This is a genomic window from Turicibacter sp. HGF1 (assembly GCF_000191865.1).
Lineage (GTDB): Bacteria > Bacillota_I > Bacilli_A > MOL361 > Turicibacteraceae > Turicibacter > Turicibacter sanguinis.
Window position 1 is genome coordinate 1 of sequence record NZ_AEXQ01000064.1, and the last position, 46,535, is coordinate 46,535.

Here is a 46,535-nt window from a genome sequence, read left to right on the forward strand (position 1 = left end):
GTAATAATCAAAATAAATAAATCACTTTTTTGCTTATATAAATTAAAATAACTCTCGTAAAGCTTATGAATCGGATTATTTGGAAGGGAATCATATTGTTCGAAATAAGAATCAATTTTCGTCATCAACTCTTTATTTTCCTTATTTGTAACAATGTAAAAAGAGCCTGTAGAAAATTCAAAGATATTACGATACTTCTTATCTAAATCTGTATATTCAGCTGAATAAAGAATAGCATCTACTTGATGATGACGGAATAAATTTAAAGTACTTTCATATGAATCGACAATTTTCAGATTGACATTAATATTTTTTCCCTCTAGCATATTTAACAATCGTTGATAATTTTGTTCATTTTCAATAAACCCAATCGTCATTCCGTTTAATGCCTCTAAATCTCCATATCTAATATTGTGGTTAGTAAACAATCCAACTCTATTAATGTTAATATAATACTTACTAAACAGATATTCTTCTTGTCTTTTGGGAGTAGAGGAAATTCCAAATAAAAGATCTATTTCCTTATTTTTTAACTTATCTAAAGCCTGATTAATAGGGACATCAACATATTCATAATCAAGATTCAAATCATTTGCAATCAAATTCATTAAATCATGATAATAACCCGAAGGTTGTAATTGTTCATTCAGATAATAATACGGATAATATTCATAAAAAGCGACTTTTATTTTATCGGATGCTCTGATGCAATCATTAGGGGCTATGATAAAAAGTAATACCATCAAAATGCCAATTAATTGTCTGAATTTTGACCTTCTCCTCATATCATCTCTTCCTAACAAACTAAAATTTCTACTCATTCACTGCCTCACTCATTTACTTTAATTCTCATCAGAAAAAATGTCAGTATGATGTAATAAATATAACCATTTTAATAGTGTAATGTTTTAATTGTTATCTATACATCACTAAATATCTTTCCATTTTATTCACCAATTACTTCTTTGTCAACTAACTTTAATTCTCGATTTAAAAATTATCCTTCTCCAATTGATAAATCAATATCTGTTAACTTATCTTTGGCAAACCTAAAAAATTTTTGATACTTTTCTTTGTGTAAGGATGATTTTAAGTAGACGAAATTGAATTCTCGACTGAGGTTAATTCCATCAATCTGAATTTGTTTTAATTCATTTCTTTCTAATTCTTCTTTGACAGCTTCTTTATAGATAAACGTGACACCATGGTTTTGTTTGACAAGATGTTTCAATAGTTTTAGACTTCCAATTTCATCAAGTTGTCTAAACTGATTGAGTGAACTATTAGTATTAGCCAATAATTTTTCTAAAATATCGCGACTTCCAGATCCAAACTCACGAATAATGAGTCTTTGCTTCTTCAATTCTTCTAATGTAATTGTTTCATTTAGTGCACTATTAATTGATGTTACTAAAATGAAATCATCCTTCTTTAGTAAATGGTGTTCAAATTGTTCCTTGTCAAAATAACCTTCGATGAATGCAAATTCAATTTTACCTTTTAAAAGATCTTCAATTAAATGGGATGTATTTTGAACTTTAAAGTTAAGTTGAATGTCTGGAAATCGTTTTAAGTGTGCATCTAATATCGTTGGCATGACATAGTCTGCAATCGTTAATGTTGCGCCAAAATTTAACTTAACCTGTTTTGTTTTTAATTCATATATTTCAGCTTCAGCTGATTTGAGCAGTGCCTGTGTTTTTAATGCATACTGTAAAAGGGCGTGTGCCGATTCTGTAATCTGCATTTTTTTTCCTTCATAAACGAATAATTTCGTATTATAAGTTTCTTCTAAATATTTAATATGTTGTGTAACAGCAGGCTGCGTTAAACATAAGTGTTTCGCTGTTTTTGTTAAATTTCTTGTTTCACACACATCAATAAAAGTAAGTAATCGATAATCAATCATAGGTACCTCCTATAAAAAAATATTATAGTCATATAAAAATGTATAATTTGATTTTATACATTTTTGCATGTTATTGTAAAGTTATGTTAAAAAATAGGAGGTTTTTATGAAAAAAGTCATACCTGGGGTTCTTCTTTCATTAGCGATTGCTATTATCGCAACGTTACTAAATCAATATATTCATATCATCGGGGCTAGTGTATTTGCACTTTTAGTAGGGATGGCCCTTAACTTTTTTATGAAGGATGATACAAAATATAGAGCTGGAATTACATTTAGTTCAAAAAAACTTTTAAAAGTTGCAATTGTCTTATTAGGAACTAGCTTAAGTATTAGTCAAATTATTCATGTTGGTAAATACTCACTTGTTGTCATGGTATTTACTTTAGCAGCAGCATTTGGATTTGGTTATTTATTTGGAAAGCTTTTCAAAATGGACTGGAAACTTAGTTCATTAATTTCAGCAGGAACAGGAATTTGTGGTGGAACGGCTGTTGCTACCTTATCACAAGTTATCGATGCTGAAGATTCAGATGTCGCTTATGCTATTTCTGCAACATTTATCTTTGATGTTGTAATGGTTATTTTATTCCCTATTATGGGAGCAGCACTTGGATTGAGTGATATGGCATTCGGATTATGGGCAGGTACAGCTGTAAACGATACATCTTCTGTTGTTGCCGCAGGATACGCTTATAGCGATGCTGCAGGTGATTTTGCAACGATTGTAAAATTAACACGTACATTATCAATCATTCCGGTTGTATTAGCTTTCTCATATTTAAATGAACGATTAAAACAAAAACAAAATTCAGCTGTATCAGGTGAACAAAAGAAAATTAATTTAAAAAAGATATTCCCTTGGTTTATTTTATTATTCTTAGGGGCAGCTATCCTAAACAGTGTTGGTATTATCCCAGCGGCACTAAGCTCAACTCTTTCAACATTAAGTAAGTTCTTTATGGTCATGGCACTAGCTTCAATTGGATTAAAAACAGATATTCGCGATGTTACGAAGTCAGGTTTCCTTCCTATGCTTCACGGATTCATTATTTCAGCTATTGTTGTTATTGTCGCACTTGTTGTACAAGTTTTCCTAGGACAAGTCTAAAATTGACTAACTAAATAAAGTGTACTTAAAAAAGGATTCTCAAAATTTGAGAATCCTTTTTTTTTATAAATTTTCAGTATGAATGAAAATCTCATTTTGCTTGGCATCATACACAGTGTAAGTGACGTGGTTCAGTTGGCTATTCTTTGATTTTTGCCACTGTGTACCTACTTCATTATTTTCAATGTTAATGTTGATTTGACTTAATCCATCTTCTAGTTTTGGATTTTTAACTAGACCATTATCTTCATAATAACGTCCTTCACACGTTGTTTGAACATGAGCGATGATTTCAATTTGATGATTATCAAGCTGAGACACATTTTGTTCTTCATCATTTAAAATTAATAAATGATTAGGACGAATAAAGATAACCAATTGATCTATTGGCATGCTAACATAGTGATGCCCTTGTTTCATTAATTCAAGTTGATACGTTTTTTCAGTTGTAAAACGAACACATAACATCTCTTCTGGGAAATAGACAACACGTCCTGTTTTGTTTTGTTCATAAATAGGTGCAATCATGAGTCCATCTCCAAGTAGGAGTTGGTCTTCTATTTCTTTTGAAATATCATCCGAATACTCAAAGGCTAACGCTTTAAAATATAAAGTGTTGCTTAAGCAAGCTTTCATATATTCACTATATAAATGATTCACCAATACATAGCGTAAGCAAATGAAATGACGCATGACAGCCATACTTTTGAAACGATACGGTTCTTGGGCTCTTGTATATTTAGCCGTATGATTACGCATTAATGGTGTAAAGATTCCAAACTGTAACCATCTTGTTAACAGGTCTTCGGTTGTATTATCACTAAATCCCCCGATATCAGCTCCACTATATAGATATCCACACATATTAAGAGATGGCATCATTTTAATATTTAATAATAAATGTGACCACCAAGAACGGTTATCGCCTGTCCAAATTCCACTAAATCGGTGCATTCCGGTTGAAGAGGCACGTGAGAATAACAACATCCGCTCTTCTTTAATCACATCAAAAGCTTCCGCAGCAGCACGTGTCATATTATATCCATAAAGATTATGAACCTCATGATGGCATACAAACCCTTGGTCTGTATCATGATACATTTCTTTAAAGTATTCTGGCTTATTTAAGATATTACTAAATTGATCTTTAATACCGAAAAATAAACCTAAATCAATATTTTTTTCTTTATTTTCCAGCACTGAATCCATCGCTTGTTTCATCGCATTTGGCGTATAAAAAATCGATGGTTCATTCATATCATTCCAAAACCCCTCAATACCTTTATCGATTAACGTTTTATATTTCATCCCAAACCAAGTGCGTGTTTCTTTATTTAAAAAGTCTGGAAAATGAACTTTTCCTGGCCAAACAGCTGCTTCAAATGGTGTTCCATCCTCATTTTTAATAAAGTATCCATTTTTTATGCCTTCCTCATAAATTTCATATCCTGCTTCTGCTTTGACACCGGCATCGATAATCGGAATCAGATGAATTCCTTCCTCTTTTAACTCTGCTACCAGATTTTCAAAATCAGGAAACTTATGAGGATCAACTGTGAAATCTTTTAAGTTTTGCATGTAGTCGATATCTAAATAAATGCTATCTAATGGGATTTCATGTTTTTTGAAATGGTAAGCGACTTCTCGTATTTCATCTGCCGTTTCATAACTCCAACGACTTTGCTGGTAACCAAAAGCCCATTTTGGTGGGATATAGCTTTGCCCGATGAGTGTTCTAAAAGTCTGTATAATTTCTAGAACATTCTGACCTTCAATCAAATAAAGATCTAGATTCATCATCTCAGGCTCAATCATTAAGGTATCCAAATCCGTATATCCGATATCAAAATGAACTTTTCCAGGATAATCGATAAAAATTCCGAATGGTTGTGATTCATTGCAAATTAAAAAGTTATGTGATCCGTAAAGGGCGTGTTTATTTTCAGTATGCATATCATCATCCGTACAAAAACTTGTGTAAAACCAACCGCGTTTATTAATTCCGCGCACACTTTCCCCAAGCCCATAAACGGCAGCCCCTTTTTCTAATTTGTAGATAAAATTCCCATTTTCATGCGATAGTTTTTGTAAGGGTTCGTGATAGATTGGCAGTTTGATGACGACGGCATCAGTTTGAAATGGGTTACCGTATTGATATCTTTTCACTTTAGTTTCTAACATCTCATCATTCTCCTCATAAAAATTGTCCTTAACGACTAGACTGTCTAGCGGTTAAGGACTTTTTTGTTATGCTTTAATTAAAATTGTTTTGATTTCATATGGTTTTACTTTTAATTCAATTGGTGTTGATTTAAATTCTTCAATTGAACGTTCGCGTAAATCCGCTTCTGCCCATGCTTTAACATCAAAGTTAAGTGATACAGTGACGTTATCTTTTCCACCTGTGTATTCATGTATTCGAACCACTAAGTATTCTCCATCTTCACTACGTTTGATGGCATCTACAATAACTTGGTCACTATCTACGGTCATGAATTGACGTGTTCCTAAATCTTTTTCAATGGCTTGTAAGGGTTGATTAATCGCCCATGATGCCTTTTCTGTATCAACGTCTACCCAATCCCCGATATGTGGTAATAATGAGTATGTGAATTCATGTTCACCTTGATCTTGTTCTACGTCTGGATGAGTAGCTGCTTTTAATAAGGTTAAACGCATCACATTATCTTTAATGTCATGACCGTATTTACAATCATTCATTAAGCTAACTCCATATCCACGTTCTGATAAGTCTACCCATTTATGAGCGACTGTTTCAAAACGCGCTTGTTCCCAACTTGTATTCCAGTTCGTTGCACGACGCACGTTTCCGTATTGAATATCATACGTTGCATAAGTCGCACGAACATTGACCGGGAAGGCAACTTTTAATAATTGTTTACGTTCACGCCAATCTACCCATGTTTTAAAATCAATACGCTTGTTATTAGCATAAAGAATTAAATCTTGTACAATTGTTGTGCTCATGTATTTCCATGTTAATTTTAGATCGATTTGAAGTGCTCCTTGATTAATGACTTCAATCGATTGAAGATTTGTTACTTCGCGCATTTTTTCTTGGTAGAATAAATCGATGTCCCATGCTTCATGTGCTAATGGTTTATCTTCAAACATTTGTAAGACATTTCCACATTCTCCCTGTGCTAACACTTCAACATCTGCTTCTTTATCGTAAATAGATGTCATTTGTCCCGCTTCATTTAATGTGATGATATAGAATGGTGTTTCAACTTTATTTTCCGTTACATTGAAAACAGATGCTTCTTCTTTACTTGTTCCTTCTTCAAAACGGATAGTTGTCCATCCCATCGCTGGTACATCTTTTACTTCTACCACCCAGCTTGATTCTTGTTTTTGTGCCTTTAACAGATTACCATCAATATCGTACCAAGTACCGTCCGCTTTGATATCGATTGTCACTAATTCTGTACGATTCCAGTTCATGTTATTCATAATCGTCCAAGTATGAGCTGATGTTTTTGAGAATGTTGTTAAAGCTTCAGCTTGTAAATCAGTCGCTAAACATTCTGCACGTTCATAATCATCATGACAATCTTCATATACTTCACGAATTGAAGATCCTGGAATGATGTCATGGAATTGATTACATAAGATGATTTTCCATCCTTCTGTTAATTGATCTTGTTTAACAGCAGCTAATTCATCTTTTTCAATACCTGCCATTGCCATTAACCATTCAGCCTGACGATATAATAATTCTAATTGACGATTTGTTTTCTTATTATAAGCTTGAGATGTATAGGTTCCACGGTGATATTCTAAATAAAGTTCTCCGTCCCATGTATGAACATATGAATCTGTATTTTTAACTTTTTCATGTAAGTTTTTAAAGTAATCTGATGCTGTTCCTGTTTTAATATTTGGAAGTCCTGGCATCTTGTCAATACGGCGACGATATTCTAACATATCACGGTTAACACCACCTCCACCATCTCCAAATCCGTAAGAAATTAACAATTCATTCGTTAACTCTTTTTCACTGTAAGCATCAAATACTCCCTTAACGATTTTTGGACTAATACGACCATTGTACGTATAGAACCAAGATCCTGGTTCACTCCATGGTTCAGGTGTTGTAATAAAGTGAGTTAGGACTTCACTTCCATCAATTCCTCTCCAATGGAACGTATCATGCGGCATACGATTATATTGATTCCAACTAATTTTAGTTGTCATAAATGTATCAATTCCTGATTTCTTTAAAATCTGAGGTAACGCCCATGAATAACCAAAGACATCTGGTAACCATAAATATTCAACATCTTTTCCAAACTCATCTTTAATGAACTTGCTTCCGACTAAGATTTGACGCGTTAATGACTCACCTGATGTTAAGTTACAGTCTGCTTCAACCCACATTCCCCCATCAACTTCCCATTGTCCATCCGCTACTTTAGCTTTGATTTTTTCATATAAATCAGGATAGTTATGTTTTACATATTCATAAAGTTGTGGTTGAGTTTGTAAGAAAATATATTCTGGATATTGTTCCATTAAACGCATTACTGTTGAGAATGAACGCGCACATTTTTCTTTCGTATGTTTTAAACGCCATAACCATGCCACGTCAATATGAGTATGACCAATACAAGTGACATGAATATCTGAATGCTTTCCAATGCGATCAATTAACTCATTTAATAAATCGCTTGCTTCGTGTAACGATTCATAGAATGATTCTGATCCTGGGTATGACCAATCAATTAATTTATAACTATCATTTAATGCCTTTTGTAATTTAGCACGGACAGGATTAAATTCATCTAAAATGTCTAACGTTTCTAAAATAACGTGCGCATTATAGTATAAATCGTCAATTTTTTCATCTAACCAGGCGATCATTGCACAATTAATACGGTGTTCTTGTGATGTTGGCACTCCTCCACCTTCAAGACCTGACCATAAACGGAATTGTAATGAAATTTCTTGTCCAATGTGTTCTTCTTTGAAGAAGACTTCTTTATGATTACTATCAACCCCTTGGAAAGGTTCCCCATTCACATAAAGTAACGATTCAAATCCGGAATTATTTCCGGCTCCTGTATTTCCATAATCAAAAATTCCTAAAACTTTTTTTCCGCTCCAGTTTGCTGGGATTGTTACGTTTTTATGTAACCATAAGTATTTATCGCGACCTGACCAACGATCTCCAATGGCAATTTCACCATCAAATTCATGAACTAAAGCTGGATTAACTTCACCTGATACATCTTCTTTTATTTCTAAAGTCCCTAAGCTGAATCCTTCTCGATAACGATAAGATGCGATTTCATCGGTACGAGCTTGTAATTTATTTTTCGTTAAAAACATATCCTTCATTATTTTTCCCCCACGGACTATTATTTTTGAATTAAGTTTTATCAACTATAGCTCTATTTTAATTCACCCTGTTAGCGCATTCAATTTTCAATATTATATATTAAGTGGACTTTTTCTATATATCTATATATTTTTTTTACTTTTTATCTTTACCCTCACGACTTAAGCTTTTTAATGGACAGTATGAGACATAATCTTTCATTAATTAGGAGATTTTTCATTGTTAAAAAAAATCTCTTTAATTATATCTATCTGGTGGCAGAATCTATCCCTGTGTCTTAATTTTACTTCAAAAGTAGGCCTGTACACGCTCGAAATCATTAAAGCGACTTAGAATAATAATAAGTGAGTTCAAGGGAGGAGATTATCATGAAACAGACCACAATGGATGAAATAGTTGGAGCCTGGATTGATGCAACTGGAACAGTTGTTGCATCCCTCGGGATTTCCCCCTTTTTTACCGACATTGATTTTGATGGCACCTTTTTAGGATCAAATTTTCTAACTGAGGAAGAGGCTCAAAATTTAGTGACCGACTTAGGTCAGTGGGGAAACATTCTACAAGCTTCTGGTAATGGAATTGAAGCATTAGGAAATGATTCTTTACTTGGAACAATCGGAAACGAAATTGGAGCCAGTGGAAATCTTGCAGTCCTTTATAGCCTTCAATCAGAACTTGAAAAAGATGAGGTTTATCAACTCATTATCGTTGGAAATCTCTTACAAGGCTATGGCGCATACTTAGCTGGTATTAGCGAACTCAAAGAATCTAACAATCCTACAGAATTACTGAGTGCTTACGGCAACTTTACACAAACTTTTGGGAATAGCTTACAGGCATATGGTGGATACGAACTGTTACAAGGATTTAAAATCAGAGGAAATATCTATATTTTTATCGGAAGTTGGATTCAAACATTTGGTGCTATTGTAGCTGCCATTGGAGCTACTTTAGAATCAGAGTAACAAAAAAGGTGCACCTACACGGTAGCACCTTTTTTTATTATAGTTCTTCTCCATTTGTCTGAATGACGTTTTTATACCAGTTAAAACTTTTCTTTTTCATACGTTTCATGGTTCCTGATCCATCATCATGTTTATCAACATAAATGAATCCGTAACGTTTTTTATATTCACCCGTAGTGAATGATACACAGTCAATACATCCCCAAGGTGTATATCCCATTAAATCAACACCATCTAAAGTGACAGCTTTTTTCATTTCTTCAATGTGTGCTTTTAAGTAATCAATGCGGTAATCATCGTTAATTGATCCATCTTCCTCGACTTTATCGATTGCTCCAAATCCATTTTCAACGATGAATAATGGTTTTTGATAACGTTCGTATAATAAGTTTAAGGCATAACGTAATCCAATCGGGTCAATTTGCCATCCCCAATCTGATGATTTAACGTGTGGATTTGGCACACTTCCAGGGAATCCATCTAATCCATTCCCTTCTACAACCGCACCTGCTTTGACCGCATTTGTCATGTAGTAACTTAATCCAATGTAATCGACGATTCCAGCTTTTAAGATATCTTTATCCTCTGGTTCCATGTGGATATTGAATCCTTTACGTTCCCATTCCTTAATGGCATAAGATGGGTATTCTCCTCGTACATGAACATCAGAGAATAGGTAACGATCATGCATCGATTCTACTGAATACATCATGTCTTCTGGTTTACAAGAGTATGGATATAATGGAACGCAAGCCATCATACATCCAATTTGGAAATCTGGATTAATTTCATGTCCCAATTTTACAACTTTAGCACTTGCGACTAATTGATGATGCACGACTTGGTACATGCATTGTTCTGGATTTTCATCTTCATTGAAGATAACGCCTGAACAAGTATATCCAAACAGTGGATATTTATAATTTTTTTGATTATTGATTTCATTGAAGGTCATCCAGTATTTCACTTTATCTTTGTAACGTTTCATGACCACTTCACTATATCTAACAAAGAAGTCAATCACTTTACGATTTTTCCATCCACCATATTCTTTAACTAAATGATGTGGCATTTCAAAGTGAGATAAGGTGATAACTGGTTCAATATTATATTTTAATAACTCATCAAATAAATCGTCATAGAATTTTAACCCTTCTTCATTTGGTTCTAATTCATCACCTTTTGGAAAGATTCGTGTCCAAGCGATTGATGTTCTAAAACATTTGAATCCAAGTTCTGCAAATAATGCAATATCTTCTTTATAATGACCATAAAAATCAACGGCTTCATGATTTGGATAATATTTTCCCTCTTCAATCGTTTCAGTAATAATTCGGTCTACACCATGTGCTCCCCCCGTTAGAACATCAACGATGCTGATTCCTTTACCACCTTTGTTGTAACCACCTTCTACTTGGTGGGCTGCAACAGCTCCACCCCATAGAAAGTTTTTAGGTAATTGACTCATGTTTGTTACCTCCTTATTTGTTATCCTCTTTAAATCCAACGATCATTGTTAAGACCATACCAAGTACGAATGAAACAACGATTGAAATTAAGAAACCAATGAATGGTGTCATGTGTCCTGCCTTGAAGAAAGCAGGGATTGTTGCAATACCAGGCATGTTATAGCTCCAAGATACAGCATTGAATGCTCCTGCAATAGCTCCACCAATTGCTCCCGCAATACATCCACAGATCATTGGTTTTTTCAGACGTAAGTTAACTCCATAAACAACAGGTTCTGTAATTCCGAATACGGCTGTAATAGCGGCTGGTAATGAAACGTCTTTTAATTCTTTATCTTTTGTTTTTAAGAAGACTCCAAATGCTGCTCCGGCTTGTGAGAAGACTGCAGATGCTTGAAGTGCCGTAAATGTATCATATCCAAGTGATGCATAGTTTCCAACTGTAACAGGTGTGATTCCCCAATGTACCCCGAAGATAACTAATACTTGCCAAAGTCCACCCACAATAATACCTGCCACGATTGGGCTTAAGTTATATAAGTAATTGTATGTATCTCCAATTGCTCCACCAATTGTTGCTCCGAATGGCCCGAATACTAATAACGTAAATGGAACCATGATAGCAATTGTAAACATTGGTGTAAATAAGTTACGAATAACAGTTGGTAAGATTTTTTCAAAGAATCTTGCTACATAAGAGGCTACCCATACTGCTAAAATAACTGGGATAACTGATGATGTATAACTTAACATCTGAATTTGAATTCCTAAGAAGCTTAACTGTGTTCCGTCATTTACCATTGCATTATAATCTGGTGAAATTAACGCACAGGCAATAACAACAGCAATAAACTCATTAATTTTAAATTTTTTCGCTGCTGTAATCGAAATTAAAACTGGCAAGAATGTGAACGCTGTCCAAGAAATAAAGTTTAGGACTTGGTATGTTCCACCTGCTGTATCAATCCACTCTAACGCAACTAGTACCCCTAAGATTCCTTGTAAAATCCCACAAGCAGCTAATGTGTATAAGAATGGTGCGAAGATACTTGAAATAATATCAATAATTTTACTAAATACTCCTACTTTTTCAGTTGAAGTTGATCCTTTTTCTTCACTTACATCAACTAATTTTAAAACTTGCTCATACGCATCCTTAACGTGGTTTCCGATAACAACTTGGAACTGTCCTCCAGCTTCTACTGTTGTAATAACTCCTTTAATTTTACTTGCTGTTTCTTTATCAACAACTGAATGATCTTTTAAAATAAAACGTAAACGTGTTGCACAATGTGTTACATTGTTAATATTTTCATTGCCACCTAAGGCAGCAACTAATTCTTTTGCCGTTTGGCTATAATCGATTGCCATTTGTAATACCTCCATCTAATTCTCTAACTGTGTTGCATACCTATTGTATTTAATAAAGCCCTTTCTGTCATTATTTTTGTAAGCGATAAGCATTTGTAACATCGCTTTGATATTTGTTCCCAAAACGAAACAACTTGTGACAATAAAAAATGCGTAACACAATAGCCTGTGTTTACGCATTTAACGTCAGTCTTCTTCCAATGGATTCTAAAATAAAAACGACTGGAACCTGAGTTGTAATATCATATTCTTTTTGATTTTTTTGGTTGGTCATATAATACGATAGATTATATTGGGACATTTTAGCTAACGTTGAGTTTGTACTATTGGTAATACTAACTAACGTACAACGTTGTTGTAAAAAGAATCTGGCCAAGTTTAATGTCTGTTCAGTTTCTCCTGATACCGATAGCATGATGACAACAGCATCATCGCTAATTCCTCCGATGTTTGGGTAAAATGGATCGTCGATAAAGTAACTAAATTTTCCAATGTTTGAAAAATAGCGTGCTCCGTACTTTCCAAGAATTCCTGATGTTCCAATCCCTACAAAGATAATTTGTTTGGCTTGACTCACTAATTGCGCAACTTGACTAATATTTTGCTCAAATTCCTCATTATTAACACTTTGAAAATAATGTATGATTTCTGAAATATCGTTTAATGGTTGTTTTTCTTTTATTTCTTCTAAATGCATTTTAAATTGCACTTTAAATTCAGCATATCCTTCGCAATCAAGTTTTTTGCAAAAGCGCATAATCGCAGAAGTCGAAACATGAACCGCATCTGCTAGTTCTCTAATCGTCATATAACGAATATTTTGAGAATTTTGCATGATATAGTTATAGATTAAAATCTCTACGTCAGTAAATTTTTTGATTTGTTCGTAATTAAACATCTGTCAACCTCTTCACTCAATTTACTACATTTTTCGATAAGTTCTACTATGATAGTATCATATTATATTTTATTCTTCTATAGAAAGCGATTAAAAATTAAAAACGTTTCCGCCAATAGTGTAACGTAAGTCGATTTCATCATCTCGATATTTTTATTAAAAATCAAAAAAAAACCTCAATTATTTAGTATTAAATAATTGAGGTTTGCCATTTTAAATTATCAGAAATTTTACGATTTAGGGGTCTTACCTGTCTTATTACACCATCAAACTTAAATTTAATCTGACTCTTTATCTACTTAGATTAGCTAAAAATTCAATAATATTTGGATCATAGTGTGAGAAGAATGAACTTTCACCCTTATCTAATTCACTAATCCTGTTCATCTCATCGTGACTTAATTCAAAATCAAAAATATTTATATTTTCTTCCATTCTTTCTTTACGGACTGATTTAGCTAATACAACAATATTACGTTGAACTAACCATCTTAAGATAACTTGTGCAACCGACTTCCCATATTTCGTTCCAATCTCTTTTAAAAGAGGTTGATTAAACATATCGTTTTTACCTTCAGCAAAGGGTGCCCATGCCTCCATTTGAACATTATATTTTTTCATATACTCCTGAGCATCTGTTTGCTGATGAAAGACATTAACTTCTACCTGATTAACGGCTGGAATAATTTCATTGCATAAACAAATATCTACTAAACGATCCGGATAAAAATTACTTACTCCAATCGCCTTAATTTTCCCTTCCTTATACATTTCCTCCATTGCGCGATACGTTCCATAATAATCATTAACAGGTTGATGTATGAGAACTAAATCGATGTAATCAAGTTGCATTTTTTTTAATGATTCTTCTAGTGATTGCCTTGCTTTTTCATATCTTGCATTTGAAATCCATACTTTTGTGGTAATAAACAATTCCTCTCTTGGAACCGATGATTTTTTGATAGCTCTTCCGACTGCCTCCTCATTACCATACGCTTGTGCGGTATCAATTAATCGATACCCTACTTCAATCGCATCTAATACCGCACGTTCACACTCTTTTAAATCTGTAATTTGGTAAACACCGAACCCTAAAATAGGCATTTTCAATCCATTATTTAATGTCACCTGTTTCATTTTTATTCCTTCTTTCTTAATTTTCTAATCCTCTTAACTTTTCATCTTCGAACTTTAATAGCAGTTCCTCATAAATATCAATTTTATGAGTTAACATGGCTAATGTGTCTTGCATCTCCTGAACCTTTTTAGCTAGTTGATCGCGTTGTTCTAAAAGAATTGTTTTTCTTTTGTTAATCGTGGATTCCCCTTTTTGAAATAAACCGAAATATTCGATTAAGGCTTCAATCGAAACCCCTGCATTTCGCATCACCTTAATATAATAAATCCAATTACAATCTTGTTCTGTATAAACACGATAACCTTTAGAATCACGCTTTATAGGTGGGAGAAGGCCAATCTTCTCATAATACCGTAATGTATCAATAGAAATATTATATTTTTTACTAACTTAAGCACTTGTCATATTTTAATCCCCTTTTCAAAAATTCCTATAAAGTGCTCTCTTTTCTCACCTACTATAACTATTAGAAATTTCATTACAAAGTTATTATAGGGTATGGAGTTAACTCCATAGCAAGAAAATAAAATAAAAAGATTAATCTAAGAAATAATACCTAAGATTAATCTTTTTATATTCGACTAAAAATTATCTTAAATCTTCTAGTATTTTCACCTTGTCTTTTGTTTGTTCATCTTTTTGTTTGATGACTTTGGCAGGCATTCCCGCTACTACGGTATTTGGCAAGACATCTTCCGTTACAACAGCTCCTGCCGCTACAACTGCTCCCTTTCCAACTCGAACCCCTTCTAAAATAACCGCATTGGCTCCAATCATCACATCATCCTCAATGATCACAGGTGTTTTACTAGGTGGTTCAAGAACACCTGCAATGACTGATCCCGCTCCGATATGAACATTTTTTCCAATTGTTCCTCGAGCTCCCACGACAGCATTCATATCAATCATTGTATTTTCACCGATTTCGGCTCCAATATTAATGACAGCCCCCATCATAATAACGGCATTTTCACCAATCGTCACATGATCTCGAATAATAGCACCTGGTTCAATTCGTGCTTTAATCTGTTTCAAATCTAATATTGGAATGGCTGAATTACGACGGTCATTTTCCATTTCATAGTACTCAATCTTAGCTTGATGTTTTTCTAAAATAGATTCAATCTCGCTATATTCACCAAATACGATTTTAAAATGACCTTCGCCAAATACTTTACAGTTCGGAAACTCCACACCTTCTAAGTCACCCTTGATATAAAGTTTAACCGGTGTACTTTTTTTTGCTTCTTTAATAAAGTGTGCAATTTCATATGGATCAGTTAATAACTGTTTTTCCTTCATCACTAAAAAATCCCCCCTAGTATTGATTCATTAAATCTCCCATGTTATATAACTGTGGTTTATTATGGGCAATAAACTCAGCTGCTTTAATAGCTTGCTTTGCAAATATTTTTTTTGATAATGCAGTATGTTTGATTTCAATAACTTCATCTAAGCCAGCAAAAATAACGATATGTTCCCCGGGAATGGTTCCACCACGAACTGAATGAATTCCAATTTCATTTTCTAAACGCTTTGAGTCATTTCCTTGACGGCCATAATTATATTTCATCGAATGATGGAGCTCCTCATTAATCGTACTCGCAATCATATATGCTGTTCCACTCGGTGCATCAACTTTTTTATTATGATGTTTTTCAATGATCTCAATATCAAAATTATCACTTAAAATACTTGTTGCCTTCTTCACTAAATCAAGTAACACATTGATTCCAAGCGATGTATTGGCCGATCTAAAAATCGGAATGATGCGTGCTGCCTCTTTAATCTTTTCTTCTTGCTTCTCACTTAACCCTGTTGTAGCAATAACAGCCGCCACCTGATTCGAGATACAATAATCAATTAAATCATCGACATTGCCCGCATTTGAAAAATCAATGATGACATCACATGAGAGGTTAACTTCCTTTGGTAAAGAGAAAACTGGATACAAAACGTCAATCTCTCCCGCTCGCTTATCAATTCCAAACACTAGCTCTACCCCATCTTGTTGTTCAATCAAATCACTGATAATTTGTCCCATCGTCCCTAAACATCCACTAAGTCCAATTCTAATCATGTTACTTCACCTCGTGCCACTTTCCATAAGCTGTAAGTTCTTCTTTAAGTATTTTTGCATGTTCTTCTGTCATCTCACATAAAGGTAATCTCAAAGTTCCGGCCTTCATTCCCAGCAAATTCATAGCTGTTTTGATCGGGATTGGATTTACTTCGATAAATAAAGCATCAATCAATGACTTCATCGCAAGTTGTAACCTTAAGGCTTTATTCGTATCACCTTGTAAATAACTCATGACTAGTTCATGCGTTTCTTTAGGTAAAATATTACTCACGACGGAAATTACACCGACTCCGCCAAGCGATAAAATGGGAACAATCATATCATCATTTCCACTGTACATCGCAAAATCAGAACCACATAATCTCATGATTTCAGCAACTTGTGAAAAATCACCGCTCGCTTCCTTAATTCCAATAATATTTTTAATCCCGCTCAGTTGTTTCACTACATGTGGTTTCAAATTAACTCCTGTTCTTGAGGGAACATTATATAAAATAATTGGAATCTTAACCGATGACGCGATAGCTTCATAATGTTTGATCAGTCCTAAATCTGTTGCCTTATTATAATAAGGTGTCACGACAAGCAAACCATCTACGCCAACTAATTCACAATATCGACTCAATTCAATCGCGTAGGCCGTATTATTGCTCCCACTTCCAGCAATGACCGGAATACGAGATTTTACAACTTCTACCGTAAACTTAATCACCGTTTTTCGCTCTGTATCACTCATCGTGGCAGATTCACCAGTTGTTCCGCAAACAATAATGGCATCTGTGGAATTTTGAATATGCCATTCAATCAAAGCGCGAAGAGCTTCGTAATCTACTTCATCATTTTTAAACGGCGTAATTAATGCGACTCCTGCTCCAATAAATTTAGTCATCCTAGTTCAACTCTTTCTGCGTAAAAAGCTACATTTATAAGTATTTTAATAATTGCTGTGCAATTTGAACGGTATTTGTCGCCGCTCCTTTTCTTATGTTATCGGCAACTACCCATAAATTTAATCCATTTTCAACACTAAAATCACGACGAATTCGTCCGACAAACACTTCATCTTTTCCCTCAGCACAAAGAGCAAGTGGATATTCATTGTTTGCAACATCATCTACTACTACAATTCCCTCAGCCGCTCTTAATTTTTCAACTACCTCTTCTAATTCAAAAGGGTGTTCAAGCTCGACATTAATGGCAATACTATGTCCAAATCTAACAGGTACTCGAACTGTGGTGGCTGTAATTTTTAGGCTATTATCTCCAAGAATTTTTCTCGTTTCATTGACCATTTTCATTTCTTCTTTTGTATACCCGTTATCTAAAAAATCATCGATATGAGGTAGACAATTATAGGCAATCGGATGCGGATAAAATGACACCCTTTCTCCTTGAATATCACTTTCTAAATCCCTTAATCCTTTCACACCCGAACCTGATACAGCCTGATACGTTGAATAGACAATTCGTTTAATTTGATAAGCTTTATGCAATACTTGTAATGGAACGACGCATTGAATGGTTGAGCAGTTTGGATTTGCAACAATATAATCATCCTCCGTTAATACATTCGCATTAACCTCTGGCACGACTAAGGGAATCTTGTCATTCATTCGCCAAGCACTCGAGTTATCAACAACACGTATACCATGAGCCGCAGCAATCGGTGCATACTGTTTGCTGACGCTTCCACCTGCTGAAAATAACGCGATATCAATGTCTTTATTAAAGGAATCTGGTGTTAACTCTTCCACTGTATAATTTTTCCCAGCAAACTCGATTTTTTTTCCAACCGAACGACTTGATGCTAGTAGATATAAATGATTAATCGGAAACTGACGCTCCTCGAGTACCTTTAAAAAAGTTTGCCCAACTAATCCAGTCGCCCCTACAATTGCAACATTTACTTTTTTCAAATTAATCACTCCCCTAAGTTATAAGCCTAATTCTCCGGCTAAAACAGCAACTGTTGTTGCCTTATCCTTTTTATTGATGGTATAGGAAATGCTGATTTCAGATGTCGTTACCTGTCTAAATGAGATATGATGATTAGCTAGAATTCTAAATATTTTTCCCGTTACTCCACTTTGATTCAACATTCCAACCCCAATCACTGAGACTTTTGTAATATCATCTTCAAGTTCAATGTCAATTTCTTGATACTGTTTTTTTAGTTGTTGCATGACTTCCTTCATGACATCATAATCGTCTGTTGATGCAGTAAAAGAAAGATTGACGATCCCATTAATCGGTGCCGTTTGACTAATCATATCCACATTAATATTCGCTTCTGCTAATTTTTCAAAAACTATTGCAATATTTTCAACCTTAAATTCAAGATTGCTGATAGTCACCATTAACACATCGTCACTGATACTTAATCCTGTAATGACGTTCTCCTCCATATTATGATCAACTCCCCTAATTGTTGTCCCCGTGATATCATGCTGACTAGATGCTACATAAATTGGAATTTGATATTTACAACCAATTTCAACAGCTCTTGGTTCCATGATTCCAGCTCCAAGACTCGCCATTTCCATCATTTCTTCATAGCTAATATCATCTAATTTCTTTGCCTCTTTATATAGACGCGGATCAACAGAGTAGATTCCATCGACATCCGTATAAATATGACATCCTCCTCGTAGTTTGGCTGCTAAAGCGACAGCTGTTGTATCGGAACCCCCACGACCAAGTGTTGTAATGTCACCTTTTTCATTCATACCTTGAAATCCTGCGACGACGACAACTTTTCCTTCTTTTAAATACGATTTTACTTTTTCAATGTCGATATCAATGATTTTATTTTTTGTATGAGGACCTTGGGTTTTGATACCAGCCTGAAATCCGGTTAAACAAATTGCATCCACACCGTATTCTTTAAGCGCCATCGATAATAAGGAAATGGATACTTGTTCCCCCGTTGATAAGAGCATATCAAGATCTCGTTTATCAGGATTAGTTGATATTTTTTTTGATAATTCAATCAAATCATCTGTGGTTTTTCCCATGGCTGAAACAACAACGACCAGATCATGTCCCTTTTCTTTTTCAGCGACTATTTTTTTAGCAATATTTTTGATTTTATCCGTACTTGCAACTGATGTGCCGCCATATTTATGCACTAAAATCCCCATTTAATTCCCCTCCTGTTTACCTCTTTAAACTTCTAGTGATAGAAGTTCTTCATATGTTTGACGACGACAAATTAATTGAGCCTCACCATCTTTCACAGCAACAACTGCTGCTTTTGGAATTTTATTATAATTTGAGGACATGGAATAACCATAAGCACCTGTTGAGGTGATAATCAAAATGTCCCCACTTTCAATCTTATTTACGTCAACGTCAGTTATTAAGATATCCCCACTTTCGCAACATTTTCCGGCAATCGTAACATGACGCTCGTTTCCTGATTCCATCCAATTTGCAATGGCACATTCATAAACCGCTTGATATAAAGAAGGCCTAATATTATCTGTCATTCCTCCATCGACACTAACATAAGTTCTAACATCTTTAATATCTTTCATTGACCCAACCATATATAAAGTACTTCCTGCATTGGCAACAATTGAGCGCCCTGGTTCAATAATCAATCTTGGAATATCTATTTGTAAAGTTTCGCAAACCGTCTGGGCTTTTGTTAAAATTGCCTCACAAAACTGTGCAATCGATTTAGGTGCATCCTTCTCTGTGTAATAAACGCCGACTCCTCCACCTAAATCAACATCAGTAATCTCAAATCCAAATTGCTCTTTAATATCTTTTACGAGTGTCATCATAATCTCAACTTCATCTAAAAAGGGATTCACATCAAAAATTTGTGATCCAATGTGCGCATGCAAACCAATTAAATTTAAATGCTCATACTTATGAAACACTTCAAGACATCTTTGTAAGTCCCCATTCGATAAGGTGAATCCAAATTTCGAATCGATTTGTCCCGTTTTAATGTAGTCGTGTGTATGTGCTTCGATACCAGGTGTAATTCTTAAATAAACATTTTGTTGTTTACCACGTTTATGACACATTGTATTTAGCGTCTCTAGTTCATAGTAATTATCAACTACAAAAACACCGACACCATACTCTAAGCCCATGTTGATTTCATCAAATGTCTTATTATTACCATGAAACAAAACATGATCCATTGGAAAATCAGCTTTATAAGCAGTATACAGTTCACCACCAGATACAACATCAAGATAAAGCCCCTCTTCTTTAATCAGGTGACACATGTAAAGTGGCAAGAAAGCTTTTCCGGCATAAGCCACACGATTCCCTCGCTCCTCAACTTTAAAATGCTTCCTATAATCTTTGCAATTTTGTCTAAGTAGTGCTTCGTCAAAGACATAAAGTGGTGTTTGATAAGTGTTAACCAATGTTTGACAACTTACCCCTCCAATAAATAATTGTTGATTTTCAATGTTCATTGTTCCATGTAGTTTCATCCTAGACTCCTTTTTTCATTTTGATAAGGCACTAAAAAAGCCCCTCGAATACATTCAAGGGGCCTTTAATATACCGAAAAATCGGTTGGGATATCCTCAAATGTAGCACACCACAAAGTGATTTTTGTGACAGTGATGCATATCTTTTATGCACCCCCAGAGAATTAACCTTAAAGCGTCAGTTAATCTCTTCGGCGAATCTTCCTTTCCCAATAAGTCATCGCGCTTACCTCGTTATTAGTACTCTTAAGCCTTCGCAACCTCTACGTTTTAATGATGGTTTGAATAAGCACGTTTCATCATGCTTAATACTATTTAATTGTGAATTCTCTTTATTTTATGTCAATCATCCCCCCTTTATTCCGTTTGGATGTCATATTTTAGTATTAGAAAAAAAGTTATCCTCAATTAGGAGGATAACTTTTTCATCTTAAGCGACTTCAATTTCATTTGTATCGTACTGTTTTTCATTATCTAACTGGTGTTTAAAGACAAATCGGAAAATATATCTAACAAAGGGTTGAACAAAGAAAATTTGAGTAAAGAAAGCAAAGGGTAAGTTAATCACAATATTTTGGAACCAAGTAGCAATTAGTTCGCTTGTGAAACCGTGGAATAAAATAGTTGAAACTAATGACATTAAGGGACACATGAAGACAATAGTCGAGCAAATAAATACGGTTGTAATAATCACTTGGCTATCTTTTTTGAAATCAATCATACTAAAAGCAAGTTTTTCTGAAAGAGGACCTGCAATAAATATTTCAATAAGTAAGGCGAAGATTAATTCAATCGGAACGATTTTTAAAGAAGTAACAAAGACTTGATTTGACATTCCTCCCATTTCAATGGCTACGTTATAAAAGACGAATAAATGAACTGTAATAAAAACAGTTAGTACAGCAAAGAATAATTTTTGAATTTTTGTTTTTGGCATAGTATCTTTCCTTTCTTTTCGTAAAAGAACGCAAAAAAAGACACACGAAGTCACCTTGTACCGTAATCAGATTTACGTGCAAAGCACTACATGTGTCGTTTGTTCTAGTTCATTATTTAATTTTTTATAATTAGATTTTAACTCATTTAGAGACAAAAAGTCAATTATTTTATCGAATTCAATCATTTAAAGATACATTTTGAAAACGACTTTTGTAGTATGTTATACTTAATTAAAATCAGTTTTTTTGACAGCGAGGTTTTAGCATGACAATCGTTCACTCTTCAGAGGAGTTTCGAGAAGCGGTCCTTTATGAGTTAAATTTCAAGGCATTCCAAGAGAAGTATTGTAAAATTTTCAAAGATATTGAACATCCTGAAAATGGCTATTTCTTATTATACGAACGCCCTGGTTATTATGAGTTCGGGATTGCTGATTATACGATTCCCCATCATTTTACATTAAATTTTGATAACCCACAGCGACTTGTTCGATTTGGAACGGTTCACAAAGGGACAACAGAATTTCAAATTGATAATCAACCCATTTCTTCTTTTAAACCTTCTTCTTTTTTCGTTGTAGAAAAAGATTTAAAAGGGAAGCAGAATTGGACAAAAGGACAACATTTTCATGGTGCAGAAATCACGATTTATGAAAATTATTTCAATGATGTGATTCGCCCTTTATTAAAAAATGATTTTGATTTTGAGCGATTTGCAACAAACTATACGTATAATTATCTTCCACTTGAAGTCATGTCTATTTTACAAACAATGCAAACTTTATCCAACAAAAATATGCTCGATTCCTTAATGCTTGAAAGTTGTATTTTACAATGTATTTCGTTGATTATTCAGACAGTCGAGGAATCTGATGATAATACGTTTACGAAGCAACTTCATCATGGAAAGGTTCAAATTGGGAAAGATCGTTATCTTAATTTAAGTGCTAGGGATATTAAAAGTATTCAAAAGGCTCATGATATTTTAACTCAAAATATTTCTAACCCTCCAACGATTGAAACACTGAGTGAAATAGTTTTATTAAATCCACAAAAGTTAAAAGCCGGATTTTCTCATCAATATCATATGTCGATTGGAGAATTCACAACCTCTCTACGCATGACATTAGCGGCGAATCTGTTGTGTACAACGGATAAAAGTATTGCCGATATTGCAACTGAAACAGGATATCTTTATAGTAGTAATTTTATTAAAATGTTTAAACAAACGTATGAATGCACCCCACTTCAATATCGAAATAATAGTAGAAATTAAAAAACAGTTAGATGAACTCTAACTGTTTTTTATTTCTTCTTTAATTTGTAAAACATTTGAGCGTACGAGCATTGTGACTCCAAATACAAAGATGGCTGCCACGTAAATCAACCAGTAAATGTTCTGTGTCAACATCTCAATCATGCCTCCAAATAGAATCTGTCCTAGTGGAATGCATAATATTGCAAAAGCTGATCCAAAGGCTAAAATTTTTCCAAGCATAGCCCCATCAGTTGCTTGATATAAGTATGCAGCACTTAATACATTGGCTACACCTAGAATTCCCATGATGATCATCCCAAATACGGTAAATAAGATAACACTGATAAGAGCTGTGCTTAGTCCGTTTTGAAATAAGTAAACTGAGATTCCCATCATCACCATTGATATTGAGGTAAAGTACAGTAAATGGTGTACACGTTTGATGTGGAATTTTGTTGGTTTCGCGGTAATAATCAATCCTCCAATAATCATCCCAAGAGCAATGATTCCTTCTGCAATTCCATAAACTTGTGACGATAATCCGAATGTGACTTTAATTAAGTAAGGTGCCGCAACACTAAAGACTGGTACTAAAAAGAGATTATAAAATCCCGAGAATAAAAGCATGCGAAAAACGATTGGATTTTTATATCTTAAATAACGATAGCTTTCCTTCATATCCGTCACAAACACAGTTTTAAACGATTGTTTTTCCTCAGATTTTTGATGTGGAATATCTAAAAATAACTCAAGGATAGCTGAGAATAAAAAGCTCACCATATTTAGCGTAATCACACCTGTAATTCCGAAAAATCCATATAACATTCCGGCTAAAATTGGGCCAAGGAAGTTACTTAGTGAAGAGACTTGTTGAATAATCGCATTGGCGCGAACTAATTGATCATCTTTTACAACAATTGGAATACACGTATTCACAACAGGTTGATAAATGGTTGAAATAGCTGATAATATTACCATTACCATAGCAATCATCCAAGCACTGTCTTGCCCATTTAAGACAATAACTGAATAGAAAATTAATAAAATAGCACTTAATATATCAAGGCTAACCATTAACTTTTTCTTATCTCCACGGTCGGCTAAAATTCCCGCAATTGGTGACATTAAAACGACTGGAATCATTGAAATCGCAAGAATGGTTGCAAAGATACTCGCCGATCCTGTTAAATCTAATAAATATAATGACAAAGCAAATCGTTGAATCGAACTTCCAAATAACGAAATGATTTGCCCTAAAACTAAGATGTTAAAATTCTTGTGGTATAGTTTATTTGACATATTCTCTCCTTAAGCTTATTTGATACTAAAGTCGACGCAGATTGGATACTGCCCCGTTTCATCTAATTGTAACTTTGCATCAATCCCGTATAAGGTATATAAATTCTCATTAGTAATCACGTCGAGTGGTTTCCCACGGAAAACAACCTCGCCTTCCTTCACCCCAATTAAATAATCTGCGAACTTCGTCGCATTATTTAACTCATGTAAAACCATCACAATCGTGCGATTTTCCTCTTTGTTTAGTTTTTGAAGTAGCATTAAAATTTCTAGTTGATGCGCCATATCAAGATACGTCGTTGGTTCATCTAAAACGAGAATCTCGGTTTCTTGAGCTAGAGCCATGGCAATCCATGCTCGTTGACGTTGCCCGCCTGATAAGCTATCAACTGAACGCTCTGAAAACTCAGCAATTCCTGTTACTTTCATTGCCCAGTTTACCATTTCAATATCTTTTTCTTTTAATCCCCCCATCGCACTTTGATAAGGGAAACGTCCATAAGAGACTAATTCTTTGACTAAAAGGCCTGAAGGAACAATCGGACTTTGTGGCAGGACAGCCATTTTTTTTGCGATTTCTTTTGGTGCTTGCGCCTTAAGACTCACACCATCTAATTTGATTTCTCCCTTTTTAGGTGTGATAATACGAGCAATTGTTTTTAATAACGTCGATTTTCCACATCCATTTGAGCCAATAATCATCGTAATTTTTCCCTTAGGAATTTCGAGATTCATATTTTTAATAATATATTTTTGTTCGTATGCTACATCTAAGTCTTTAACTTCAATCGCGTCCATCTTATCCCTCCGGCACAATTTATTCTTTCATCATTAAGTAAATGAAATAAGGAACTCCTACAATTGAGATGGTAATCCCTACTGGAATTTCAATTGGGGAGAATACATTTCGTGAAATAGAATCTGCAAATAAAATAATGATACAACTAATCAAAGCTGAAACAGGAATTTGTCTTCTGTGTACTGGACCTACTAAGCGTTTAGCAATATGAGGTCCGAGTAATCCTAAAAAGGCAATATTTCCAGCAACAGAGGTTGCTAGTCCTGCTAAGGCAATGGCATAGAAAAATAAAATTTTACGTTCTTTTTCTACTTTAACACCAAGACCTGTTGCAATTTCATCTCCTAAATTTAAAACGTCTAACACTTTAACTTTCCAAATCGTTAAAGCTAAAAATAGAATCGCTAATGGAGTCACCAAATAGAAAAATTTCCAACTGCTTCCCCATAAGCTTCCACTCGTCCATGTTAAGACTTGATTATAATCTCCTTGCGCCATGTTTAATTGGTACAATGAGATAAAGGCATTAATTCCAACGTTCACACCAATTCCAGTTAAAATTAAGCGAGTTGGTGAGACGCCTTTTTTATAACTTAACCTATAAATTAAGGCTCCACTAATCACACTTCCGATAATGGCTACAACTGGCATGACAAATAATGCCGCGTCTCCAATCGCATCATAATAATTCGTACGTCCTGACGAAATTAACAACACCACTCCAAGTGCTGCTCCGGCATTAATTCCAATCATTCCGGGCTCAGCAAGTTCATTTCGTGTGACACTTTGTAAAATACATCCTGCTGTTGATAAACAAACAGCGACCACCATCGCTACAACAATTCGTGGTAGACGAATATCAAAAATCGTTGCATTTTGAAGTCTAGTTCCGTTTCCGAATAAGGTCGCTACAACATCTTGAAGTGGAATATTATAACTTCCCCAACTAATGGCGAGCAAAAAGATTCCGATTAGAAGAAGACTAATCATGATACTGACAATTATTAAACGTTTTTTCAAAATTAGCTCTCCTTTCTAACCATCCAAATAAATAATGGAACTCCTACTAAAGACGTAAATAATCCAATTGGCGTCTCGTACGGTTGATTAACAAGTCGCGCTAAAACATCTGCCCAAATGACGAGCATTGCCCCACCTAAAAAAGAAACCGGCATAATCACTCGATAATCAGTTCCTAAAAGTTTTCTAATAATATGTGGCACAATTAACCCAACGAATGCGATGTTTCCCGCTACTGCCACACATACTGCACACATCGGAATAATTAAAAGTAATGTGATCATACGAATTTTAACAGGATTTTCACCTAGTCCAATACAGACATCTTCCCCTAAATTAACGATGTTAATTTTCGGTGCTAAAAACAGGGCGATTATCGTAGTCATTCCTCCAACAATAAGCAGTAGCATGACACTGTTCCATGTCACAGCTCGAAAGCCCCCAGTTATCCAAAATGCTAAACTTTGTGATTTATTTGTAAGCAGAGCAATAACAGTTGCCATTGAAATGAAAAAAGTACTAAGAGCAGTTCCCGCTAATAACAAGCGTGACATATTCATGTTTCGAGCACTTTTCATACTAAAAGCTAAGACGAGTAATCCACTGATAATCGCTCCAACAAAAGCAGCCAGTGTGTTTCCAAGTAATCCGTATAAAGAGGAACTCATGCCAAGAAGCGCGATTGCAAATGTCGCGCCTTGAGTAATTCCCATTAGAGATGGTTCGGCAACAGGATTTCTTGTGACCCCTTGCATCATAGCACCCGTAATACCAAGAAGACCGCCTACAAAGGCGGTACTAATGGCTCTCGGTATTCGAACATCTCTAACTAATTGCATATCTAACACGTCTTCATAGTGGAAGATACTATCCCATACAGTTTGCAAAGGAATACTCTTTGCTCCTGCACAGATTGCAACAATTAGCCCGATTATTGCAACTATGCTACATCCTAAAACGAGAATAAATGTTTTTTTATTCATGCATACTCGCTAATAAAGATTGTACTTCTTCAACAAATACTAAGCGTCCAATTGGGCTATAACCTTGGTTAAAGTATGGACTCGCTGGTAATGTTACAACATTTCCATTTTTCACTGCTTCTGTGTTATTCCAGATGCTACTTGCTGTTAATGTCGCTAAATCTTCATCTGTTCCAACAGCAAAGATATAATCTGAGTTAATTTCTGCTAATCCTTCTAATGTGACAACTGGTAAGCTAATATTTTCTTGTTTAGGCATTCCTTCAGGTTTTGCTAATCCCATATCATTATATAAAATTGATCCTAAACCAGCTTGATCAAAGATAAATAAGCTTCCACCGCTTGCTAAGAATGATAAGTATGAGCTATCTTCACCATATGTTGCTTTAATTTGTGCTCCAACTTCTGCTGCTTTTGCTAAATAGTCATTAATCCATTCTGTTGCAACTTCTTCTTTTCCAAATACTTTCGCAACATGCATGAAATCTTCTTTCCAATCTACTTGTTTCATCTCAACCATAACAACTGGTGCAATTTTAGATAATTGATCATACATTTTCTCTTGTACTGTTGAAATGACAATTAAATCTGGATTTAAAGCAATAATAGCCTCAACATCCATTTCAGCTAACATACTATAACCTAAAATCTGTGCATTTCCTAATACATCTTCTAAGTAAGTTGGGAATTTTGTATAGTCATATCCATCACTATTTGCTGTTCCGATTACATCATATCCAATTAAAGCTAAGATATCACTTGCACCACTTAAATCAACGATACGCTGTGGATTTGCTGGAATTTCAACTTCTCCTTTAACATCTGTTACAACTGTTGTTTCAACTGTTTGATTTGTATTTTCTTCAACTGTTTTATCAGAACTTGAACATCCTACTAAACCAAACATTAAAGCGAATGTACTCATTATTAATAAAAGACTTTTCTTCATTTTATGATTCTCCTTTGTTATTTCTTCATAATGTCATTTAGTTAGCACTAGCTAACTGATAATTGGATTATACGAAACAAGTTTAGTTGAGACAAGTATTTCATCTTTTTTAATTATTTTATCATCTCATTTAATCATTAAATTGAATATATATTATATTATGGACTACTACAAACCAATTATTTACCTAAAAAGAAAAAGAGTGAAGTCACTCTTTTCATGACGTCACTCTTTTTCACTATGCTTCCCATTTATGATTTTTTATCCGTTCGTATTCTTCAAGCGTAATGGGTAAAATGGTTCCATGTTTGAATCCGTAAGGGAAGCTAAAACTTGCATCTGAACGTTCAAACTTCCCTTCTGAAATATCATCAGAAACAAATGGCACATATCCTTGGCCTGCCCCACGGACACCATAATAATCTAAGAACAAGCACCGTTTTCCATCCTCTAAACAAACTGCTGTTGGCGCTTCATAGACATGTTTTGCGAGATCTGCCATACATTCATCAAACTTTTCAATGCGTGTGTAAGGTCCTGTCACTTGATTGGCTTTGAGCAGCATATTTTTAGCAGGATTCTCTTCACTTTTAACGAACATGTAGTATATCCCATTTTCTTCGTAAATCGCTGAATCAATGACACCACTATCCGATTTACGATAAAGAACTTCTGGTTTGGTAAAGTGTTCAAAATCTTTTGTACGACTGTAGTAAATACCTTTTTCTCCATTTGGATAATCATGGTGAGGTGATGACCAATGAAGAACGTAGTCTTCATTTTCTTTATCAAAAATAAGATCTGGTGCCCACATACATCCAAACTTATCATCCCCGATTTTAACAAGGCGTTGTTCTGACCAGTTTACTAAATCATCTGATTCCCAAACTGAGAAATATTTGCTTCCATTAACCGAAATTTCATACCATGAGTTATGATATTGATTACGCATTCCATAAGCTAGACTTAAGTCAGTAGCAAAAATATAAAATTTTTGGCGATCGTGACAACGGACAATCGTGAAATCACGAACTCCTTTATCTCCATAATAGGCCCATGCAATTGGACGCCCTTGATTGACTGCTTCCCAGTGAAATCCGTCTTTACTTAAACCAAAATGGACTTGTTCACCATCTGGTGTCGATTTTTCTCTAAAATGAACAAATAAATAAGCCTGCATCAAAAATCCCCTCTCTTTTAATACATGATTCATACATTTTTTAACATATCCCCTGTCCCATTTCGTACAATTCAAATACAACTTCATCTTACCATCATTTCATTTTTTTTAAAACCCCTTTCTTATAAAATAAATTAATGAAAATTTCCCATCCTAATATTATTCATTTTTTATCATACGGAGAGTTTTTATAATGAAAGAAATTATTACCGTCCCCATCCAGCTAGAGAGTTATGATGCGATTTTCAACGAAATTGATTGTCGACCTTTAAACATCCGAACAGTCAATGAAAATATTGACGCATTGTTAAAAGAGGCTCTTTTTAACAGAGATTTAAAACAGATTCCCGAGTTAAATCTGCATATCTTTTTACCTCATTCTATCAAGGATTGTGCAAAAGAAAATTTATCTGTAGAAGGAATTCAAAACTACTATCAATCTTTTTCAAATTATGAAAATCAAATTCGTCGACTATCAATTTTACGATTAATTTATTATGTATTGACTGCTTTAATTTTCTTTATTGTAAATTACTATCTTCAGATTTATTAGCCCGAAACCTTTCTTAATACTCTCATTGACACATCTGCTAGTGTGATTTTATGGCAAGCAAGTACCATGATTTTTATTGATAGTAAAGATTTCAAACTTAATAAGAAATTAAATGAGCTCTTAAGTCATGTCTCTGTAACATATACTTATAAAGATTAATAATCGTTCACATCCTTTAAATAGTATGATTATTTCAGCCATCTTCTCATCTATATAGAAACAGAAATGTATGTCATTATTATAAATGAGTCTCAGTACCGGAGTCTTTTTGATACTTAGGTTTAACTATAGCCCAGACAAGTTTTCCAAGTGTGAAAAACTTGTCTGGACTTATATATCTTTACACCATCACTGCATCAAAATAGCTACACTTATCCCTTGGCACTTTTAAGTCGTCAATATAAAAAAGTATGATCTCACTTTACGATAAGACCATACTTTTTTTATTACTCTTTTACTTCTTCAATTAATTTACGAATTGTTTCTTCTCCAACTCGCCCTGGAATATAACCAAGGACCGTTCCATCAGGTTTAATAACAAAATTTGTCGGAATAGCCTGAATTCCATAGTATGACGCAATCATTCCTCCATCATCCATTAAAACTGGGAGTGTATATCCATTTTGTTCAATAAATGATTTAATATATTCTTCATCACCTTCTCGTCCAACATTAGGAGAGGCAATCGTTAAAATAGCAACGTCATCTTCATTAAATCCATATTCTTCGTATAATTGATTTAGAATCGGAAGTTCTGCCACACAATTTTTACACCATGTTGTCCAGAAAGTTAAATACACAATTTTTCCCTTGTAATCACTCAACTGATGTATTTTTCCACACTGATCTTTTAGCTCAAAATCAATGGCTTTGATTCCTTCTTCAGCTGAGGTTTCTTCTGAAATGTTGGTTTGATTTTCAATCGATTCAGCGTTTAAAACATTCATGCTTCCCCAAATCATGACTGCTCCTGAAATAATCAACACCGCTCCTCCTACGAGCTTAATCTTGTCCATGTTACATTTAATCCAAGTTAAGAAATGTAACAATCGATTATAAAATAGTGCGACAATCATAAACGGAATGATAAATCCCATTGTATAAACCACAATGAGAACGAAACTTTGGGTAATTGACATCATTAAAACCGACGCAAGCATTGGTCCGATGCAAGGTGTCCAGCCAAAACTAAACGTAAATCCGAGCAGATAGGTGCTCAATATGTTCATACGTTTTGTTTGAATGTGCATTCTTTTTTCTTGATTTAAAAATGGAATTTTTAGCACTCCCATATAAAAGAGTCCCATGATAACGATGATAATTCCCCCCACGAGAGTTATCGTGTTTTGATATTTTGCTAAAAGTGAACTTAGCGATTGAAAAGAAAGTCCTAGTAAGATGAATGTTGTCGAAATGCCTAGTACAAAGGCGATTGTATTTTTAAACAATCCACTTTTATGAAATAATTTTTCTTCACTATCACTTATTGATAATATTCCTAAGTAAATCGGTAAGAGAGGAATGATGCAAGGTGAAAAGAATGATAAAATTCCCTCAATTAAGACGATAATAATTCCCAAAACTTCCATTCAGTTTTTCCTCCTAATTTGGCTTATATATAGAAATACTCTACCAAATATTGTTTATTAAAACAATAAAGAATCATACAAAAAAAACTTCTCAAAAAGTGAGAAGTTTTTTAATACTTATTTCTACCTATTAAACATGAGTCTCGATTGCCAAATTTTTTTGGTACGAATATATCCTATCTTCAGGAGGCATATCATCGCCATCCTCACTTACTAGAGAAAATAAAAGTTTTCCAAATGTAAAAAACTTATCTGGACTTATATAATTTATGAGAAAAAGAGAATAATTAAAGATCCCCAAATCGTTAATAAAATATTACCAACAGCATACGGGATTGTATATCCAAGAACAGGAGCGTTGCTCTTCGCTTTCTCACAAACAGCCCCAAGAGCTGCTGTTACTGTTAAAGCCCCAGCTGTAGCTCCTAATGTAACCGGAGCTGAAAATTTGAATACATACTTTCCTAGAAGAATACCTGAGAATGTTGGAATGAGTGTCACGATAACTCCTGCTAATAGAAAACTCATTCCTGATTCACGTAATCCCGATATAAATCCAGGACCCGCACTAATTCCTACAATAGCAACAAATACCGCTAAACCAACATTACTTAAAAACCATGCTGTTCCTTTAGGGATGTTACCAACAGTCGGTCGACGTGAATGTAAAAATCCAAAAATTAATCCCATGATTAAAGCGCCACCGCTTGTTGATAAGCTAATGCCAATCTTTCCAAGCATTAAAGTTGGAATTCCAATTAAAGAACCTAACAAAATACCTAGTGCAACGAAAATCATATCTGTTTCATCTGTTTTACGAGCAACTTTTCCAATAACAGAACTCATCGCTTCTACTTCATTTTTAGGTCCCGTTAAAGTTATCACATCATGCTTTTGTATGATGGTATGATCATCATATGCTATTTCTTCCCCAGCACGTTGAATTTTTGAAATAAAAACATGGCGCGTTAAGACATCGTTATCAATATGCTTAACGGTTTTCCCATTTAATTCTACATTCTTCAAATAAATAGCCACAGATTCTGTTTCCAATCTAGTTAACTGATAATCCATAACTTCTGTTCCAATTTCAGCAAAATAAACATTCGGTAAATCTTTTTCTTTAAATACAATCGCAATTCTATCCTCTTTTTGAATGATCTCATCAGCCGTTGGGATTAATATCTGATTTGAACGTTTAATTCGTGCAATAAAAAGACGAATCGGTTCAGTTGACAGTTGTTTTTCAACCTGCTCTACACGTTGTCCAATAAATTTTTCATCTATCTTATAAACTCGATAAATAACTTCACCTGCACATGATTTCAGTAACTCATCCTCAATTGCTACACGCGAAGCATGGTCTAGTTTATTACTTTCTTCTTCTAAGTTAACGCCAAGTATTTTAGGGCCAAAAGTTGATAATACAAAAGCAGCTCCAATCGTCCCAAATATATAAGTTACAGCGTAACCAACTGGAACAAAGTTTATCATTTGAGTTTTGATTGTATCTTCAACAGGTAAATTTAAAATAGCATCTTGTGATACGCCAATAATAGCCGACTGAGTTAATGCCCCTGCCGCGAGCCCTGAAGCTTGTCCTGCATGATATGAAAATAATTTTGCGACAACAATCGTAGAAATCAATCCAATCACACAAACAAGAAACGTAAAAATAACTTGTGATAGTCCTTCTTTCTTAAGCCCTTTAAAAAATTGTGGTCCTGCATTATAACCAAGCGTAAATAAAAAGAAAAGAAAGAATACCGATTTAATCGTTGGATCAATCACAATATTCAACTGACCTACCACAACACCTGTTATTAGAACTCCCGTAACTGCTCCAACTTTAAATGTGCCAATTTGAATTTTTCCAACTGCATACCCAATAGCTAATGTTAAGAACAAAGCTAGTTCAGGACGAGATTTTAAAATATCAATTAACCACAACATGCTAACCACCTCTAACTACCATTTTATAAAAAATTGGACAGTGCCAAATTAAACCTATTATCTATCATCCCTTTACTTAATTAATACAATATTTAATAGATATATCCTTCTTAATAAAGAAAAACGTATCTTCAAGTAAATATATTTATACAGTATCTCGACAAATAATAACATTTTCCGCACTTGCCAACATTGATTATAACATTATGGTATTTAAAGTCAAACAATGAAAATTCTTGAACTTAATTTTAAATTTTTATATTTTATCATATAAAAAGCACTTATCCAAATCTATAAATTTTCTAGATCCTGACAAGTGCATTCTTTTTTAATCATTTAAGAAAATATCTAATGCTGGATTAGCATTCCCGCTTTCATCAAATAAAGCTTGATTTGCCCACGAGTTTCCTAGCTCACCTTCATCATTAGCATATTTAGCCCCCGCCTCTTTAGCCCAGGCAACATGAGGAATTGGCAACCATGATGGTTCCCAGTAAATAAGACCAACCCCACGATTATCTCTGACACTTTTAATGATATTAAGTAAGGCTTCTAAGTATTCCTTTTGTCCTTCTTTGGTTGGTTCATAAGGAACATTTTTGGCAAGCTCTTCATCAACAATCATCCCATTACATCCAAGTGAGTCCGTTGTATAACAAAAAGCTGTTTCTGCAATGACAATATCTTTATCAAATCTTTGGCTAATATCGTTCATATTAGCTAACAATACTTCAAGACTGCCATTCCAATAAGGATAATACGACATGCCAATTAAATCGAAGTCGAGTTCATACTTTTTAACACTGCTAAACCATTCTCGATATAGTCTATTATCCGTTCCATAATCTAAATGAAGCATAATTTTGATTGTTGAATCGAATTCTCTAACGGCCGAAATTCCTGCTTGAAGTAGGGATGTCATTCCTTCTAAATTAGAAATATGCCCGTCTCCCCATAAAAATCCGTACGTAATTTCATTTCCAACTTGCACACATGTCGGTTGAATACCATTTTGTTTTAATGTTTTAAGTGTCTCTAACGTATAATCATGCACGGCGTTTTCTAAATCTCGGCCAGTCAAATCAGTCCACGCTTTAGGTTTCACTTGTTTTTTAGGATCTGCCCAAAAATCACTATAGTGAAAATCTAAAATAAAATCTAATCCACTTTCAGTTAAACGTTTAGCTAGATTGATTGTTGTTTCTAAGTCATTCGTTCCCCCACCATAAGGTGCCCCTGTTTCATCATAAGGATAATTCCAAAGTCTCAATCGAATAGAGTTAATTCCTTTTTGCTTAAATAAGTCAAAGATATCCATTTCTTGTCCGTCTAAATAGTATTTTGCTCCCTCTGATTCAAGTTCTTGAAGCATTGAAACATCCATTCCTTTTATAAAATTCATTATTATTCCCCCTTTTTGTTTCCATCTTAGTAGATTAAAATCACTATAACACCGCTTACAATTTATGTCAATACTAAAAAAAAACACCTATCTCTTACGAGATAAGTGTTTTTAAGAGTAAAAATTACTCAGCAGCAGCTTCAACAGCTACTTCTTCAGTTACTACTTCTTCAGCAGCACCTTGGTTAGCTTCGATGATTCCGTCAACCATTTTACCAACGATTAAACGTACAGCGCGGATTGCATCATCGTTTGCAGGAATTACGTAATCAACATCATCTGGATCACAGTTAGTATCTACGATACCGAATACAGGGATGTTTAATTTACGTGCTTCAGCGATTGCGATGCGCTCGCTACGTGGGTCAACTACGAACATTGCAGCTGGTAATTCTTTCATTTCGCGGATTCCGCCTAAGAATTTATTTAAACGTTCCATTTCTTTACGTAAGTTGATTACCTCTTTTTTAGGTAATACTTCGAAAGTACCGTCTTGTTCCATAGCTTCTAATTGCTCTAAACGTGCAATACGAGATTGGATAGTTTTGAAGTTAGTTAAAGTTCCACCTAACCAACGTTGGTTAACCCAGTATTGTCCACCACGGATAGCTTCTTCTTTGATAGCTTCTTGAGCTTGTTTTTTAGTCCCAACGAATACTACTTTTCCACCATCTTTAGTTACTTCTTGCATTGCTGCATAAGCTTCATCGATTTTTTTAGATGATTTTTGTAAGTCGATGATGTAGATTCCGTTACGGCTTGTGAAGATGTATTGTTTCATTTTTGGGTTCCAACGACGAGTTTGGTGTCCGAAGTGTACCCCAGCTTCTAATAATTGTTTCATTGAAATAATTGCCATAATTATTTCCTCCTAATTATAATTTTGTTTTACTACCACATACTTCATTGTAAATGACCACTATCTACATAGCACTTGACCACTTACTCCATATGTGTGATGAATATTTTCAACTTAAATATTCTACCATGATATTTAAAAAATTTCATGTAAAATTTTTAAATTTAATTAAATTTTGTACCATACTTGGATATTTTATACGAAATTAGGATAAAAAACAAAAAACTGTAAGTCATTTGAACAAGTATTCAAACAACTTACAGCTAGATTGACTTAAGGTTACGCTATTTAACCCCATTAATGATATCGGCCATTAATCGATTATAGTTTTCTCTTTGAGTATGTTTATTACCAGGTAGTATTCTGTCTTCTATTACAAGATCGTCTAATGTTTTTGCATCTAGTTCGTGCATTTCATAATAACTATCCTCATCATAAAGATTCATTAATGTTTTTCCGATTTCAAAAAGAGGTTCATAATGTGGTCCGTTAGAAAATCCACGGAATCGTGATTTGGGAACATAGCTATCTGTAAAAAACACTGATTTTGCTAACCAGCCTTTTTTACCATATCCTCGTCTTGTCGACATCGTCAAAGCATGGTTTAAATAATCTGTAAACTCAGTAAACGGTCCAGTTTCAAGTTTAATTCCGACAATCGGATACCAAAGTCCTTTAATCTTACCATTATTCGTTCCTGATGAGCGATAAAAAGCCAACGTTACTCGCTCTATTCCATAACTGTATTTCACATCAACATCAATTAAACCAATTACCCTAAATGGCTCTAGATTATAAATATTCGCTCTAAAACTTTTAAGATGAATTTTTTGTATCTCAACCTCACTAATCACATTAATCCCCTCCTCTTCCTTTTTTTTCGTTGATGAATCTGTTTTACTTTATTTAAATCCTGTCTAATCTCATCGATACTATGATACTTTGCCTTATCTTTTGAAATACCTAATAGTTTTTTAAGAAACTTTTCTTCTTCATCATATAAATCAAGCTCGTCATACCATGGTCTTTCCAATGTTTCAAGTCCATTATATGTCGTGTAGTAAAGATGAAGAAGGAAATCAGCTAGATACCAGTAATCAACGGCTTTAACATAGCGCTGATCATCTACATATCTTGCAAGCCCAAAATCAATAAGCGCTAACTCTTTATTGTCTTTGACAATAACATTAGGTAACCTAATATCGCGATGCACAATATTTTGTTCATGAAGTGGTTGCAAAATATCAAGTAATTGATCCGCAATATGATAGATTTCATCTTTGGTAAAAACTTCTTCATTTCGTCTTATGAGTTGATCAAATGTTTTTCCTTCAATATATTCAAGAATATATCCTTCAGTTGACCCCTCTTTAAATTTTCCAATAAATTTCGGAATAGCTGGATGATCTAAACTTTTTAATATCTTTTCTTCATAAAACAGTTTTTTTCTCGTTTCCTTAAGCATATCTTTTTTTAATTGTTTAATTACAACTTTTTGAGATTGCTCATTTGTTGCCAAATAAGCAATCCCATATCGACCTTCACCTAGTCTTTTTGTCACTTTATATCCGTTAATAGACTGATTTTTTTTAAAATGTTTATCCATAATCTCACGGCGTCAGATTTAACAATTAAAATCTAGACCAACTTTGTGACTGACTACGTGAGCTATTTGAACGGCTTCTTGAATTTTGAGAACGGTTTGATTGTGAGCTTTGTGAGCGACTAAATCTAGACCAACTTTGTGAACCACTGCTCATTGAACTTAGAGAGTGGCCTGATTGAAAACTTTGAGAACGACTGCTCATTGAGCTTTGAGAGCGGCTTGATTGTGAACTTTGAGAACGACTAAATCTTGAACTTTGTGAACGGCTTGATCTTGAGCTTTGTGAACGGCTTGATCCTGATGTAGTACTAGTGCGTCGCCCACTTCTATAATATCCGTTTCCTCTGTGTGCATTTGCTTGATAATAATTCATAAAGACACTCCTTTTTTGTACTAAGATGCCGACGCGATAACTTCAATTATCTTGCCGACAATACATCTTATGAATTAAAAATCTTTTAGTATAGGTAGGTGACCTCTTTAGAAGAAAATGGACTTTAAATAGAAAAATCATTGAAAAGAATTCTAACACCACTAAAGTATAATTTTTTTGACGATGAAAAACTTCTATGGACTTATGCATATACTAAGAGTTAGAATTTAAACTTGGAGGTTATATAATGAAAGAATTTGTATGTGAAGTCTGTGGGTATATCCACAAAGGAATCAAAGCCCCTGATAAATGTCCTGATTGTGATTCGGGTACTAATTTATTTACGATGATTGATAAAAATCCTGAAGCTACTAAACGAAAAAAGCAAAGAGAGAAAGAGTTGGCTCAATTAAAAGCTCAGTCTAAAAATAAGGCTAAATCTAAGGGCACATCTAAATTTAAATCAAAATCTAATGTTACATCTAATTTTAAAGCTAAAAAGCGATGAGTTTCTTCTCTCATCGCTTTTTTAATTGTTCATATTCTTTTAACCCTGCTTCTGTTAAGTAAGGTTTTAATAAGATGAGATGCTGATTGATATAGGCATCTTCTATTTCTTCTGTTAATTCTTTAATATCTAAAATCCACCCAATGTGACTTAATAAAATGAATTGAATGACAACTTCTATACTTTCATCATCCACGTTAAGTAGACCATTTTCTCGAAGTTTTTTCATTCCATCTATCACGTTTTGTTTTACATCAATAGAACGACGTCCCTGTTCTTCAATAAATTCAGGAAGTTCATCTCCAATTGTTCGATCATTAAAGTAATATTTCTCATTAAACAGAGTACGAATCATATGACGAAGTAAGTTCATTAAATCGGATAATGTTTCGACTGCATGTTCCTCATTTAATGTTTCATAAACTTCCTGGTGGATGGCCTGAATAATATCTTGCTTCTTTTTATAGTGATACGTTAGATTTCCAACGCTAATTCCTAGTTCATTTGAGATGTCACGCATTTTAACTTGATGATATCCTTTCTCGTTAAATAACGCTCTTGCTGTGATAAGTATCTGACGCTTTTTATCCATATCCCATCTCTCCTTTTGTTAATGCTAATGTTAACAAAATTTGATTTTGTTTTCAATGGAAATGACGTGAAATACAATGAGCTATTTTAGATAATTTATTGCACAAAATTACATGACTTTTAAAACATTAAAGTTTATCAAGCAGTCTAAGTAATCATAGGCATTAAAAAACTAGTGACCGAAGCCACTAGCTATCTATATCATTTTTTAAGGGGGTAAATCATGACATACTTTTAAATTAATCTAATAATGCAACCGGTGTGCTTTCCACTGCTAATACATTGAATGTAATGTTGTATTGAGATGCTTGGTGGGCAGCTCCAGTGTAAGCATAGTTGAATAATCCGTTATTGAAGTTTTCTTCAGTATATTCTAATACGTCAACAGCTACTGTTTCTAAATGTAAGATGTAGTATAAACCGTTATGAACGATAATTGATCCACGGTTTCCAACTTCAGCTAAGTTACGAGCATTTTGTCCGTCAGTTAATTGAACCACAACTTGATCAACACCATCTTCATTTTGTTGATATTGCCAAGCAGCAATTGTTGAGAATCCAACTGTTCCAGTAGGGTTTACTGATAAAATTTGAACATGAGCTGCTGTTTCAGGAGCCACATATCCCTCTTCTTGTGTTGTTGCTAATGAAGCTAAATCAGATGATACTTCTACTAATCCAGTAGTCGCTTCTGTTAAAGCATCTCCAGTTAATGTTGTTTTAGTTGATGATGCAGATGTATAACCATCAGCTTGTTCTTTATTTCCTTCTGAAGCCGCTGTTTCTGCTTCAACTTCAGGAGCTTCAGTCGTTTCAGATACCTCAGGTGTTGGTGTTGCTTCAGGTTGAGCTGTTTCATTTGAACATGCTCCTAAAGATAATGTTAAACCAAATACAGCTAATAAACTAGCTAACTTTTTCATACTTTGTCTCCTCCTAATACCATTTAAATAAGAAATCTATCTCCCAATCAGATTCCCACCATTTAAAGGATAACTACTTTTTTCACAAAAATAATTTGCCTTAATAGAATATCACTCAATTTTTCACAAGTCAATGAATTTTAGTACAAATGTACTAAAAATGTTTTAAATAAAAAACATATTATTTTTACTTTTAAAATAATATGTTTTTACTTCAGAAAATTTATTTAGTCTTTTTATAAATATTTTTTAAATGATATTCCAAATATTCTTCATCAATATCATCTCTTACATATGCTACTACTTTTCTATTAAACTCATTTCTAGAATCTTTATGTAAAATCGTTTTCCCATCAATACTGATGGCGATTATTCCATAATCAAATTCAGTATGATGATTAGGACACAATACTATAATATTTTCCTTTATATCTGGTCCACAGTGTATTCCACCTAAAGGTTTAATATGATGCCCTTCCGAATAATTTTTATTTTCTGATATAAAAATTGTTTTTCCACAAATTTGACAAACATCTTTATATTCCTGTTTTAGAGCTCGTACAATTTTTGTATCTCGATAAATTCTAGTCAACACTGTTTCATATCGATCTGGTAATGATTCTCCTAAATCTAATCTATCATCTGAAATAGCATCAGTACTATTATACGTAATATCAAACTGTTCCCCATTATTTTTCAAAAACTCATTTAGCTTTTGATATACTGAAATTGGAATTTCAGATAGATACTTCTGGGCTACTTTTAAATCTTTTGTATAAAAAGAACCTGTAAAATCTTTTATATCTTCTGCATATTCATCTAAAAATTCCTTTAACGAGATTGGTTTTTGTAGGTTATAATAATCTCTTAAATCAACTTTATAATAACTCTCCGATCCTCCCCATCTAGCTGGGAAAGGGGGCTCAAAGGTTACTATCTTATTAGTACTTTTGACAATTGAAGCTCCAATTAGCTTATGTCCACCTACCTCTTTTACTGAATGAAAAACTAAGTCTCCCTTATTCAAACTCTTCATTATACTCCAAGTATCTTTTCCATCGCTACTTCTAGAAGGACTCCATAAACAAGACCCTAAATCCCATCCTGGCCCTCCATGAATTTTATTTGTAATCTCAATATACACACGCTGCTGAGGTATTAGTGTATAAAACATAAATTTTCTCTCCTCCATAAATCATTAACCCTTTTCCCTAATATTATATAGCATTTATTAATTAAACAAATAAATAATTGGTAAAAATTGAAAAAAAGAATTTATCATCGTAATTTACTAGATAAATTCTTTTTTTATTCTATTCCATTGTTTGTAAAACTGTATTATATTCTTCCATTGCTTTTTTAGCTGCTTCTTCTGGTGTTGAAACGCCATCCCATACCGCTTTAAATGCTGTTTCTGCTGGTCCCCAGAATGCTTTCATTTCAGGAATTGTTGGACGTGGATCTGTATGTGCAGCTTGCGCGAGAATTCCTGCAATATATGGATCGTCCATAACACCTTCGATAACTGAGTTATCTTTTAGGGCAGGAATTTTTCCTGTTACATCATATGTTAATTGTAGTCCCTCTTCTGATGATAAGAATTTTAAAACTTCACGAGCTTCTGCTGGATATTTTGTATAAGATGAAATACAAGCAATGATATTTCCAGAGTGGGTTCTCGGTTGAACACCGTTAATCATTGGGATTGTTGTTACTCCCCATTCAAATCCATGTGTTTCTGATCCTTCTTTAATTTCAGCGATAGCCCAAGGACCTGTTACAATGTATGGAACATTTCCTTTTGCGAATTCTGCTGTTGTGGTATCGTGGTTTAAATCTCCTGCTGGAACTGGTAAATAATCACGCATCGAAGCAAATTCTTCTAATCCTGCCACGAATTCAGGTGTATCAAAGTTTGGTTTCGTTGGATCATCGTGATCGGGTCCGAACAATTCAAACCCTGCTCCTGTTAAGAAAAAGTGCATATCATATGAGTTTCCAGGTTGGAATCGGAATAAGAATTTGTTTTCAGAAATATTATTATACGCTTCAGCTTGTTCCTTCATCATATCTAAAGTTGTAGCAACCTCAAAACTATTTTCATCTAATAATGTTTTATTATAAAAAAGTGCTAGTGATTCTGTTAATAATGGAACTCCGTAATAATCATCTCCCATTTTAACGGTTGCTACCGATCCTTCTAAGAATCGGTTAATAATATCTTGCTCCATTTCATCTCCTAGTGGTAATAAGATGTTCGATTCGATCGATAATCCCATTCCACCTTGCGTTTGAATAAAGATATCTCCCCCAAGTCCTGCTGGTCCATCTAATTCAATTTTAGATCTTGCATCAACAGCTCCAACATTTTCATAAATAATATCAATGTTTGGTAAAGCTTTCTCAATTCCCTTTTCCATCGCTTCAGCCCAACTGTCATTGTCTAACCATAATTTTAACTCAATTTTTTCTTGTGGCGTCTCTACTGTTGTTGTCGGTTCAGTTTCTTCTGTTTTTGGTGTTGTTTCATTCCCGCCACATGCAACTAAGCCTGTTACTGATAAAGCAGTAACTAATCCTAGCGATACTAATTTCTTCATTTTTAAATCCCCCTTATAATTGTCGAAACGATTGAATCGATTCACTAACGATTATACATTCGCAAAGATAGTGTTTACAATCGTAATGTTACTGAATTCAATAAATTCACAAAAAAATCCATATCGATGTCAAAAAAGTCCATATGCATAATGAAAAATCAGGTCCTGCAAATAGACCTGATTTTTCATCTTTATTCTCCTATCGTTTTCATATATTCCCTTAATACATTGTTTGAGTGTTTAAAGGCGTTTAATTCATCTTGTGTTAGTGGGATCTCAAGCACTGATTCTACTCCATTTTTTCCGATAATAGTTGGCACTCCTGTGTATATATTGAACTCCTCATATTCACCTTCAAGCATCGCAGATGTTGGCATGATGATTTGCTCATCATAAAAAATGGCCTTAATAATTCCTACAACAGCCGCGGCAATGCCGTAATAGGTCGTTCCTTTTTGTTTGTAAATCTCCCATCCAACTTGTGCCGTTTTTCGTGCGATATCATCTAAATCAAGTGACTCTTTGATGTAATTAAGTAATGGAATTCCCCCTACTGTGACGACTGACCAAGGTATGATTTGGGAGTCTCCATGTTCTCCTAGTACATAAGCCAGTATCTGATTTGGATTAACATTTATACTTGGTGCCAAAATATCTTTTAATCTCGCCGTATCAATCGATGTTCCGGTTCCTATCACTTTATTTTTAGGCAGTCCTGATAACTTCCAAATATGATATGAAATAATATCGACAGGATTAGAAGCTACAACAAAAAATCCATTAAACCCTGAAGCCATCACGTCTTTAACTACTGACTCACAAATTACAGCACTGACACCTAGTGTATCAAGTCGTGTCTGGCCTTTTTTCGGTGCGGCTCCTGCTGTAAAAATAATGATATCTACATCTTTACAGTCCTCATAACTTGCTACCCTAACTTTTGTACGTTGTGACATAAACTGGACACTGTTCATTAAATCGAGCATCTCACCTTGTGCTCGCTCTTGATTAATATCAATCAACAAGATTTCCTGGCATACATTTTGAGTAATGAGCGCATATCCACAAGTCGCTCCGACTAAGCCAGTCCCTATAATTCCTACCCTTCTCATCACTAAAACCTCCAACATAAGTTCTTACTATATGTTATGAAAGGTTTTATCTCATGCCCCATAAAAAAGACTATCTTAAACTTAAGATAGTCTTGCTAATTCTGTTTTTCGTAATTTCAAATGACTTCCACCTAACATGACTAATAGTACGATAATTGTTAATACTTCCGCAATTGGAAGTGATAAAAAGACACCTGCTACCCCAATAATAGGTGGCAATGCAATCGTTAAAATAAATTGGAAGATGAATCCGCGACTAATAGAAAGCACATTGGCCTGAATATTTTTTCCAACTGCCTGATAATAGCCACTCATCGTAAAAATAATGCCAATAATCGGACTTCCTAAACAGTACATTAAAATACTATTATAGCCGTACTCTAAATGCTCTGAAGAAATTCCAAAAATGGATACGAGTTGTCTCCCATAAGCATAAATTCCAATGAAAACAAGGATTCCTGCTACAACACTCACCAGAATACTTAAATATAAGAATTGTTTCATTCGAGTGATTTTACCTGCTCCAAAATGATAGCCAATTAAAGGTTGCAGACCTTGTGCAATACCGGTACAAACATTGACGAAGAAACAGTTAATATACGATGCAACTGTGTATATCGCGACATCGATGTTACTTCCATATGCATACATGACATTGTTTTGTACAAAGATCATCCCTCCATATGAGAGCTGAACAATGAAACTAACAAATCCGATTTTGACAATTTCTTTTAGCATGTTCATATCGAGTTTTAAATACTCTTTTTTGATTTTAACGTTAGATTTTCCTTTGATGAAATAATGTAAGGACATGATGGTACTTAAAACGATACTTGCACTAGTTGCTAACGCAGCTCCTTTAATACCAAAACCAAATACCATGACGAGTAGGTAATCTAAAATAATGTTGGCAATGGCTCCGATTCCAACCATGATCATGGCTAGATTAGGACTACCATCTGTTCTCACAATTGGGTTAAGGGAGGTAGCAAAAATATACGGAATGGTGATGCAGTAAAAGATAGTGAAGTAATCTTGTGCATAAGGCATCACGATATCATCTGCCCCAAGCATTCTTAAAATCGGGTCTTTGAATAGTAGACCGACTATCATAATCAGGGCTCCAATGACAATAGAGGCGACAATCGTTGTCCCTAGATAACGCTCAGATTGTTCTGTATCTTTTTGACCTAGTGAAATGGCAATTAGACTACTTGCTCCAATTCCAAGCATAAGGCCTGTTCCAATAATAAGAGTAATCGCCGGCCAAACAATATTGACTGCTGCTAGACCAATTTCTCCAACTCCCTGCCCCACAAACATTCCATCAATAATCGTATAAATCGTGTTTAAAACAACACCAACGACTGACGCCATGACAAATTTTGACCAAACTTTAAAGATATTCGCATTTAAAACGTGATCAATACTCACAGTTTCACTTCCTCTCATATAAAAAGCTACGGAATAAATTCCATAGCTTTTCAGTGTTTCATTATATCACGTTTTTAACACTCCGTCATTTTAACGGTGTTGATTCCTGAGTACTGTGAAATATTCCCCATTAACTCTGTTGAATCTAATCGACGACGTGATTTATTGGTCGCTAGTTTAAACGTAATTTTATTGTTATGTTCTTCGATTACTTTTAATTGTAGCTCTAGAATTTGAGCTTGATGCTTTTCGGCAATTTCATTAAGATGTGCTAATGTTTGCGAGATATCTTCACAACGAATACTAATGGTTAATCGCGTATATTTTCCATCCGGAACGTAGTTTGAAGCCCGTTCGAATACCGTTAACGTCAAGATAATCGCAACAAATCCAACAATTGCAATAAAGTAGGCTCCACATCCAACAGCAAGACCTAAACATGCTACCGCCCAAAGACTAGCAGCCGTTGTTAATCCTTTGACTGAAGCTCCCTCTTTCATAATCGTACCGGCACCTAGAAATCCAATCCCAGAAATAACTTGTGCGCCAAGGCGAGTTGGATCTAAGTTTCCATATTGTGTTGCCGTAAATATTCCAAGTTGCATAATCACACAGGCTCCAACAGCAACTAACATATGGGTGCGCAGTCCAGCTGGCCGATGCGTACTTTCACGCTCCCACCCAATCAAACCACCAATGATCATTGATAAAATAGTGCGAATAACAATCTCAATCATCATCTGAGTATTCATATAATCCCCTCCCCAGTTGTTGAAATACGTCGAAACTCTATATTTTTATTATACATCTTATACCCTTATTTTTAAAGCGCTTACTGTTTTGTGGAAATAACTTCTTTTCAGAGTCATAGATGATTCAAAAATGGGATAACATCTACGATTTCAATGCCTATTTTTTCAAGTTCGGCTATCGCTTTCAAGTAACCATTCTGTTGCTCTAACACCTGTGGCTGATGCGCATCGTACCCTATAATACATCGACATCCAAGCTCACTTGCAATTTTCCAGAAATCAAGACATGGATATAAATAATGTTTTGAATCAGGTTCACAGATGTAATTTGAAATATTAAATTCTAAAATTAAGTCATATTCTTTCGCTTTCTCACAAATCTGACGTGAAATCCGTTCGCAAACGTCATCAAATTTTCCATAGCCTCTGATGAAGATATCAGGATGTGCAAAGTAAGCAAAGAGTTTCGATTCAATAGCTTTAATCGCGGTCTCTAAATACAGCTCTAATGCTGTTTCATCAGTTTTCATTTTTCCATATCCGACATTCTTCTGTTCGTTCGATGAAAAATGATTACCAAAAATCACATAATCGACTTTATATTCCTCAATTATATGCCTAAGCCATGGAATATATTCCTCAAAATATTCGCACTCTAACCCAATTTTGATACTAATTTGATTGACATATTTTTGTTTTAAGATTTGCAGATGATTCACATAATCATCAAGTTGTTCTATATCCATTCGCATACTTGATGTGTAGCTTGAATCAAATGGCCATGGTGTGTGATCTGCGAATCCTAATTCTTGAAAACCAGATTTAATGGCACTTTCTATATATTCCTCGTCACTTCCCCCCGCATGCTTGCACCTTTTCGTATGCGTGTGATAATTCACTTTCTTCACTCTATTTTTCCCTCCCACTGCTAAGCATCTAATATTGAGATATTATAGCACATTAAATAAAAAATCTTTTGGAGATTAAAGTAAAGCTCAGAAGATTAACTCTATTATCTTTTTAATTTTTTCGCCTATAATCCTTATGAATAAAAAAAAATACATCTCATATGAACTAGAATATGAGATGAT

At 34.4% G+C, this 46,535-nt stretch carries 40 protein-coding genes, 1 pseudogene and 1 riboswitch; of the genes and pseudogenes, 5 read left to right on the forward strand and 36 right to left on the reverse strand.

Annotation, left to right across the window (positions count from 1 at the left end):
* Together HMPREF9402_RS06035 and HMPREF9402_RS06040 are read right to left on the reverse strand one after the other, a co-directional pair.
* Window positions 1-785: transporter substrate-binding domain-containing protein (locus tag HMPREF9402_RS06035; RefSeq protein WP_009606851.1), on the reverse strand; the 785-nt coding region annotated here is incomplete at its 3' end.
* 212 nt (window positions 786-997) lie between these two features.
* Complete coding sequence (locus HMPREF9402_RS06040) at window positions 998-1,909, reverse strand: LysR family transcriptional regulator (RefSeq protein WP_006784767.1); 912 nt, start codon at window positions 1,907-1,909, stop codon at window positions 998-1,000.
* 106 nt (window positions 1,910-2,015) lie between these two features.
* Here HMPREF9402_RS06040 and HMPREF9402_RS06045 point away from each other — a divergent pair, with 106 nt between their 5' ends.
* Window positions 2,016-3,020, forward strand: a complete 1,005-nt coding sequence (locus HMPREF9402_RS06045) for a YeiH family protein (RefSeq protein WP_009606874.1) — start codon at window positions 2,016-2,018, stop codon at window positions 3,018-3,020.
* 63 nt (window positions 3,021-3,083) lie between these two features.
* On the opposite strand, the gene HMPREF9402_RS06050 is transcribed toward HMPREF9402_RS06045, so the two are convergent.
* Window positions 3,084-5,201 carry a glycoside hydrolase family 31 protein gene (locus HMPREF9402_RS06050; RefSeq protein WP_009606871.1) on the reverse strand — a complete coding sequence of 706 codons (2,118 nt, stop codon included), beginning with the start codon at window positions 5,199-5,201 and terminating at the stop codon, window positions 3,084-3,086.
* Window positions 5,202-5,267: 66 nt separating this feature from the next.
* On the reverse strand, window positions 5,268-8,381 hold the full coding sequence (locus HMPREF9402_RS06055; protein ID WP_009606861.1) for an alpha-mannosidase: 3,114 nt from the start codon (window positions 8,379-8,381) through the stop codon (window positions 5,268-5,270).
* Window positions 8,382-8,750: 369 nt separating this feature from the next.
* Between HMPREF9402_RS06055 and HMPREF9402_RS06060 the strand changes: the two genes are divergently transcribed.
* The gene (locus tag HMPREF9402_RS06060; protein ID WP_009606876.1) at window positions 8,751-9,347 is read left to right on the forward strand and encodes a DUF6944 family repetitive protein; all 597 of its coding nucleotides are present in this window, start codon (window positions 8,751-8,753) and stop codon (window positions 9,345-9,347) included.
* 37 nt (window positions 9,348-9,384) lie between these two features.
* Here the strand turns inward: HMPREF9402_RS06060 and HMPREF9402_RS06065 are convergent, their stop codons facing one another.
* From HMPREF9402_RS06065 to HMPREF9402_RS06120, 12 genes and pseudogenes are all read right to left on the reverse strand, one after another.
* On the reverse strand, window positions 9,385-10,815 hold the full coding sequence (locus HMPREF9402_RS06065; protein WP_006784772.1) for a 6-phospho-beta-glucosidase: 1,431 nt from the start codon (window positions 10,813-10,815) through the stop codon (window positions 9,385-9,387).
* Between the two features lie 13 nt (window positions 10,816-10,828).
* Entirely contained in the window at window positions 10,829-12,187 is a 1,359-nt protein-coding gene (locus HMPREF9402_RS06070) for a PTS transporter subunit EIIC (protein WP_006784773.1), read from the reverse strand.
* 172 nt (window positions 12,188-12,359) lie between these two features.
* The gene (locus HMPREF9402_RS06075; protein ID WP_006784774.1) at window positions 12,360-13,085 is read right to left on the reverse strand and encodes a MurR/RpiR family transcriptional regulator; all 726 of its coding nucleotides are present in this window, start codon (window positions 13,083-13,085) and stop codon (window positions 12,360-12,362) included.
* Window positions 13,086-13,376: 291 nt separating this feature from the next.
* Window positions 13,377-14,222: an aldo/keto reductase gene (locus HMPREF9402_RS06080; protein ID WP_009606865.1), complete on the reverse strand. Its 846-nt coding sequence runs from the start codon at window positions 14,220-14,222 to the stop codon at window positions 13,377-13,379.
* A gap of 16 nt (window positions 14,223-14,238) precedes the next feature.
* Window positions 14,239-14,601: pseudogene (locus HMPREF9402_RS14870) on the reverse strand (MerR family transcriptional regulator); the annotation flags it as partial.
* A 210-nt stretch (window positions 14,602-14,811) separates the two neighbouring features.
* Window positions 14,812-15,528: a 2,3,4,5-tetrahydropyridine-2,6-dicarboxylate N-acetyltransferase gene (dapD, locus tag HMPREF9402_RS06090; protein ID WP_009606850.1), complete on the reverse strand. Its 717-nt coding sequence runs from the start codon at window positions 15,526-15,528 to the stop codon at window positions 14,812-14,814.
* A gap of 13 nt (window positions 15,529-15,541) precedes the next feature.
* Entirely contained in the window at window positions 15,542-16,303 is a 762-nt protein-coding gene (gene dapB, locus HMPREF9402_RS06095; protein WP_009606875.1) for a 4-hydroxy-tetrahydrodipicolinate reductase, read from the reverse strand.
* Window position 16,304: 1 nt separating this feature from the next.
* Entirely contained in the window at window positions 16,305-17,195 is an 891-nt protein-coding gene (gene dapA / locus HMPREF9402_RS06100; protein WP_009606849.1) for a 4-hydroxy-tetrahydrodipicolinate synthase, read from the reverse strand.
* A gap of 34 nt (window positions 17,196-17,229) precedes the next feature.
* The gene (locus tag HMPREF9402_RS06105; RefSeq protein ID WP_009606870.1) at window positions 17,230-18,222 is read right to left on the reverse strand and encodes an aspartate-semialdehyde dehydrogenase; all 993 of its coding nucleotides are present in this window, start codon (window positions 18,220-18,222) and stop codon (window positions 17,230-17,232) included.
* An 18-nt stretch (window positions 18,223-18,240) separates the two neighbouring features.
* Window positions 18,241-19,446 carry an aspartate kinase gene (locus HMPREF9402_RS06110; RefSeq protein WP_009606866.1) on the reverse strand — a complete coding sequence of 402 codons (1,206 nt, stop codon included), beginning with the start codon at window positions 19,444-19,446 and terminating at the stop codon, window positions 18,241-18,243.
* 24 nt (window positions 19,447-19,470) lie between these two features.
* Entirely contained in the window at window positions 19,471-20,763 is a 1,293-nt protein-coding gene (gene lysA, locus HMPREF9402_RS06115; protein ID WP_009606862.1) for a diaminopimelate decarboxylase, read from the reverse strand.
* A gap of 95 nt (window positions 20,764-20,858) precedes the next feature.
* A riboswitch (Lysine riboswitch) is annotated at window positions 20,859-21,037 on the reverse strand.
* Between the two features lie 156 nt (window positions 21,038-21,193).
* A complete protein-coding gene (locus tag HMPREF9402_RS06120) occupies window positions 21,194-21,700 on the reverse strand; it encodes a DUF2798 domain-containing protein (protein ID WP_006784783.1) in 507 nt (168 codons plus the stop codon).
* A 266-nt stretch (window positions 21,701-21,966) separates the two neighbouring features.
* Between HMPREF9402_RS06120 and HMPREF9402_RS06125 the strand changes: the two genes are divergently transcribed.
* Window positions 21,967-22,977: a helix-turn-helix transcriptional regulator gene (locus HMPREF9402_RS06125; protein WP_006784784.1), complete on the forward strand. Its 1,011-nt coding sequence runs from the start codon at window positions 21,967-21,969 to the stop codon at window positions 22,975-22,977.
* 18 nt (window positions 22,978-22,995) lie between these two features.
* On the opposite strand, the gene HMPREF9402_RS06130 is transcribed toward HMPREF9402_RS06125, so the two are convergent.
* The 6 genes from HMPREF9402_RS06130 to HMPREF9402_RS06155 form a co-directional block, all read right to left on the reverse strand.
* Window positions 22,996-24,258: an MFS transporter gene (locus HMPREF9402_RS06130; RefSeq protein WP_006784785.1), complete on the reverse strand. Its 1,263-nt coding sequence runs from the start codon at window positions 24,256-24,258 to the stop codon at window positions 22,996-22,998.
* A gap of 15 nt (window positions 24,259-24,273) precedes the next feature.
* Window positions 24,274-25,056 (reverse strand): ABC transporter ATP-binding protein, encoded by a 783-nt coding sequence (locus HMPREF9402_RS06135; RefSeq protein WP_006784786.1) that lies wholly within the window; start codon window positions 25,054-25,056, stop codon window positions 24,274-24,276.
* A 19-nt stretch (window positions 25,057-25,075) separates the two neighbouring features.
* Window positions 25,076-26,077, reverse strand: a complete 1,002-nt coding sequence (locus tag HMPREF9402_RS06140) for a FecCD family ABC transporter permease (RefSeq protein ID WP_006784787.1) — start codon at window positions 26,075-26,077, stop codon at window positions 25,076-25,078.
* A 2-nt stretch (window positions 26,078-26,079) separates the two neighbouring features.
* Window positions 26,080-27,060 carry a FecCD family ABC transporter permease gene (locus tag HMPREF9402_RS06145; RefSeq protein WP_006784788.1) on the reverse strand — a complete coding sequence of 327 codons (981 nt, stop codon included), beginning with the start codon at window positions 27,058-27,060 and terminating at the stop codon, window positions 26,080-26,082.
* Window positions 27,053-28,009: an ABC transporter substrate-binding protein gene (locus HMPREF9402_RS06150; RefSeq protein ID WP_006784789.1), complete on the reverse strand. Its 957-nt coding sequence runs from the start codon at window positions 28,007-28,009 to the stop codon at window positions 27,053-27,055. Before HMPREF9402_RS06150 ends, HMPREF9402_RS06145 begins: the two co-directional genes overlap by 8 nt.
* Before the next feature lie 238 nt (window positions 28,010-28,247).
* Window positions 28,248-29,189, reverse strand: a complete 942-nt coding sequence (locus tag HMPREF9402_RS06155; protein ID WP_009606872.1) for a glycoside hydrolase family 43 protein — start codon at window positions 29,187-29,189, stop codon at window positions 28,248-28,250.
* A gap of 193 nt (window positions 29,190-29,382) precedes the next feature.
* Between HMPREF9402_RS06155 and HMPREF9402_RS06160 the strand changes: the two genes are divergently transcribed.
* Complete coding sequence (locus HMPREF9402_RS06160; protein WP_009606859.1) at window positions 29,383-29,742, forward strand: hypothetical protein; 360 nt, start codon at window positions 29,383-29,385, stop codon at window positions 29,740-29,742.
* Window positions 29,743-30,188: 446 nt separating this feature from the next.
* Here HMPREF9402_RS06160 and HMPREF9402_RS06165 read toward each other — a convergent pair whose 3' ends face one another.
* The 6 genes from HMPREF9402_RS06165 to HMPREF9402_RS06190 all read right to left on the reverse strand — a co-directional run bounded on the left by HMPREF9402_RS06165 (window position 30,189) and on the right by HMPREF9402_RS06190 (window position 37,151).
* A complete protein-coding gene (locus tag HMPREF9402_RS06165; protein WP_009606858.1) occupies window positions 30,189-31,331 on the reverse strand; it encodes a cytochrome c biogenesis protein/redoxin in 1,143 nt (380 codons plus the stop codon).
* 267 nt (window positions 31,332-31,598) lie between these two features.
* Window positions 31,599-33,284, reverse strand: coding sequence for an aspartate-alanine antiporter (gene aspT, locus HMPREF9402_RS06170; protein WP_006784794.1), 1,686 nt, complete (start codon window positions 33,282-33,284; stop codon window positions 31,599-31,601).
* Between the two features lie 328 nt (window positions 33,285-33,612).
* A complete protein-coding gene (locus HMPREF9402_RS06175; protein WP_006784795.1) occupies window positions 33,613-34,686 on the reverse strand; it encodes a glycoside hydrolase family 53 protein in 1,074 nt (357 codons plus the stop codon).
* Window positions 34,687-34,810: 124 nt separating this feature from the next.
* On the reverse strand, window positions 34,811-35,545 hold the full coding sequence (gene rpsB, locus HMPREF9402_RS06180; protein WP_006784796.1) for a 30S ribosomal protein S2: 735 nt from the start codon (window positions 35,543-35,545) through the stop codon (window positions 34,811-34,813).
* 284 nt (window positions 35,546-35,829) lie between these two features.
* Complete coding sequence (locus tag HMPREF9402_RS06185) at window positions 35,830-36,399, reverse strand: hypothetical protein (RefSeq protein WP_009606864.1); 570 nt, start codon at window positions 36,397-36,399, stop codon at window positions 35,830-35,832.
* Window positions 36,396-37,151, reverse strand: a complete 756-nt coding sequence (locus HMPREF9402_RS06190) for a serine/threonine-protein kinase (protein ID WP_009606857.1) — start codon at window positions 37,149-37,151, stop codon at window positions 36,396-36,398. The genes HMPREF9402_RS06185 and HMPREF9402_RS06190 overlap by 4 nt, the downstream gene beginning before the upstream one ends.
* 620 nt (window positions 37,152-37,771) lie before the next feature.
* On the opposite strand from HMPREF9402_RS06190, the gene HMPREF9402_RS06195 reads away from it, so the two are divergent.
* Window positions 37,772-38,032, forward strand: a complete 261-nt coding sequence (locus tag HMPREF9402_RS06195) for a rubredoxin-like domain-containing protein (RefSeq protein ID WP_006784799.1) — start codon at window positions 37,772-37,774, stop codon at window positions 38,030-38,032.
* Between the two features lie 10 nt (window positions 38,033-38,042).
* Here the strand turns inward: HMPREF9402_RS06195 and HMPREF9402_RS06200 are convergent, their stop codons facing one another.
* The 8 genes from HMPREF9402_RS06200 to HMPREF9402_RS06235 all read right to left on the reverse strand — a co-directional run bounded on the left by HMPREF9402_RS06200 (window position 38,043) and on the right by HMPREF9402_RS06235 (window position 46,352).
* A complete protein-coding gene (locus tag HMPREF9402_RS06200) occupies window positions 38,043-38,624 on the reverse strand; it encodes a TetR/AcrR family transcriptional regulator (protein WP_006784800.1) in 582 nt (193 codons plus the stop codon).
* 238 nt (window positions 38,625-38,862) lie between these two features.
* Window positions 38,863-39,546: a hypothetical protein gene (locus tag HMPREF9402_RS06205; RefSeq protein WP_009606860.1), complete on the reverse strand. Its 684-nt coding sequence runs from the start codon at window positions 39,544-39,546 to the stop codon at window positions 38,863-38,865.
* 223 nt (window positions 39,547-39,769) lie between these two features.
* Window positions 39,770-40,720 carry an HNH endonuclease gene (locus HMPREF9402_RS13975; RefSeq protein WP_009606868.1) on the reverse strand — a complete coding sequence of 317 codons (951 nt, stop codon included), beginning with the start codon at window positions 40,718-40,720 and terminating at the stop codon, window positions 39,770-39,772.
* A gap of 139 nt (window positions 40,721-40,859) precedes the next feature.
* Window positions 40,860-42,146 (reverse strand): sugar ABC transporter substrate-binding protein, encoded by a 1,287-nt coding sequence (locus HMPREF9402_RS06215; RefSeq protein ID WP_009606863.1) that lies wholly within the window; start codon window positions 42,144-42,146, stop codon window positions 40,860-40,862.
* 191 nt (window positions 42,147-42,337) lie between these two features.
* Window positions 42,338-43,258 carry an L-lactate dehydrogenase gene (locus HMPREF9402_RS06220; RefSeq protein ID WP_009606873.1) on the reverse strand — a complete coding sequence of 307 codons (921 nt, stop codon included), beginning with the start codon at window positions 43,256-43,258 and terminating at the stop codon, window positions 42,338-42,340.
* Window positions 43,259-43,339: 81 nt separating this feature from the next.
* A complete protein-coding gene (locus HMPREF9402_RS06225; RefSeq protein WP_009606852.1) occupies window positions 43,340-44,692 on the reverse strand; it encodes an MATE family efflux transporter in 1,353 nt (450 codons plus the stop codon).
* A gap of 74 nt (window positions 44,693-44,766) precedes the next feature.
* Window positions 44,767-45,444, reverse strand: coding sequence for an MgtC/SapB family protein (locus tag HMPREF9402_RS06230; protein WP_009606867.1), 678 nt, complete (start codon window positions 45,442-45,444; stop codon window positions 44,767-44,769).
* A gap of 113 nt (window positions 45,445-45,557) precedes the next feature.
* A complete protein-coding gene (locus tag HMPREF9402_RS06235; protein ID WP_009606855.1) occupies window positions 45,558-46,352 on the reverse strand; it encodes a histidinol-phosphatase in 795 nt (264 codons plus the stop codon).
* Window positions 46,353-46,535 lie beyond the last annotated feature (183 nt).

Coding starts and splice junctions, on each gene's coding strand:
- HMPREF9402_RS06220 (WP_009606873.1), bottom strand. CDS start 43,258: ATGAGAAGGGTAGGAATTATAGGGACTGGCTTAGTCGGAGCGACTTGT.
- HMPREF9402_RS06145 (WP_006784788.1), bottom strand. CDS start 27,060: ATGAATAAAAAAACATTTATTCTCGTTTTAGGATGTAGCATAGTTGCA.
- HMPREF9402_RS06190 (WP_009606857.1), bottom strand. CDS start 37,151: ATGGATAAACATTTTAAAAAAAATCAGTCTATTAACGGATATAAAGTG.
- HMPREF9402_RS06130 (WP_006784785.1), bottom strand. CDS start 24,258: ATGTCAAATAAACTATACCACAAGAATTTTAACATCTTAGTTTTAGGG.
- lysA (WP_009606862.1), bottom strand. CDS start 20,763: ATGAAACTACATGGAACAATGAACATTGAAAATCAACAATTATTTATT.
- HMPREF9402_RS06050 (WP_009606871.1), bottom strand. CDS start 5,201: ATGTTAGAAACTAAAGTGAAAAGATATCAATACGGTAACCCATTTCAA.
- HMPREF9402_RS06200 (WP_006784800.1), bottom strand. CDS start 38,624: ATGGATAAAAAGCGTCAGATACTTATCACAGCAAGAGCGTTATTTAAC.
- HMPREF9402_RS06125 (WP_006784784.1), top strand. CDS start 21,967: ATGACAATCGTTCACTCTTCAGAGGAGTTTCGAGAAGCGGTCCTTTAT.
- HMPREF9402_RS06060 (WP_009606876.1), top strand. CDS start 8,751: ATGAAACAGACCACAATGGATGAAATAGTTGGAGCCTGGATTGATGCA.
- HMPREF9402_RS06160 (WP_009606859.1), top strand. CDS start 29,383: ATGAAAGAAATTATTACCGTCCCCATCCAGCTAGAGAGTTATGATGCG.
- HMPREF9402_RS06230 (WP_009606867.1), bottom strand. CDS start 45,444: ATGAATACTCAGATGATGATTGAGATTGTTATTCGCACTATTTTATCA.
- HMPREF9402_RS06165 (WP_009606858.1), bottom strand. CDS start 31,331: ATGGAAGTTTTGGGAATTATTATCGTCTTAATTGAGGGAATTTTATCA.
- dapA (WP_009606849.1), bottom strand. CDS start 17,195: ATGACTAAATTTATTGGAGCAGGAGTCGCATTAATTACGCCGTTTAAA.
- HMPREF9402_RS06040 (WP_006784767.1), bottom strand. CDS start 1,909: ATGATTGATTATCGATTACTTACTTTTATTGATGTGTGTGAAACAAGA.
- rpsB (WP_006784796.1), bottom strand. CDS start 35,545: ATGGCAATTATTTCAATGAAACAATTATTAGAAGCTGGGGTACACTTC.
- HMPREF9402_RS06150 (WP_006784789.1), bottom strand. CDS start 28,009: ATGAAGAAAAGTCTTTTATTAATAATGAGTACATTCGCTTTAATGTTT.
- HMPREF9402_RS06155 (WP_009606872.1), bottom strand. CDS start 29,189: ATGCAGGCTTATTTATTTGTTCATTTTAGAGAAAAATCGACACCAGAT.
- dapB (WP_009606875.1), bottom strand. CDS start 16,303: ATGATTAGAATTGGACTTAGTGGATGTTTAGGGACGATGGGACAAATT.
- HMPREF9402_RS06120 (WP_006784783.1), bottom strand. CDS start 21,700: ATGCCAAAAACAAAAATTCAAAAATTATTCTTTGCTGTACTAACTGTT.
- HMPREF9402_RS06110 (WP_009606866.1), bottom strand. CDS start 19,446: ATGGGGATTTTAGTGCATAAATATGGCGGCACATCAGTTGCAAGTACG.
- HMPREF9402_RS06075 (WP_006784774.1), bottom strand. CDS start 13,085: ATGTTTAATTACGAACAAATCAAAAAATTTACTGACGTAGAGATTTTA.
- HMPREF9402_RS06205 (WP_009606860.1), bottom strand. CDS start 39,546: ATGAAAAAGTTAGCTAGTTTATTAGCTGTATTTGGTTTAACATTATCT.
- HMPREF9402_RS06135 (WP_006784786.1), bottom strand. CDS start 25,056: ATGGACGCGATTGAAGTTAAAGACTTAGATGTAGCATACGAACAAAAA.
- HMPREF9402_RS06195 (WP_006784799.1), top strand. CDS start 37,772: ATGAAAGAATTTGTATGTGAAGTCTGTGGGTATATCCACAAAGGAATC.
- HMPREF9402_RS06080 (WP_009606865.1), bottom strand. CDS start 14,222: ATGAAACAGGTGACATTAAATAATGGATTGAAAATGCCTATTTTAGGG.
- HMPREF9402_RS13975 (WP_009606868.1), bottom strand. CDS start 40,720: ATGTTTTATACACTAATACCTCAGCAGCGTGTGTATATTGAGATTACA.
- HMPREF9402_RS06065 (WP_006784772.1), bottom strand. CDS start 10,815: ATGAGTCAATTACCTAAAAACTTTCTATGGGGTGGAGCTGTTGCAGCC.
- HMPREF9402_RS06070 (WP_006784773.1), bottom strand. CDS start 12,187: ATGGCAATCGATTATAGCCAAACGGCAAAAGAATTAGTTGCTGCCTTA.
- HMPREF9402_RS06045 (WP_009606874.1), top strand. CDS start 2,016: ATGAAAAAAGTCATACCTGGGGTTCTTCTTTCATTAGCGATTGCTATT.
- HMPREF9402_RS06055 (WP_009606861.1), bottom strand. CDS start 8,381: ATGAAGGATATGTTTTTAACGAAAAATAAATTACAAGCTCGTACCGAT.
- HMPREF9402_RS06215 (WP_009606863.1), bottom strand. CDS start 42,146: ATGAAGAAATTAGTATCGCTAGGATTAGTTACTGCTTTATCAGTAACA.
- aspT (WP_006784794.1), bottom strand. CDS start 33,284: ATGTTGTGGTTAATTGATATTTTAAAATCTCGTCCTGAACTAGCTTTG.
- HMPREF9402_RS06175 (WP_006784795.1), bottom strand. CDS start 34,686: ATGAATTTTATAAAAGGAATGGATGTTTCAATGCTTCAAGAACTTGAA.